Source organism: Butyrivibrio sp., from assembly GCF_017433805.1.
Classification (GTDB): domain Bacteria; phylum Bacillota; class Clostridia; order Lachnospirales; family Lachnospiraceae; genus Butyrivibrio.
Window position 1 is genome coordinate 1 of sequence record NZ_JAFRGN010000027.1, and the last position, 57,671, is coordinate 57,671.

Annotated in this window: 50 protein-coding genes (1 of these 50 running past the window's edge); 39 read left to right on the forward strand and 11 right to left on the reverse strand. The window is 41.4% G+C overall.

The features are described from left to right. The first annotated feature begins 457 nt into the window (after positions 1-457). The 3 genes from IJI01_RS06880 to IJI01_RS06890 are packed head-to-tail and all read left to right on the forward strand — an operon-like array spanning position 458 to position 7,696. On the forward strand, positions 458-2,776 hold the full coding sequence (locus IJI01_RS06880) for a hypothetical protein (protein ID WP_292187814.1): 2,319 nt from the start codon (positions 458-460) through the stop codon (positions 2,774-2,776). 32 nt (positions 2,777-2,808) lie between these two features. Next, positions 2,809-4,551, forward strand: a complete 1,743-nt coding sequence (locus IJI01_RS06885) for an Hsp70 family protein (RefSeq protein ID WP_292187817.1) — start codon at positions 2,809-2,811, stop codon at positions 4,549-4,551. A 10-nt stretch (positions 4,552-4,561) separates the two neighbouring features. After that, entirely contained in the window at positions 4,562-7,696 is a 3,135-nt protein-coding gene (locus IJI01_RS06890; protein WP_292187820.1) for a toll/interleukin-1 receptor domain-containing protein, read from the forward strand. Between the two features lie 22 nt (positions 7,697-7,718). Here the strand turns inward: IJI01_RS06890 and IJI01_RS06895 are convergent, their stop codons facing one another. Further along, positions 7,719-8,378 carry a hypothetical protein gene (locus IJI01_RS06895; protein WP_292187823.1) on the reverse strand — a complete coding sequence of 220 codons (660 nt, stop codon included), beginning with the start codon at positions 8,376-8,378 and terminating at the stop codon, positions 7,719-7,721. Between the two features lie 233 nt (positions 8,379-8,611). Between IJI01_RS06895 and IJI01_RS06900 the strand changes: the two genes are divergently transcribed. From IJI01_RS06900 to IJI01_RS06955, 12 genes are all read left to right on the forward strand, one after another. Next, positions 8,612-9,133 (forward strand): RNA polymerase sigma factor, encoded by a 522-nt coding sequence (locus tag IJI01_RS06900; protein WP_292187826.1) that lies wholly within the window; start codon positions 8,612-8,614, stop codon positions 9,131-9,133. Further along, positions 9,130-9,573 (forward strand): hypothetical protein, encoded by a 444-nt coding sequence (locus IJI01_RS06905; protein ID WP_292187829.1) that lies wholly within the window; start codon positions 9,130-9,132, stop codon positions 9,571-9,573. Before IJI01_RS06900 ends, IJI01_RS06905 begins: the two co-directional genes overlap by 4 nt. A gap of 15 nt (positions 9,574-9,588) precedes the next feature. Next, positions 9,589-10,170 (forward strand): hypothetical protein, encoded by a 582-nt coding sequence (locus IJI01_RS06910; protein ID WP_292187832.1) that lies wholly within the window; start codon positions 9,589-9,591, stop codon positions 10,168-10,170. A gap of 35 nt (positions 10,171-10,205) precedes the next feature. Then, complete coding sequence (locus tag IJI01_RS06915) at positions 10,206-10,511, forward strand: LiaF transmembrane domain-containing protein (protein WP_292187834.1); 306 nt, start codon at positions 10,206-10,208, stop codon at positions 10,509-10,511. 324 nt (positions 10,512-10,835) lie between these two features. Then, positions 10,836-11,489, forward strand: a complete 654-nt coding sequence (locus tag IJI01_RS06920) for an endonuclease III domain-containing protein (RefSeq protein ID WP_292187836.1) — start codon at positions 10,836-10,838, stop codon at positions 11,487-11,489. A 34-nt stretch (positions 11,490-11,523) separates the two neighbouring features. Then, the gene (locus tag IJI01_RS06925; RefSeq protein ID WP_292187838.1) at positions 11,524-13,479 is read left to right on the forward strand and encodes a fructose-1,6-bisphosphatase; all 1,956 of its coding nucleotides are present in this window, start codon (positions 11,524-11,526) and stop codon (positions 13,477-13,479) included. 269 nt (positions 13,480-13,748) lie between these two features. Next, positions 13,749-13,967, forward strand: a complete 219-nt coding sequence (locus IJI01_RS06930) for a hypothetical protein (RefSeq protein WP_292187840.1) — start codon at positions 13,749-13,751, stop codon at positions 13,965-13,967. Between the two features lie 121 nt (positions 13,968-14,088). Beyond that, on the forward strand, positions 14,089-21,927 hold the full coding sequence (locus IJI01_RS06935; protein WP_292187842.1) for an InlB B-repeat-containing protein: 7,839 nt from the start codon (positions 14,089-14,091) through the stop codon (positions 21,925-21,927). 100 nt (positions 21,928-22,027) lie between these two features. Further along, the gene (locus IJI01_RS06940; protein WP_292187844.1) at positions 22,028-22,327 is read left to right on the forward strand and encodes an ATP-dependent Clp protease adaptor ClpS; all 300 of its coding nucleotides are present in this window, start codon (positions 22,028-22,030) and stop codon (positions 22,325-22,327) included. Position 22,328: 1 nt separating this feature from the next. Beyond that, on the forward strand, positions 22,329-24,554 hold the full coding sequence (locus IJI01_RS06945; RefSeq protein ID WP_292187846.1) for an AAA family ATPase: 2,226 nt from the start codon (positions 22,329-22,331) through the stop codon (positions 24,552-24,554). 14 nt (positions 24,555-24,568) lie between these two features. Further along, a complete protein-coding gene (gene aat, locus IJI01_RS06950; RefSeq protein WP_292187849.1) occupies positions 24,569-25,216 on the forward strand; it encodes a leucyl/phenylalanyl-tRNA--protein transferase in 648 nt (215 codons plus the stop codon). Between the two features lie 120 nt (positions 25,217-25,336). Next, entirely contained in the window at positions 25,337-25,639 is a 303-nt protein-coding gene (locus IJI01_RS06955) for a hypothetical protein (protein ID WP_292187851.1), read from the forward strand. Between the two features lie 79 nt (positions 25,640-25,718). Here IJI01_RS06955 and IJI01_RS06960 read toward each other — a convergent pair whose 3' ends face one another. Next, complete coding sequence (locus IJI01_RS06960; RefSeq protein ID WP_292187854.1) at positions 25,719-26,156, reverse strand: PH domain-containing protein; 438 nt, start codon at positions 26,154-26,156, stop codon at positions 25,719-25,721. Between the two features lie 233 nt (positions 26,157-26,389). Between IJI01_RS06960 and IJI01_RS06965 the strand changes: the two genes are divergently transcribed. From IJI01_RS06965 to IJI01_RS07040, 16 genes are all read left to right on the forward strand, one after another. Continuing rightward, entirely contained in the window at positions 26,390-26,599 is a 210-nt protein-coding gene (locus IJI01_RS06965) for a hypothetical protein (protein ID WP_292187857.1), read from the forward strand. Positions 26,600-26,787: 188 nt separating this feature from the next. Further along, positions 26,788-27,276: a MarR family winged helix-turn-helix transcriptional regulator gene (locus tag IJI01_RS06970; protein ID WP_292187860.1), complete on the forward strand. Its 489-nt coding sequence runs from the start codon at positions 26,788-26,790 to the stop codon at positions 27,274-27,276. Positions 27,277-27,317: 41 nt separating this feature from the next. Continuing rightward, complete coding sequence (locus tag IJI01_RS06975) at positions 27,318-29,066, forward strand: ABC transporter ATP-binding protein (RefSeq protein WP_292187863.1); 1,749 nt, start codon at positions 27,318-27,320, stop codon at positions 29,064-29,066. Positions 29,067-29,079: 13 nt separating this feature from the next. Further along, a complete protein-coding gene (locus IJI01_RS06980; RefSeq protein ID WP_292187866.1) occupies positions 29,080-30,996 on the forward strand; it encodes an ABC transporter ATP-binding protein in 1,917 nt (638 codons plus the stop codon). A 155-nt stretch (positions 30,997-31,151) separates the two neighbouring features. Further along, positions 31,152-31,703 (forward strand): ECF-type riboflavin transporter substrate-binding protein, encoded by a 552-nt coding sequence (locus IJI01_RS06985; RefSeq protein ID WP_292187869.1) that lies wholly within the window; start codon positions 31,152-31,154, stop codon positions 31,701-31,703. Between the two features lie 11 nt (positions 31,704-31,714). Continuing rightward, positions 31,715-33,427, forward strand: a complete 1,713-nt coding sequence (locus IJI01_RS06990; RefSeq protein ID WP_292187872.1) for an ABC transporter ATP-binding protein — start codon at positions 31,715-31,717, stop codon at positions 33,425-33,427. Then, entirely contained in the window at positions 33,424-34,251 is an 828-nt protein-coding gene (locus IJI01_RS06995; RefSeq protein WP_292187875.1) for an energy-coupling factor transporter transmembrane component T family protein, read from the forward strand. The genes IJI01_RS06990 and IJI01_RS06995 overlap by 4 nt, the downstream gene beginning before the upstream one ends. A 397-nt stretch (positions 34,252-34,648) precedes the next feature. Then, the gene (gene fucO / locus IJI01_RS07000; protein WP_292187878.1) at positions 34,649-35,794 is read left to right on the forward strand and encodes a lactaldehyde reductase; all 1,146 of its coding nucleotides are present in this window, start codon (positions 34,649-34,651) and stop codon (positions 35,792-35,794) included. Positions 35,795-35,979: 185 nt separating this feature from the next. Then, positions 35,980-36,630 (forward strand): ECF transporter S component, encoded by a 651-nt coding sequence (locus tag IJI01_RS07005; RefSeq protein ID WP_292187881.1) that lies wholly within the window; start codon positions 35,980-35,982, stop codon positions 36,628-36,630. A 13-nt stretch (positions 36,631-36,643) separates the two neighbouring features. After that, positions 36,644-37,537, forward strand: a complete 894-nt coding sequence (locus IJI01_RS07010; protein WP_292187884.1) for a type III pantothenate kinase — start codon at positions 36,644-36,646, stop codon at positions 37,535-37,537. A gap of 403 nt (positions 37,538-37,940) precedes the next feature. Further along, positions 37,941-39,137 (forward strand): bifunctional phosphopantothenoylcysteine decarboxylase/phosphopantothenate--cysteine ligase CoaBC, encoded by a 1,197-nt coding sequence (gene coaBC / locus IJI01_RS07015; RefSeq protein WP_292187887.1) that lies wholly within the window; start codon positions 37,941-37,943, stop codon positions 39,135-39,137. Between the two features lie 46 nt (positions 39,138-39,183). After that, positions 39,184-40,197 (forward strand): NAD-dependent epimerase/dehydratase family protein, encoded by a 1,014-nt coding sequence (locus tag IJI01_RS07020; RefSeq protein ID WP_292187890.1) that lies wholly within the window; start codon positions 39,184-39,186, stop codon positions 40,195-40,197. Positions 40,198-40,205: 8 nt separating this feature from the next. Beyond that, positions 40,206-41,732, forward strand: coding sequence for an NAD-dependent epimerase/dehydratase family protein (locus tag IJI01_RS07025; protein WP_292187893.1), 1,527 nt, complete (start codon positions 40,206-40,208; stop codon positions 41,730-41,732). A gap of 24 nt (positions 41,733-41,756) precedes the next feature. Continuing rightward, positions 41,757-41,903: a hypothetical protein gene (locus IJI01_RS07030; protein ID WP_292187896.1), complete on the forward strand. Its 147-nt coding sequence runs from the start codon at positions 41,757-41,759 to the stop codon at positions 41,901-41,903. Between the two features lie 84 nt (positions 41,904-41,987). Next, entirely contained in the window at positions 41,988-42,347 is a 360-nt protein-coding gene (locus tag IJI01_RS07035) for a hypothetical protein (protein WP_292187899.1), read from the forward strand. Between the two features lie 225 nt (positions 42,348-42,572). Beyond that, positions 42,573-43,166, forward strand: coding sequence for an ECF transporter S component (locus tag IJI01_RS07040; RefSeq protein WP_292187902.1), 594 nt, complete (start codon positions 42,573-42,575; stop codon positions 43,164-43,166). A 90-nt stretch (positions 43,167-43,256) separates the two neighbouring features. On the opposite strand, the gene IJI01_RS07045 is transcribed toward IJI01_RS07040, so the two are convergent. From IJI01_RS07045 to IJI01_RS07085, 9 genes are all read right to left on the reverse strand, one after another. Continuing rightward, positions 43,257-43,619 carry a response regulator gene (locus IJI01_RS07045; protein ID WP_013281447.1) on the reverse strand — a complete coding sequence of 121 codons (363 nt, stop codon included), beginning with the start codon at positions 43,617-43,619 and terminating at the stop codon, positions 43,257-43,259. A gap of 189 nt (positions 43,620-43,808) precedes the next feature. After that, positions 43,809-44,213, reverse strand: coding sequence for a hypothetical protein (locus tag IJI01_RS07050; RefSeq protein WP_292187906.1), 405 nt, complete (start codon positions 44,211-44,213; stop codon positions 43,809-43,811). Positions 44,214-44,238: 25 nt separating this feature from the next. Next, on the reverse strand, positions 44,239-44,778 hold the full coding sequence (locus IJI01_RS07055; protein ID WP_292187909.1) for a hypothetical protein: 540 nt from the start codon (positions 44,776-44,778) through the stop codon (positions 44,239-44,241). Positions 44,779-44,792: 14 nt separating this feature from the next. Continuing rightward, the gene (locus IJI01_RS07060; RefSeq protein WP_292187912.1) at positions 44,793-45,278 is read right to left on the reverse strand and encodes a DUF4860 domain-containing protein; all 486 of its coding nucleotides are present in this window, start codon (positions 45,276-45,278) and stop codon (positions 44,793-44,795) included. A gap of 1 nt (position 45,279) precedes the next feature. Further along, positions 45,280-45,627, reverse strand: coding sequence for a hypothetical protein (locus IJI01_RS07065; RefSeq protein ID WP_292187915.1), 348 nt, complete (start codon positions 45,625-45,627; stop codon positions 45,280-45,282). Between the two features lie 26 nt (positions 45,628-45,653). Continuing rightward, positions 45,654-46,709 (reverse strand): type II secretion system F family protein, encoded by a 1,056-nt coding sequence (locus IJI01_RS07070; RefSeq protein ID WP_292187918.1) that lies wholly within the window; start codon positions 46,707-46,709, stop codon positions 45,654-45,656. 20 nt (positions 46,710-46,729) lie between these two features. Further along, positions 46,730-47,728 carry a transglutaminase-like domain-containing protein gene (locus tag IJI01_RS07075; RefSeq protein ID WP_292187921.1) on the reverse strand — a complete coding sequence of 333 codons (999 nt, stop codon included), beginning with the start codon at positions 47,726-47,728 and terminating at the stop codon, positions 46,730-46,732. Positions 47,729-47,769: 41 nt separating this feature from the next. Beyond that, positions 47,770-48,510: a GGDEF domain-containing protein gene (locus tag IJI01_RS07080; RefSeq protein WP_292187924.1), complete on the reverse strand. Its 741-nt coding sequence runs from the start codon at positions 48,508-48,510 to the stop codon at positions 47,770-47,772. Between the two features lie 86 nt (positions 48,511-48,596). Next, the gene (locus IJI01_RS07085; RefSeq protein WP_330623094.1) at positions 48,597-49,424 is read right to left on the reverse strand and encodes a histidinol-phosphatase HisJ family protein; all 828 of its coding nucleotides are present in this window, start codon (positions 49,422-49,424) and stop codon (positions 48,597-48,599) included. 161 nt (positions 49,425-49,585) lie between these two features. Here IJI01_RS07085 and gap point away from each other — a divergent pair, with 161 nt between their 5' ends. The 8 genes from gap to IJI01_RS07125 form a co-directional block, all read left to right on the forward strand. Further along, positions 49,586-50,617, forward strand: a complete 1,032-nt coding sequence (gap, locus tag IJI01_RS07090; protein ID WP_022777812.1) for a type I glyceraldehyde-3-phosphate dehydrogenase — start codon at positions 49,586-49,588, stop codon at positions 50,615-50,617. A 94-nt stretch (positions 50,618-50,711) separates the two neighbouring features. Next, on the forward strand, positions 50,712-51,950 hold the full coding sequence (locus IJI01_RS07095; protein ID WP_292187929.1) for a phosphoglycerate kinase: 1,239 nt from the start codon (positions 50,712-50,714) through the stop codon (positions 51,948-51,950). Positions 51,951-52,123: 173 nt separating this feature from the next. Next, entirely contained in the window at positions 52,124-52,870 is a 747-nt protein-coding gene (tpiA, locus tag IJI01_RS07100; protein WP_292187932.1) for a triose-phosphate isomerase, read from the forward strand. A 51-nt stretch (positions 52,871-52,921) separates the two neighbouring features. Next, entirely contained in the window at positions 52,922-53,422 is a 501-nt protein-coding gene (locus IJI01_RS07105) for a shikimate kinase (protein WP_292187935.1), read from the forward strand. Between the two features lie 52 nt (positions 53,423-53,474). Continuing rightward, positions 53,475-54,500 (forward strand): extracellular solute-binding protein, encoded by a 1,026-nt coding sequence (locus IJI01_RS07110; protein ID WP_292187938.1) that lies wholly within the window; start codon positions 53,475-53,477, stop codon positions 54,498-54,500. Further along, on the forward strand, positions 54,493-56,148 hold the full coding sequence (locus IJI01_RS07115; protein ID WP_292187941.1) for a sensor histidine kinase: 1,656 nt from the start codon (positions 54,493-54,495) through the stop codon (positions 56,146-56,148). Before IJI01_RS07110 ends, IJI01_RS07115 begins: the two co-directional genes overlap by 8 nt. A gap of 12 nt (positions 56,149-56,160) precedes the next feature. Then, positions 56,161-56,931: a response regulator transcription factor gene (locus IJI01_RS07120; RefSeq protein WP_292187944.1), complete on the forward strand. Its 771-nt coding sequence runs from the start codon at positions 56,161-56,163 to the stop codon at positions 56,929-56,931. Between the two features lie 107 nt (positions 56,932-57,038). Next, positions 57,039-57,671: the 5' portion of an ABC transporter substrate-binding protein gene (locus IJI01_RS07125; protein ID WP_292187947.1), read on the forward strand. 537 nt of this gene lie beyond the right edge of the window; the window shows 633 of its 1,170 coding nt (coding positions 1-633); its start codon is at positions 57,039-57,041; the stop codon falls past the right edge of the window.

Sequence of the window (57,671 nt, forward strand, 5' to 3'; positions counted from 1 at the left end):
GATTTTACACGTGCTCAGCAGGCGGATTTCCATCCGTCTATTTGTTGTGTAAATAACCATGGAAAAAGAGGATGCTGGAACAATTCCAACATCCTCTTTAAAACTTTTCCCTCATGTTACAATGCTAACTTAATGACATTGCTCGCTTATGAGCTATGGCTTTTTTAGTATATAGACACAGGAAAAGACTAAGTATATGAACTCTCATTTCATAAATTTTCAATTAGATGGCCATAAAATTGATGCAGATACAGGGAAAGAGATGATGAAATCTGAACAAAGACCAGCAATTCGCGCCAGTTGGGGACTTTTTGGGAGAGTATTCAGGAGGCAATCCGATGTGATATAATTAACGGGTTTGTAAATAAAATTGCAGCATCTTAATAGATGTTAATGTATATAATATGGTGTCGAAAGAATTATTATAAAGCCATATTGTGTTGGGGTGAGTATAGATATGAACAAAAGTATTTGGGAATGGCTCGGAATAGAGCCGACAGGCAATATAAGTGAAATTAAGAAGGCCTATTCAGAGGCTGCCAAGAAGTATCATCCGGCTGAGCATCCGGAGGAGTTCAGACTGCTTCGTGACAGCTATAAAAAGGCTATGGAATATGCAAAGGGCTGTAACGAGGGTACAGCCACAAGCCCATACATAGAAGAACATTTAGCAAGGCAGGCCAAGGAAGCATTTAAAGATAAAAAAGACAATCTGACATTCGACAATATATCAAATGTTGAAAATCCCCTTAAGAAGGCTGAAAAAGAAAGTCTGAGTTTTGATCAGATTTCAAATGCAACAAATCCTCTTAAAATGGATGAACAGAAAGAACAGGAGGAATTTGACTTTGAGCAGATAGGAAAAACTGTAGAGGAGCCGGAAAAGCCGGGACTTGATTTTAGCAAAATTGATGGCATAGACAGATTGTCAGCAAGACAAAGCAGAATGCTTTATTTTGCGGGAGAGATGCTCTTTGCGGCTTCGGCAAAACCTGAAAAATATGGTTGCAGGGAGATAGCAGAGGCTATTTTCTATAACTGGGATAAAGAGCCTTATGCAGGTGAAATAACGCCTTCCTTTATTGAACTGTTCATTGACATGCTGGGATCTGTAAGCGGATTTGACAAGCAGGCCATAGAGGTAATAGAGAATACATTATTTGGTAATAAAAGCGGAAGTGAATATGATGAGCTTCGTGCCAGATTCAAGGCTTCCCTGATAGAAAACCCTAATGTTAAGCGTTACAAAGACAAAGCGGAGCGGAATGATATAACAAACTTTTTGATAAAGTACACCGAAACTGCGACTCATTCGAGCAGCTTTCAATATGTTATTCCTGAAGGAAAGATCAAGCCCTTATTAAAGGGAACAGTATATCCTGTCAGAAACATTTTATTGTTTGTGGGAATGCGGCATGAGTATTATTTCATTGAAGATCTGACATTGAGGGTTAATGAAAAGACAGATGAGCTCACTATTACAGATGCAGTTAACAAGGTAATCCTTAAAGTGCCTGCTACACATAAAGATTATCAGTTCCTGTGCAGCCATCTTGTTGAATACGGATGCAAGGTTATTAGCGAAGAGAGTATAAACATAAAAACGTTTATCAGTCCATTAAACAGTGCAGGCAAGCTATTTGTATATTTTACGAGCAGGTTCAAGATGTTTGCCATATCCCTTGTTACTGCTTTTTTGATCTTGAGTATTTTCTCTATAACAATGAATGCCGATTTTGAAAACATAATACTTAATGCTATAAGGGTATTCGTGATATTCGTCTCCTTATTAACAGTTTGGATACCTGTTGCACTATGTGCGATTTCCGGACTATCCTCAGCAGTATATCTGATAAGCATGATCTTTTTTGTTCCTGTGATTGGAGAAATGCTGCGGGATATTAAAAATGGAGATGCCGTGTATGAACGAGGCGCCGGAGTGTTTATTTTTAAAAGATATATAGTATCTGTAGCCGGTTCTCACTATCAGGTACTTCCTATAGAAAAGATCATGTCTTTTAATCTGACCAAACCTGAAAGTCCGGATAGACAAGCTACTATTACCTGCAATACTACAATCGGGATCAGCAAGAGCTTTTTTGCTGGATTATATACACCTGCCATGGCTGTGTATATGCTATTGGAGGAAAGACTGCACGCTATAAAAGAGCAGCTTTTGTCTCCTTCACTTGAGAGAAAGTATGAACGTCTTAAAGCCCGTAAAATAAGACCATTTCTTAGTCCCTTCTTACTTGACAGAAACATGAGGGACACCTACCAGATGGCTGCTGCTGTTATTCCTATAGCTATAGCTGCTACAACTTTTGCTGTACTAGATTATGCTAATGCTGGGTCACGCAGCTATCAAGGAATGTTGTTTTATAGAGAGGCAGCAGCTGCCGTACTATTTTGCCTGGTAGGACTTATCAGCCTTATTCCGATTTGGAGTTTTAGAAGATATTCATCCGAGCTTCTTATAAACATCGGAATACAGTGCAAGCATATGCCATCTTATTACAACAAAGTGTACGGAATATATGTACTCAAAGACTATTTTGTATCAATAGATAAGTGGATGCTTACAATCATTCCATATAACGATATTGTAGCAATAGGCAAAGAAGTTATTGGCGGGAAATCCGTGATCAGAATACAGACAACAGATAAAAAAGGGTACGTCTGGGGAAATAACAAAAACGTACAAGCCAGGATCAATGCTCAAAACATCAATGAGATACTGGGGCATTACGTTGAGCTTACTAAGAAGACTGCATAATTAAATTTATAATGAGGGAAGTGTGAAAAAAGATGATAGTTGGAATAGATTTAGGTACTACAAATTCACTTGTAAGCGCCTGGACAGATGAAGGAATTACACTAATTCCTAATGAATTCGGAGAATATCTTACCCCTTCAGTTGTTTCTTTTGATGGAAAAGAGGCCATTGTGGGTAAGACAGCCAAGGAAAGGCTTGTTACTCATCCTGATAAGACAGCAAGTGAGTTCAAGAGACAGATGGGAAAAGATGTCAAATATAATCTTGGACTTGGACGCTCTTTTACCCCGGTTGAGTTGTCTGCGATAGTACTCAGAAAGCTTATCGCTGATGCAGAAAAGTATATTGGGGAAAAGGTGGATTCTGCCGTAATAAGTGTTCCGGCCTACTTTGATGATCATCAGAGAGAGGCTACAAGAATGGCAGGAATCAAGGCAGGAATTAAGGTTACACAGCTTGTTAATGAGCCTTCAGCAGCGGCTTTATCCTATCACTATGACAACATGGATCAGGATGATAAGTTTATAGTATTTGACTTTGGAGGCGGAACGCTGGATGTTACGCTGGTTGAGGCCTTTGATAATATGGTTGAGATCTGCAATATTTCTGGTGACAATGCACTCGGAGGCAAGGATTTTAACGAGATCATAGCTCTGGATATCTGCAAGAGCCATGGCATAAACTGGGATAAACTTGATAACAGGAATAAAGCTGTTCTGATAAATTGCGGAGAGAGTATCAAGATCAGGCTTTCAGACAGCGATACTACCAAAACAGTTGTAAATGCAGCAGGGGATGAATTTGAGTACGAACTTGACCAGCAAAGGTTTATCGATATTTCTGCTTCTGTATTCAGAAGGCTTACTATTGTTCTGAAAAGGCTCATGAATGATGCCAGTCTATCGACTGACGATATTGACGGAGTTATCATGGTTGGCGGATCTTCCAAGATGCCAAGTGTCAGAGCCTATATGGAATCTCTTTTCCCGGGCAAGATCATGGTTGATCCTCAGGGGGATGTGGCTATCTGCAGAGGCGCAGGAATTGTGACAGGTATCAATTTGAGAAAAGAGTCAGTAAAAGACATAGTCATGACAGATATTTGTCCATTTTCCCTTGGAGTAGAAGTAATAGGCGATAAAATGGCAGTCATTATCCCTAAGAACCAGATTCTTCCCTATAGTAAGCAGAACAAGTTTTATACTGTCAGCAATATGCAAAAGAAAATTGAATTTAATGTCTATCAGGGCGAGAAGCTCAAGGCTTCAAGTAACCTTAAGCTTGATACTATCGTGCTGGATGTCCCACCAAGGCCCAAGGGAGAAGTCTTTGCAAATGTCAGATTCTCTTATGATCTTAATGGTATTTTTGATATCGACATTTATTGCCCTGCAAATGGAGCTGAGATTCACAGAAGCCGCGGTGCTCAGGATGGAATTGATCAGGATGAGCTGATGAATATCAAGCTCAGGATGGATGAGCTTAAGCAGGATCCAAGAGAAATTCCGGAGATCAAGTATCTTCTTGAGAAGGCACAGAGACTGTACGAAGAGGGCAATCAGATACAGAGACAGTTCCTCGAAGAGGAGATATACAGCTTTAATGACCTTTTGGACAGAGCTTCGATAATTGACTGCAAGAAGGCGGCAGCAGTCTTCTCTATTAGACTTGACAGGCTGGAAAAGAGTATGTTCAGTTTTGACAATGAGGCTGAAGATCTCTGGGAACAGTATATTGAGGAAAACATGGAAAATAAAGATCCGGATAAGGTTTGAGGTTTTAGAAATGAGTTTACATTATAACGCGTTTATTTCCTATAAGCATGCTGAACTTGACAACAAGGTGGCGGCAGCTATTGAGTGGGATCTTGAGCACTACCACATTCCTAAAAAAATACAGAAAAAGACAGGCTACAAGAAGATAGAGAGGATATTCAGAGACAAGGATGAACTCCCTATTACAAGTGACCTTAGTAATACTATTGAGGAGGCACTTTTTAATTCGGATTTCCTTATTGTTTTGTGTTCTACAAACACACATTTATCCACCTGGGTTGAGAGAGAGATTAAGCTCTTTTTACAAAATCATCCTCAGGAAAATGTGCTTACTGTCTTAGTTGACGGTGAGCCACATGATGTAATTCCGCAGATTCTCCAGAACAGAGAGGTTGAGAAATATAATGAAAAGGGTGAACTGGTCAAAGAACTTGTGCCAGTTGAGCCACTTTCCTGTGACTATCGTCTTCCAAGAAGAGAAGCTAAGAGCGTAGAGCTTCCAAGACTTGCAGCAACTCTTATTGGCTGTTCTTATAATGAGCTTATGAATAGACAGCGTCAGTACAAGATGAAGAGACTTACAGCGATCTTCTCAGGTGCAATGGCACTTGCTGTTGGCTTTGGCGCATACATGCTCTATAGTAACGCAAGGATCAACGAGAACTACACCCAGTCACTGATCAGTCAGTCCAAATATCTTTCAAATGCTTCAGGTCAGCTTCTTAATGCGGACAAGAGAATAGATGCGCTTCACCTTGCACTGGCTGCACTTCCTAATGAAGAGAACCCGGACAGGCCGATTATCCCTGAGGCTGTGAGTGCTCTTACCAAGGCATCACTTGCTTATACAGCTACAAAAGGCTCCAGCATTTCTGCGACCTGGAACTACAATATGCAGGATCTGGTCAAGGACTACTATATTGATAGGTTTGGCTGCTCTTTTGCTGCCATGGATAAGTCAAATAATATCAGAGTCTGGAACAGGGATACACATGAGCTTTTATATGAATACACATCTCTTGATAAAGAAGCTCAGTCATATGCGTATATTGCAACAGACCTGCTTCTTATCTGCAGTTCCAAGTATATGCAGGCTGTGGATGTGACTACAGGTACAATTAAGTGGGAAAAAGAACAGCTTGGTGGGGATGACGTTATAGCAACGCTTATCACGGAATCTCCTGTTGTTATGGAGGATGGAAGTGTTCTTATAGGAACCTACGATGATGGACTGTTCAAGCTATCAGCAGAAACAGGTGAGATTCTGGAAAGATATATTATTGAGCCTGAAGATGCTGATAAATACACTGCTAGTGTAGAATTTGACGGTTTTAAGCTGTCTCCAGACCAGAAGAACATTATATTCAAGGGACAGGATGATCATTATTCTGATACAAAGATCATCTTCTACAATCTGGAAACAAAGGAGCTTCGCACGGTTGACCTTGTAGAAGCAGGTGTTCTGCAGTCTGGCTACTATCTTGATAGATATGATTATGTTGATAAAGACAATATCATGCTGGTTGTGGATACTACAGAAGGCTACGGCTCTTATGGCTTCCTTGATATGGATGTTCTGACTACGAACTATAGGACAATTTACTGCATTGATGCCAACAAGTTCGAGTTAAAATGGACAAATGTATTTAGCTATAATGCTATTCCATATGGCTCAAGATTCATAGATCTGTATAACTCTAATGAGATCTGCTATTGCTGCGGAAACATGATCAGTGTGTGGGATAAGGATACAGGAGAACTCCATGAAGAGTTCAATGTCAACGAGAGTATTGTTGGCGTAGCTGATTCACATGATGGCAATTATCCAAGTTTTATTACCAGAAGTGGTAAAATGGGCAATCCGATCACTGTTCAGGGCCTTACTAACATGGCTGTACAGGATACCTTTACAAGTGGAATTGAAATGATTGCTTTTGGAAAAGGAGCTTATGTAAATACCGACAATTCGAGCACTATTATCTTTTATGAGCAGGGCGTTCATGATAGTGAGTATAAAGACTTTGATAATACCCCAGAGTTTAAGAGCATTTTAGATAATGATTACCGTCTTGAGGGTGACGTGCTCGCAGTTCTGGCTGCTACAACTGATGGAAGCAAGACAATGATGGCATTCTTTAATGCTGCAACCAAAGAGTTCATGGGCCAGGTACAGATAGGCGGTGATGATACCTACAGTTTTCAACTGGTGGGCCTTAAGGATGATATAGCACGAGTTACCCATAAAGAAGATGATAGTCTGGTACTTCTTGAAATAGATGCTCATACTCTTGAGGTAAAAAAGACAACGATTGAAGAAGATTACTCTTTATCTTTTGTGGATCCGATCTATTCAAATGGGAAGCTTATCTTCTTCAGAAATCCAATTATAGAGGGAATGTCCATAGTTGTAAAAGATATGGAAACTGGAAAAGAGGATACCTTCGGAATTGAGAAAACTGTATACAGCTGGGGATATAACGAGGAGTTAAATCTTCTCTACGTTGCTACTAAAGCCTTTGATGCTGTGATCGACCTTGAGACACATGAAAACTACGAGGTCATTCATTCAGCGGACTGGGAACAAACTAAATGTATTACCATAGATTCACAGAATAAGAGAATTATGGTATCAGACAATCAGTACGTTCAGATGCTTGATCTTGAAGGCAATGAAATATTTAAAGTGCGTACTCCTAACGTAGAAGTATATGGTATGACCATATATACTCCTAAAAAGGAAGGCTCCAGAACAGAATTCCTTGCAGCATATGGAAATGGTGATATCTACAGATATGATGCAGAGACAGGTGAGTATCTCGGAAGGTCTGAACTTGCATATAATAAGGTTTATGATAATGCATCATTTACCTTCGACTATGAGCAGAATGTATTGTTCCTGAAGCTTGGTTCACTCCTTAGCCTTATTGATCTTGATAGCTGGAAATTGATCACATATATGAATTCAGAGCTTGCATATCACAAGCCTACTGATACATTTCTAGTTTATGCCTACGATACTATCAAGGAGTCAAGGGTAGGATATTTCAGGCATTATACTGTAGAAGAACTTATCCAGAAGGGTAATGACATGCTAAAGGGCCAGGAGATGAGTGAAACACTCAAGGATACCTACGGACTTAAATAATGATATTAAAAAAGACGCTTGTTTAAGCGTCTTTTTTTTCGTCCTTTATTATGTACAGAAGAGCGAAGGCTATCAGGAATAACTCTCCGAACATACTTATAAAAAAGATTATGTCTTTTCGTCCGATTGCAGGTCCGAGGCCGGCAAAGAAGAACATCAAAAATGCTGATAAAAACAGGAATGGATTCTTTTGCTTCTTCCAGGCTATGATTCCGCACACGATCATTGGAATAACTGTTCCAAAGGAAAGTAAGGCAGATACTATAATTGCCCAGGTTGGTGATGAATGGGACATTGAGTGTCTCATGACATCCTGATACTGCACTACTTCGAGTTTTAAGGCAAAAGCATGAGCAAGGCCAAGGGCGATGACAATTGCAGTGAAGGCCCAGATGATCTTCATGGTGCGAGGCTTAGCCTTTAGACCATAGCCACATATAGGTATGAGCAGCGGAATAAGTGTTCCGTGAGCTATGAAGCGAATTCTGCTGATGTTCTCTGGGAGACCACCATAAGGAGCACCGATCGCGATAAAGAAAGCATCAATAAAAAGTCCGATACAGATCAGTAACACACAAAGAGTCATAGGTCTTTTAGTGCGAAGGTATCTCTTAAGAAGTGTCGCAGCAAGAAGCAGCTCCAGCGTAGCAATGATACCGATTAATGTAGTTAAATGCAGCATGATATGTGTAAATACTCCTTTACATTGATATAATTATTATGAACATACCTAAAATAGGCAGTTTAGGTGTGTATACAATATTTTATCAAAAAATTTTGAAAATGTTGAAGACTTTTTTATTTCTATTTCGTTATATCTAATGAAGGGGCAAGAGTACAGACTTATTCCATATTGTTGATAAGTTTGTACCTGGGCAAAATTCGCTGGCGAATAATCTATGAAAGGAAGAAACAGTGGGGAATACAGATTCTAAAGAAAAGTTAATACAGCTGATGAACTCATATAAGAATCTTGTGTTCTCTGTATGCCTCAAGCTTACAGGTGATTATTTCGCAGCGGAAGATATAGCCCAGGAAACCTTCATTTCGGCATATGAACATCTTGATGAGTTTGATGGAACTTCGGAAAAAGCCTGGCTATGCAGAATTGCAAGTAATAAGTGTATCGACTATCTCAAGGCGGCAGAGCGGCGCGCAGTTCCGGCTTCCGATGAGGAAACACTTCTAATGGAGAGTACGAGGGACGGTCCACCGGAAGTCTTCGCTACCAGAGATGTACTACAGGAAGTAGAGGGCAAATGCAAGGACCTTCCTGAAGGCTACGCTGAGATAGCGAGAATGTACTTCATGGGAAGCATGTCGGCCCGGGAAATATCAGACAAGATGGGCATTCCTGTTAAAACAGTACAAACAAAGATATACAGAGCCCGGGAAATGCTAAAGAAAACTGTGAGAAAGGAGGATCTGCTGGCATGAGTAAGGATTATGAATATTTATCTGATCAGGAACTTAATAGTCTCATTGAGAGCGTAGAGGCGGAAGGTATTGTAAATGCTCCGGAAGATTTTATGACTGAAGTTCTGGACAACATTGTAGAAATAGACAAGTACAGAATTACAGCTGTACCTGGACCAAGTAATAGAAATATTCTTGATTATAGTATTTATTGCCTCAAGGTCTTTGGATCAATAGCCGCAGCAATCCTTATCATGGTGATGGTTCCATTTATCAGAGGAGCTGAGCGGGTTCCGGACAGAGCAGAGATTGTATCTCAGATTTCAGTTCCTTCCAAAGAGGATGTGGTTTCTCAAAAACCAGTGAAATCAAAAGAAGAAGTTTTGAATAAGCAAACGCAAGCCCCTGATTTTATTACAGATATTGAGACATGGTTTGACAGTTTACCTATTAGTAAATAAGCGGAGGATCATATTATGAAACCAACTAAGAAAAATAACTTTTTTACCTTTATATTCTCATTCCTTCCTGGAGCAGCTGAGATGTATATGGGCTTTATGAAGAATGGATTCAGCATACTTGCCATATTCATGGGAGCATGTGCACTGTGTGTGGCAGGAGCAGATTTCATGATGCCAATCGTATTTCTGATCTGGTGCTATGGCTTCTTCCATGCCAGAAATGTAGCCAAACTTGATGATGCAAGCTTTGCCGCATTTGACGATGCCTATGTATGGGAAGAATTTGACACAAAAAGAGCTATCAATGTTCCAGCAGATAAACTTAGAATTGGTGCAGCTATTGTACTTATCTTTGTTGGTCTTGGCATTATCTGGAACTATGTAAGTGAAATAATTATTATGCTTATTCCTAATGAATATTGGGATTATCTGTATCCTATTATTTACAATATTCCTAGCGTAGTGATCGCTATTGCTCTTATTGCATTTGGTGTTATGCTCATCTCCGGCAAGAAAAAAGAGCTCGCAATTCCTAAGAATGCAGCAGATGTTGTAGCTACAGAGGTCTTCGTAGCTAAGGATGTTAAGACTGATTAATTAGGTTAACAGATACTAAGGAAGGAATTATATCTATGGATAATACAATAAGAGTACATAGAGTAGGCTCTATCACCACAGGCCTGGGAATGATAGCTATTGGTGTAGCATTTCTTCTTCACCTGTTCCTTGGCATAGTCAGCTACGAGCTGATCTTCAGACTGTGGCCACTTATGATAATTGGTCTTGGAATCGAGCTTCTCATTTCAAACTTTATGACAGATAAGATTGTGTACGACAAGGCAGCAATCTTTCTGATGATAGTGATTGTGTTCTTCGCAATGGGAATGGCCGGAGCAGATATGTGCTTTGAACATATTGGTGATGCGATGATGTTCTGAGTTTCTCTGAATTTTCTGAGTTTTTCTTTTGGTATTGGAGTGTTACGATATTGCAGCTAAGAGTTATCTGTATTGCAAATGATTTTTACTGCTGATTTTAGAAAAAGACAAATCCAGCGGTAGCCTGAATTATTGGTTACTGCCAGATTTGTCTTTTTTGAGTTTTGATAGTAACAAACTCATTTATGCCCCAGAAAATATATTCATCCATTCCCAAAGAACAAGAAAATCAATAATTTATAGAGAAATAAGCGAATATTAAATCGGAATATGTATTAATATAATAGTAGAACCAATACAACTTCCACCCTCAAGGAGTATACCATGACCAAGAAAAAGCTTGCATTAGAAGTAATTGAGAGACTAAGAAAAGAATATCCTGATGCAGTCTGCACGCTGGCTTATGACAAGGCATGGCAGCTTCTGGTAAGCGTGCGTCTGGCTGCCCAGTGCACTGATAAAAGAGTAGACATGATAACTCCATTACTATATGAGAAGTATCCAACCCTGGAGGCTTTGGCAGATGCTCCTGTGGACAAGATCGAAGAGATAGTTCGCCCATGCGGTCTTGGTAATTCCAAAGCCAGAGATATTTCTGCATGCATGAAGATGCTAAGAGATGAGTACGGCGGAATAGTACCGGATACTATGGAGGAACTTCTTAAACTCCCTGGAGTTGGCAGGAAGAGCGCCAATCTTGTCCTTGGTGATGTTTATGGTAAGCCTGCAATAGTGACAGATACCCACTGTATCAGACTCTGTAATCTTATTGGCCTTGTTGATAACATCAAGGAACCAGGCAAGGTGGAAAAAGAGCTATGGAAGATCATCCCTCCAGAAGAAGGAAATGCACTTTGTCACCGTTTCGTAACACACGGAAGAGAAGTGTGTGTTGCACGAAGGCCAGACTGTGACAGATGCTGTCTCAAAGATATATGCAAAACGGGAAAAGCAACTATAAAGAAAACAACCAAGTAACCAGTGACCACAGTTTCATCTAGTTAGGGGAAAAATGAGAGATATCGAATATTTACGACTTCTTAGCAAAGAATTTCCAAATGCAAGAAAGGCAGGGGCAGAGATAATCAATCTGCGTGCTATTTGTGCCCTTCCCAAGGGAACAGAGTATTTCTTTTCAGATATTCATGGAGAGTATGACAGCTTCTCACATCTTCTTAGAAGCTCATCCGGTATCATAAGAGCCAAGATTGAAGAGACCTTCGGAAATATGATGTCAGAGGCAGAGCAGCTTGAGCTTGCCAATCTCATATACTATCCAAGAGAAGCAATCAGTAAATACAGGCACGACGAGAACACTGATGCCAAGGTTCTTCATGAGTACCAGAAGATAGCCATCAACAGACTCATTGCAATCTGCAGGGTTGTTAGCTCTAAGTACACCAGGTCCAAGGTCCGCAAGAAGATGCCTCAGGACTACGCCTATGCCATAGATGAGCTTTTGCATCTCGACATAAATGACGGCAACAAGAAGCTCTATTACAATGAGATCATTAGCGGAATCATAGAGATAGATTCTGGAGATGAATTCATTATCGCGCTTTGCGAGCTTATCCAGAACCTTACAATCGATTCTCTTCATATTATAGGTGATATTTTCGACAGAGGCCCAAGACCTGATCTTGTTATGGAAGAAATCATGAACTTCCATGATGTTGACATTCAGTGGGGCAATCATGATATAGACTGGATGGGAGCAGCCTGTGGTAATGAGGCTTGTATTGCCAATGTACTTAGAATAGGAACCAGCTATAACTGTTTTGATGCGCTGGAGGATGGTTACGGGATCAACCTTCGCCCTCTTTCCATGTTTGCTGCAGAGGTTTATGGGGGTGACCCTTGTACGTGCTTTAGACCACATCTTCTGGACGAGAACAAATATGATTCAGTTAACCCTGAGCTTGCAGCCAAAATGTGTAAGGCAATCACTATTATCCAGTTCAAATTAGAAGGACAGCTTATCAGGAAGCACCCTGAGTATAAGCTTGATAACAGACTCCTTCTTGATAAGGTGGATTACAAAAAGGGAACCATTACTATAGGTAAAAAGACCTATCAGCTCAAGGATACAAACTTCCCGACAATAGATCCTGCAAATCCATATGAACTGACAGATGAGGAAAAAGAGCTTATGCGAACACTTCGCTTTAGCTTTATTCATTCGCAGCTTCTTATTAAGCATGTTCAGTTTCTATATTCCCACGGCGCTATGTACCGGACTGTTAACAATAACCTTTTATATCATGGCTGTATTCCCATGGATGATAAGGGCGAGTTCATGTGCATGGAAACCAGAGATGGCAAATACGCAGGGAAAGAGCTTATGGATTACCTTAATGTTAAGATTCATGATGCCTTTTTCCTTGATCCAAGAGATGATGCAGACAAAAAACAGGATGCAGTTGATCTCATGTGGTATCTCTGGTGTGGCCCCAGGTCACCTCTTTTTGGAAAAGACAAAATGACAACCTTTGAGCATCTCTTTTTGAGTCAGGAAAAAGACCTTTGCGTTGAGAAGTTCAATCCATATTACAGTTTTTCTGCGAAAGAGGAGTGTGCAGACAAACTCATAAAAGAATTTGGACTTGATCCTGAATGGGCGCATATCATAAATGGCCATGTACCTGTTAAGACCAAAAAGGGAGAGAGTCCCGTTAAGGCTGGCGGTAAGCTCTATATCATAGATGGCGGAATATCCAAGGCATATCATGAGCAGACGGGTATTGCGGGATACACACTTATTTTTAATTCTCATCATCTTGCTCTTGCTGCCCACAAACCTTTTGTTAAGGGACAGGAGAACACGCCTGCGATTCAGATCACAGAGAAGACCAAAAAGAGGATTCTTGTGAAAGACACAGATATCGGAAAGGGCTTACAGAGACAGATTGAAGACCTCAAAGAATTATTATCGGCATATGAGAGTGGTTTGATTAGAGAGAGGTTCTAATTATAAAATTTATAAACGGTTGATGAAAAGACAGTATTTGTCTAGCATCAACCGTTATTTTTATGCCAACAACTATATCTTGTGGTTGGCAATTATAAAATATCTAAATTTTCTATGTATAATTTCAAACGTTTGCTTTATTTTGCATTCATTATGTTCATTTTCTTTTAAGCGGAATCCGCAATTTTAGGGGCTTTGTATGATGCACTTTATGATGAAGTCGCCTGTATCATGATTTTAAAAGAGGATACAAGAAAGGATACATTGCCATGAAGAGAAGAACATCTAAGACAAATTATCCAGATCCTGAAAGAAACAAAGGAACCTTCATCGTGAGGGTCGACTATTGTCAGAGAAATACCTGGCAAGGCCGAGTAATATGGGCCGAGGAAAATAAAATTCTAAGGTTCAGAAGTGCCCTTGAGCTGATCAGACTAATGGACGAGGCATTAGGCGAGGGCCAGGAAGTTCACATTCTTGCTGAATGATCGGCAATCTAAAAACTAGATGATCATCAAAAAATCCCAATCATTACAATCAGTCAGAAGTACCTACTAACCGGCACCTAAAACTCCAAACGAGTCAAATACTTATGAGGAGGAAGATGTTATGTTAAGAAAATGGAACCGTTTTTTAGCTTTTCTATTAGCAGTAGCTCTTATTGCAACCACTTTTCATAGTAATCTTGCAAGCATCAGAGTTTTTGCTGAAGGTGAAGATACTGTAGAAACTCCTGCAGATCCACCAGCTCAGACAGAAGAGCCTGCAGTAGAACCTGAATCTGATCCGAACCCGGAACCAGCGGGCGAACCGGCAGAACCAGAAACTACGTATGAAGAGCCTGCACCTGCAGATACTCCAGCTCCAGCCGATGATCCCAATCCTGGAAATGAAGATACTGCAAATGTAGAGCCAGAAACACCTCAGACACCACCAGCAGATACTGCTGTAGATGAAGCAACAGCTGGTATAACAGATCCAGCTGAGCTTCCAGAAGATGGTGATGGAACGGCAAAAGAAAACGAAGCTGAGGATGATGATGCAGCAACACTCGCTTCTTCTATTGAAGAAGAAATAGAGGATGATGCGGCAGCACTTGGATCATCTGAAGAGGAAGAAAAAGAAGAAGAGAAAGAGCTTGAAGAAAAACTTGTAACAGTTACTTATTCAGCTCAGCTCGGAGGACGTGTTTCAAAAGCTTCCGAGACAATCGACATTAATGATAAGAATGCCAAGTTTGAAGGTTCAACAGCATCAGCTGTAAATCAGTACTATCAGTTCATGGCATGGGTTGATAAGAATGGAAACACAGTTTCTACAGAAGCAACCTTTGTTCCAGCTGAAGTAGAAGAAGATACATCTTTTACAGCTACATTCGAGAAGCTTTCAAACATGCCGGCACAGGATTTCTCAGGAAGTGCAGGCGGAATGAACGTATCAGTATCAGCAGATGATGGCGTTTTCCCAGAGGGAACAACAATGACAGTTACTGCTATTGGCGACGATGAAGCTATGGCAGCAGCTACGGACGCCCTTGGAGATAATGTTAAATCTGCAAAGGGTGTAGATATTACATTTAGAAACGCAGAAGGCGAAGAGGTTGAGCCAGCTAATGCTAAATACGTTCACGTATCAATTAGCATTGCAGATAGTCTTGAAGGTGAATCCTTTAGCGTAGTACATAAAGATGACAACGATAATGTATCAGTTGTAGGTTCTGCAAGTGAAAGTGGAGCAGAATTTGATGCAAACTCCTTCTCTGTTTATATCGTAGCAGGTGAAGGTCAGGAAGATCCTGAAGCTGTTGCAACACGTACCTATAACTTCTATGCTTCAAAATCAGACTCAACACCTTTAAATACACAGACTGTAAAAGAAGGTGAAACAATTTATACACCTGGTATTCCAAGTCTTACACAGGATCAGGAATTCTTTGGATGGTACCGCGAAGTAGGTACTAACAAGATTGCCATTGATTTTTCTCAACCTGCTACAGATGTTCAGCCACAGGAAGTATTTAACTGTTATGCAGATATTGAGACTACATATTATGTAACAATGGTAGGACCTGACGAAGAAATCGTTCAGGTTAAGAAAAAGACAGTTAAAGATGGTGGCGATACTAATGTAACACTCACAGACGTTTATGTAACACCTGATAGTGCAGAAAAGGTATTTAAGGGCTGGACAACTGTTAAGAATAAGCCAACTCCTGATACCAGACCGATTGTTACTTATGTTGATGCAGCAGTTGATAAGACTGTCTATGCAGTAATAGTTAGTGGACATTGGATTCGCTTTGATGAAAATGATGGCGGCTCTGGCGGTGGTGCAAGCTATACCGGACCAGTAGCAGTTATGGAAGGTGAGTATCCAATTGATTCTAAGCCTGCAAATCCATCAAGACCAGGATATGAATTTGGTGGCTGGTACAAACAGGCCAATGGTCAGGATGGCGGAGTAGTTGAATCTTCAGTATTTAACTGGAATGAGTATCTTAATGCAGATGTTACTCTCTATGCTAAGTGGACAGCAGCAACTACTACCAATTACACAGTAGTTATCTGGCAGCAGCAGATAGAGAATGCTTCAGCGTATGATTACGTTGAAAGCCATACTGTAACAGGTACTACCAATGCGACAATTACTGACAACATGCTGAGAACTTATACCAATAATCCTGCAACAGGATTCCAGTATAACAGCGACAAGAAGAGAATAGTTTATGGCTCAGATGAAAAGACAACTACTGTAATCAGAGCAAAAGGTGATACAGTTGTTAATCTGTATTTTGACAGAAAGACTTTTACACTGACCTTTAAGAATGGTAATTCAACAGTAAAGACAATAACAGCCAGATATGGTGAGAATATTGAAAGTAATTTCCCAATTAAGGTAGGAAATACCACCTATGATAATTCATGGGAGGTTACTAGCAATTCTCAGACCTATGAAAAAGGTCTTTTGATAGTTGTTATTGATAAGATGCCTGCAGAAAACATTACATTTAAAAAGCACAGTAATAGCAACTATACACAGATAATGAATTATTATCTGGAGGCTGTTGAGGGTGAAAGCTATACTCACTCTTATGGAGGACTTCATTTTAACCTTTATAAGACAGCAACAGCTCATTATGGCGCTGTAACTTATGATGAAGACTTCATATTATTTGAAGGCTTTGATAGATTTGGATCAAATCCTTCGTTTAATTCATCTGGAAGGGCTCTTGTTAATCAGAGTGGAACCATAAACTTCTATTACAAGAGAGTAACGAAACGAATTGACTTTAAAGATAACTACAATGGAATCACATCTGATGTACCAGGTGTAGATAGTAGTTTCTCATCGATTCAGTATGGTAAGAACTTATCATCATACAAGAGTCTGGCACCAACACTTCCTGATAGGGAAGGCTGCGAATTTAAAGGCTGGTACGAAGACCTGAATGGTAATGCACCATTTAACTGGAACAGCACAATGCCTAATGCCAATAAGGTATTGTATGCACATTATGAGAAGGTTCAGTACCACGTACACCTTAATCCAAACGGTGGTACTCTTACCGATGGTCAGGAAGAAGATTTTGATCTGGATTATGGCGAGATTATCAGCAAATCATCACTTGATAAGACCACAAAGACAGGCTATGAGCTAGTTGGATGGTTTGATGATTCAACAGGATTTGCATATGGCTACGGCGCTGTAACCAGCAATGTAAATCTTACAGCTAAGTGGAGAAGCCCTGGTACAGTAAATGTTAAGTACTATGCTGGCGACTTTGGATCAAATCCTCCAGTAGATAATTATGACTACTACAAGAATTCTACAGTAATAGTTAAAGGAGCGCCTGCAAGTATTGCGGAAGGATATACATTCATTTGCTGGAAGGTAAATGGAGTAGGAGATCCTCTTTATCCAAATAACAGCTTTGATATTGACACTACAATTATATCCGGCAATGAAGTTAAGCTGATTGCTATATATGAGAAGAAAGGCGCAGGTGGAACATCAACTGAGAACACCACTGTTACATATGTTCCAAATGGTGGAACAGGAGAAGCTAAGACTTTCACATATAGAAAGAACGAAGCCTTTAACGCACTTACACTTGCTGACTCAGGATTCTCACGCTCAGGATATACATTCCTTGGATGGGCAAAGAGTGCAGATGCAACTACTGCTTGGGTAACAGAAGGAACACTTATAGCAGCAGATAATCTTCCAGATCCTGATCACAATATCCTTTACGCAGTATGGAAACAGGATATTAAGGTTACAGTAACTATTACAGGAAATACAGATACAGTAAACTATAACGGATCTGAGCAGAGTGTTACTGGATACTCAGTTGCAATCGCATACTCAGCAAATGGTAGCCCAATTGAAGGTGGCGGATACAGCGAATCAGATTTCACATTCTCAGGCGAAGCGGTTGCAAAGGGCACAAATAAGGGTACATACCAGATGGGCCTTGCACCTTCACAGTTTACAAACAATAATACAAACTTCGCAGAAGTAGTATTTGTAGTAAATGATGGATGGCTGAAGATCAATGCCAAGACAGCAGCTGTTACCATTACAGGTATTAAAAAGAGTGCAGATTACGATGGTACAGAGCATACAGCATCCGGATATACAGTATCAGGTGACAGCATAGACGAGTCCAAGATCGTATATGACGGAGAGGCCATTGCTAAGCAGACAAATGTTGGAACAAAAGTTATGGGACTTTCTGCAGAGAAGTTCTCCTACAGCGATCCTAACATTACAGTAACCTTTACAGTAGCATCTGATGGTTCCATGACAATTAAGCCTATAAATGTAACAGTTAACATTGTAGGTCATCATAATTCAACTGCTTATGATGGGCAGATGCATAGCGTATCAGGTTACGAAGTAGAAATACAGAATAGTCTCTACAAAGAAGCAGACTTTGAATTCTCAGGAACTGCATATGCGGAGAGAAAACTCCAGGGTACCACTAATATGGGCCTTGCAGCTTCTCAGTTTACTAATAAGAATAGCAACTTTGGAATAGTAACCTTTAATGTAACTGATGGTTATCAGGAGATCACTCGTAAGGGATCAGTAGTAGTTACCATTACTGGTCATCACGATACAAAGGTTTATGACGGACAATCCCACAGCGTATCAGGATATGATGTGGAAATCAGTAGTGACCTTTATAAAGAAACTGACTTTTCATTCTCAGGAGGTAAGGTTGCGGAAAGAACTGATGCTGGTAAAACAGTCATGGGACTTAAGCCAGAACAGTTCACAAATACTAATGATAACTTTACAGATGTAACCTTTAACGTAGTAACTGATGGTTACATGGAAATTACACCAATTAACGTAACAGTAAATATCATAGGTAATAAGGGAGAGAAGCCATATAACGGATCAGAGCAGAGCGTTACAGGATATACAGTTGGCGAAATCAGTAGTTCTCTTTACAAGAAAACAGACTTTACATTTAGCGGAGATGCTACTGCAAAGGGAACCAACAAAGGAACATATCCTATGGGACTTTCTGCAACACAGTTTACTAATACCAATCCTAACTTTGGTACAGTTACATTCGCTATAGATGACGGTTCACTGGTAATCACAGCAGTTACAGCAACAGCCAAGATTATTGGCCACAATAATACTACTGACTATGATGGACAGCTGCATACAGTAACTGGTTATGATGTTGAACTTCCAGCAGGATCTCTTTTGACAACGGCTGATATCAAGATTAACGGAAGTGCTTCAGCATCCAGAACAGATGCAGGTACAACTAACATGGGACTTACACCTGAGATGTTCAGCGTAGAAAACGCAAACTTCTCCAGCGTAACCTTCACAGTAGAAGATGGATATCAGACAGTTAATCCTATCGATGTAACAGTAACAATTGAAGGCCATAAGGACAGTGTAACCTACGACGGAAATCCTCATATGGTATCTGGATATGATGTTAAGTCCATAAGCAGTAGTCTCTATACAACAGCTGACTTCACATTTAATGGACCTGACAGCATAACACAGACTAATGCTGGAACATATCCAATGGGCCTTGCAGCATCTCAGTTTACTAATACTAATAGCAACTTTAAAACAGTAACCTTTAGTGTAACTGATGGCGAACTTAAGATCAGTCCTATCGACGGCGTAACAGTTACTATTAAAGGTAATACAGCTAAGGTTGACTACAAGGGAACTGAGCAGTATGTAACAGGATACAGCGTAGCATTTAGTAACAGTAAGTATACTGAGGCAGATTTCACTGTTGCAGTAACTGCAAAGGCATCCGGAACTGATGCAGGCACATATGCAATGGGGCTTGCAGCGGATAAGTTTACTAACACTAATAGCAACTTTACAAACGTTACCTTCGACGTAACAGACGGCTCACTGGTAATTGAACCTATATCAGTAACAGTAACTGTTGTCGGACGAAATGACACTAAGACCTATGATGGTAATAGCCATACAGTTTCTGGAATTGACTACGAATACAGTAACACCCTTTATAAGAGAAATGACTTCAACTACTCAGGTAATCAGCAAGCAACCAGAACAGATGAAGGCACAACTTATATGGGAATTGATGAGACAAAGTTCACAAACGTTAATAATAACTTTAAGAATGTAAAATTTAACGTAACTGATGGCTTCATAAAGATCGTTCCTAAGGGTAAGGTAGTAGTAACCATTACAGGTAAAAAAGCTACAGTAGATTACAATGGAACAGAGCAGAAGGTAGAAGGCTACACAGTAGCAATAAGCGATCCTCTTTACAAAGAGGCAGACTTTAGCTACACCGGAGAAGCTGTTGCTAAGGGAACAGATGCAGGCACATACGACACTGCTATCGACAAGACTAAGTTCACTAACAACAACAGTAACTTTAAGGACGTAACCTTCGAGGTAGTGCAGGGTGCTCTGACAATCAATCCTATAGCAATGAAGATTACCGTAACTGGTAATAATGACACACTTAAGTACACTGGAGCAGAGCAGAAGGCACAAGGCTTTGTAGCAACATCAGACAGCACCTTCTTTGACCAGACTAAGGTTAAATACAGTGGAACTGCAGAAGCTAAGGGTACAGATGTTGGAACATATAATATGGAACTGGATGTAACCAAGTTCTCATATAATGATCCTAACTTTACAGGTGTAACCTTCGCAATCGACGCCGATGGATTCCTTATCATCGATCCAGCTGATGTTACAGTAACTATTACTGGTAAAGAAGATACTCTTGAATACAACGGTAAAGAACAGGAGATCACAGGCTATACACCTTCAACAACAAGTGACATTTACGACCTTAGTAACGTAACAATGACAGGCGAAGCAAAGGCAAAAGGTAAGCGCGTAGGCGATTACAACATGAACCTTACAGCGGAGCAGTTCACAAACAATGATGATAACTTCAATGTAACCTTTGTTATAGAAGATGGTATTCTTCACATCATAGACAGAGCAGAGAAGTATATTATCACAGCAACAACAAACGACGTAGAAAGAGAGTATAGCGGCGAGGTTTACTCAGGCTTTGGATTTAGCGTAACGGGCGGCAAGAAGGTTAATCAGGAAGGCAATGCTATAGCTAACATAGTAAACTTCATTAGCGGAATTCTCAGACCTATCAAGGCATCAGCAGACGATGGAACTACTACAGATCCTACAGTTATCGTCGATGGAGTTAAGTACACAGTAACTGGACTCTATGTTGATGCATCAGGAAGAGACGTTGGAACATATCCTCTTACAATCAAAGGATCAATGGTTGTCCTTGATGAAGACGGACAGGATGTGACAGGTCAGTTTACACTCGAAGTAAATGAAGGAAATCTTGAGATTACTAAGAGACACATCACAGTAACATCAGGAAGCGCTACAAAACCTTATGATGGAAATCCTCTTACAAGCAGTGTAATTACAACTGATAAGTCATGGGGAACAGGAGATGCAGTTGGATTTAACATCACAGGTTCTCAGACTGAACAGGGTACAAGCAAGAACACATTTACATTAGTTCCTGCAGCTGGTACAGATCTTGAAAAGAACTACATAGTAGATACAGTATTTGGAGACCTTACAGTAACTGCAGCAGTTACACCTCCAGGAACAGATCCAACACCAGGTGACGACCCAACACCTCCTACACCACCAACACCACCTACTCCTGCAACACCTACTACTCCTACAACAACTATTGTTGATGCAGCAACACCGCTGGCACCAACAGCACCTGTAGCACCAGTTCTTGATGCGGCGGTTCTTGGAGCAACAAGACAGCAGTCAGGCGCAGCAGTTCTCGGAGCAAGACGAGCAAAGACAGAGGATGCAACAAATACAATTCCTAGAGTATTTGCAATCATCGCAGCAGCTGCAATATTGGCAGCACTTCTCGCAAGCTTCAGAAGAAAGGAAGAGGAGCAGTAAAGATTTATATAAATAAAACTGAATAATTTCCACACGGGGCAGGCCACATGGCCTGCCCCATTTTCTGCTATAATTATATCTGTGGAATGGAGGATACATTATGGCAACAGGAAGTCAGACCAAAGAAAAAACGGGCAGCAGGATCAAAGAGCCCAGACAATACAACGTGATAATGCTAAATGACGATTTCACTACAATGGACTTTGTAGTTAGCGTTCTTGTGGATATTTTTCATAAGGATCCCGTAAGCGCCGAGGCAATAATGCTGGGAGTTCATAAGAGCGGCCAGGCGGTTGTGGGTAAGTACCCTTATGACATTGCAGTTACAAGGGTCAATAATGCTCTTGCAAGGGCCAAAAAAGAGGGATTTCCCTTCAGGATGACAGTAGAGGAGGCTTAATATGGATCTTTCAAAAGAGGCATCTTTAGTATTTCAGAATGCCATAGCTTATGCCAATAAATACAAATATGAGTATGTGACTCCTGAGATGATCCTTCTCATGATCCTGGATGATGACGTGTTCGCTGAGGCTTTTGAGGAGTGTGGAGGAGATCTTACTATTTTGAGCAGTAACCTTCAGAAATATGTTTCTGAGTACGTGGATAAGATAGATAATAAGGAGATTTTATTGTCTACAGGTACTAATTTTGTCCTGAATTTCGCGGGCCAGAGTGCATATAGCAGTGGAAGTGACATGATTCATGTCCGCCACCTTGTTCACGCCATCTGGAATCTCGAGAACAGCTATGCTGTTTACTACATGGAACAGCAGGATATCACAGAGGCGGATGTACTCCAGCAGATGGCCATAATCGAGGATGAAAATGCGGCAGAAGCTATTTCTGAGGACATAGATGGCAGTATTAAGACCAAAGAGGATAAAGCTGGCCTTAGCCTTTATGCTCCGTGCCTTAACGATGTATTAACAGATGTTAATCCCCTTATTGGCAGGGAAAAAGAGCTGGAGAGAACTATTCAGATACTCTGTAGAAAAGATAAGAATAATCCGCTTCATATCGGCGAAACAGGCGTTGGTAAGACGGCTATAACCTACGGCCTTGTACAGCGCCTTAAAAGCGGCGATGTACCTGATGCTATAAAGGGCGCCAAGGTCTTTTCACTTGATCTTGGTGGAATGCTTGCTGGAACTCAGTACCGTGGCGATTTTGAAAAGAGATTTAAAAAGGTCTTAACAGAGATTGGCAAAGAGGAAAAGCCAATAATATACATAGATGAGATTCATAATCTGGCTGGCGCCGGGGCAGTAGGAGAAGGCTCTTTTGACGCTTCAAACATGCTTAAACCTTACCTTACAGACGGTCATATCAGATTTATTGGTGCTACAACCTTTGAAGAGTACAAGAAGTATTTTGAGAAGAATAAAGGCCTTGTAAGGCGTTTTCAGAACGTAGAGATAAAAGAACCTACCGAGGAAGAAACAGTCGAGATTTTAAACGGTTTAAAGGCCAAATACGAGAAGTATCACGGGGTTAAATATGCCAAGGGACTGATGGAATATGCAGCCCATATGAGCGCCAAATTTATTAACGAAAGATACCTTCCTGACAAAGCAATTGACCTTATCGATGAAGCTGGCTCCTATAGGAAACTCCATCCCCTTTCTCAAAAGACTCAGACAGTAGATAAATCAGTTATAAATGAGATTCTTACAGGCGTTTGCAGAGTTCCGATAGAGACAGTTGATACTGACGATGCAGCTGGACTGGAAACACTTGAAGAGCGCATTAAGACCAGAATATTTGGTCAGGACGAGGCTGTATCGCAGGTTGTAAATGCAGTTAAATTCTCTAAAGCGGGACTTATCGAGGATGGTAAGCCTCTTGCAAGCTTATTGTTTGTAGGCCCTACTGGTGTCGGCAAGACAGAGATAGCAAGGACTTTGGCAGATGAGCTTGGAGTTAAACTCATTAGATTTGACATGAGTGAGTATGGTGAAAAGCATGCTGTTGCCAAGCTGATCGGATCTCCAGCTGGATACGTCGGCTACGAAGAAGGGGGGATCCTCACAGAAGCCATCAGGAAGAACCCTTCATGTGTACTTCTTTTGGATGAGATAGAAAAAGCTCACGCTGACATTTATAACGTACTCCTTCAGGTAATGGATTATGCAACTCTTACTGATAATCAGGGCAGAAAAGCAGATTTCAGAAACGTAGTAGTTATCATGACTTCTAACGCCGGCGCTAACAGACTTGGAAAGAGCGGAATAGGCTTTATCAGCGAGAGCATGGATGAGAGCGTACTTACAGAAGCTGTCAAGAACACTTTCCAGCCTGAATTCAGGAACAGACTTAACAAGATTGTTGTATTTAACAGCATGGACGATGACATGGCCTCTATGGTTGTTGATAAGAAGCTAAAAGAGCTTTCTGAACAGCTACAGGCCAAGAAGATCACACTTTCAGCTGATAAAAAGGCCAAAACTCTTCTTAAGACCAAAGGTGTCAGCCAGGAGTTTGGGGCAAGAGAAATCGATCGTGTCATTAGAAATGATGTTAAGCCATTATTTGTTGATGAGATTTTATTTGGCAAGCTTAAAAATGGTGGAAAGATCAAGCTTACGACCAGAAATAAGGACTTTGTCATAGAAACCAGTAAGAAATAATACGAGATAAAAATATGCCTGTATTTGCCCTTAATGAAAACGAAATATCTTTTCCACTTCCGCAGCTTGCTGAGGATGACGGACTTCTGGCTGTAGGAGGAGATTTATCCAGAGAAAGGCTTGTTCTGGCTTACTCCAACGGTATATTTCCCTGGTATAACGAAGGCCAGCCAATAATGTGGTGGTGCCCCAAGGAGCGCTATATCATACGACCAGGCAATGTTCATATATCACATTCCATGAAAAAATTCATGAGAAAGCATGATATTCGGGTTGAGGTTAACAGGGATTTTTCTGATACCATGCACAGATGCAGGATAAAGCGTGAGTTTGCGGAAGGCACCTGGATCACAACAGATATGGAGAAGGCCTACGCTGATCTTGCAGCTAAAAATCTGGCTCTAAGCGTTGATGCTTTTATCGATGGGGAGCTTGCAGGCGGTTTATATGGCGTGAGCCTTGGAAGATGTTTTTTTGGTGAGAGCATGTTTTCAGATATGGAAAATGGCTCCAAGCTGGCGCTCATAGGACTTTCGCAGATACTTGCTGAAAATGGCTATGTCTTTATAGACTGCCAGTTTCATACAGATCATCTGGAAAGTATGGGCGGAGAGCGGATAACTTATCAGGAATATAAGGAATTACTGGATAAGGGATTATGAATTAATTCAAAAACGCTTGGTTGCTAATATTTGCGATATGAGTTATCATAATATTGAGAAAATATAGCCGATATATAAATATATACATGACTATGATAAAGAGAAAGCGAGGTATTCTCTATGTATATAGCAATGCAGACAGCTGATAGTAACGGAACACTCAATACTGAGATCAGTACATTTTATGGTATCAGGTATGATACAAGATATCGAGCAGCTATTCTTTCCACAGAGCATCTCAACCATGACTACGTAATTCCAATGGATCCTAATGACTATGAGGCAGCTGTCAAACAGATACTTGCTGCAATGGCTGCTAATGCCCAGATGATCAATCTTGGTGATAGCATAGTAAGCCGTGGCAGAAAGGGTGAAGCAAGACAGGTTAAACCTCAGAAACTGACTATCAAGACTACAATATAATATAAGATAAGGCAAAAAGAAATCCGCTACATTTTGTTTGTAGCGGATTTTTTATGATCATGTAATTTGAACCTTAGTTTCAGGTCATATCATCAATATCTGTGTTATCGTCAGCATCAAAGCCGATATTCTGCATATTAACGGTTCTGCGGCGGATTCGGGCAGCTTCTGATGCCTGGAAGAGGAAATCCTTGATCTCTCTGCCGTGTTTGATGTTCTTGAGGACAATTGTCTTGTCAGTTACATCTGATGTGAAAAGAGTGATGGTGCTAAGACCAGCCATTCTCTGCCAGAGAGTACTTGTAATCTCAACGTCAGTGATCTTGTACATGTAGCAGTCATCCTCTGTCACTGTGAAAAAGCCTTTGATGATAGTCAGAATGTTCTCCCTGATCTCATATTTGGTAAAAGTCCAAGGAAGACCAAGGAAAAGAAGTCTTTTTCTCTCGTTATAGCAAAGCTGTCCTTTTGCTTCTGTTGAATGAGCATACTGCTCAGGATTAACTATTTTTGTCATTTCCCCTCCTGAAATAATGTATTAAGTTTATGAAATTTGAATAAACATGAATAACTGTTGTTACCCTTATATAATAGCATATACCTGTGTTTGGGGAAATATTAAGCAAAAAAAGAACATTGTTTACGATTTGACGTGTAGCAAATACCTAGATAAAATAAGACAAAGACATTGATAATACTTAAGTTTTGACCTATTTTCTTCGATATATTTTGTAGAGGAAGGTATAAAGTATGGATGCTAATGGACTTAATGCTGAGCAGCAGGCATTACTTGCCAGCATAATGGGTAAATCTTCACAGGCAGGCGGAGGCGGTGGATTTTCTCCATCACAGGTTCAGCCTGCAGCTACAGGCGCGCCAGCGGCAGCAGCTCCGGCAGATTCCGGTAAGATGCTCTCACAGGCTGAGATTGACGCGCTCATTGCTTCTATGGGCAACTAAATGGACCATGGGGACGGGGTTCCTGGTCCATTTTTTTATTTTGTGAAATATTTATGACGTTATTGACAATATGTAGTTAGCTACGTATCATAGGATATGTAATTAGCTACATATTGTTTTTTTATGTGATTTGTTTGTATATGCCACGTGGGCAGGCGTAAATGCTCACAGAATACGAGAGGTAGAGAATGACTTGTATTAGCAAAAAGGTGGAGTTCCAAAGGGACAAGGAACACGAATCAACTAGTTTTAAATTCAAGCTCATTCATGAGGCCTTTGCTAACATGTTCAACAGGCAGTTAAGGGAAGATGATATGACTTTTTCACAGCTTATGGTCATATCAATTTTGTGGGAGAGACGTGATCAGAAGGTGACACAGAAGGATATTTCCGAGGCACTTCACATCAAGCATCCTACGACAATAGGTCTTTTGAAGAGGCTTGAGGAAAAAGAAATGGTCAAGATTGTGGTGGATCCTGAGAACAGGAAATATCGCAATATTGCCATTACTGAAAAGGGGGAAAAGTTTATTGAAATGAACAAAGAGCGCAGAAATAAGATGAATGCCATTTTAGTAGATGGAATGAATGAGCAGGAAGTCGAAATGCTGCGCAGTCTTTTGGACCGTGTTATAGATAACATGGCCAGCATGAATTCAGGCGATGAGATTGCCTGAAGAGAAGGAACGCAATTTATAAAATCTAGGAGAGAGGATATATGGTTAAGACATTATTAAAAGAACTTAAAGAGTACACATTGCCATCTATTTTGACTCCACTGTGTATGATTGGTGAAGTTTTATGTGAGATGGTAATTCCCATTTTAATGGCCAGAATCGTCGATTATGGTATTTATGGACAGGATATGGGAGTTATATTCAGAACAGGCGGAATGATGGTCGTAATCGCCATATTTGGCCTTCTGGCAGGTATTGGAGGTGCATACTACGGGGCAAATGCATCAGCCGGCTTTGCCAAGAATCTGAGAAAGAAAATGTTTGATAATATTCAGACCTTTTCTTTTTCTAACATTGATAAATTCTCGACTTCAGGTCTTGTAACACGACTTACAACAGACGTTTCTAACCTACAGAATGCCTACATGATGACACTTCGAATGGCTATGAGAGCGCCTGCATCACTTATAATTGCCATGGTTGCAGCATTTACCATCAGCGCCAAGATCGCAAGTATCTACCTTGTTGCGGTTATTTTCCTTGTGATCGTTATGCTGTTCGTTATGACAAGAGCAACCAGATATTTCAAGCAGGTATTCCAGAAATACGATCAGCTCAATGAGAGCGTTCAGGAAAACGTATCAGCTATCAGAGTAGTTAAGGCTTATGTTCGTGAGGACTTCGAGAACAAGAAGTTCAAAAAAGCTGCCGAGAATATCTACAACATGTTTGTTAAGGCCGAGATGAACGTAGTATTCATGAGCCCATTTATGACAGCTACAGTTTATACCTGTATTCTTCTGGTGAGCTGGGTTGGTGCGCACATGATCGTTGGCGGAGAACTCACAACTGGTCAGCTCATGAGTCTTTTGACCTACTGCATGACAATCCTCATGAACCTGATGATGCTTGCTATGATCTTCGTAATGCTCACAATGGCGTCAGCTAGTGGCAAGCGTATCGCAGAAGTTATTGAGGAAAAGAGCTCCATCACTAACGGAAGCAATCCTGTCATGGAAGTTAAGGACGGAAGCATTTCTTTTGACCATGTTGAGTTCGCATATAACGAGGATTCAGAGGAACCTGTATTAAAAGACATAAATCTTGAGATTAAGTCAGGTGAGACCATTGGTATCATCGGAGGAACAGGTTCTGCCAAGTCTTCACTGGTTAACCTTATCAGCAGACTTTACGACGTATCAAACGGCTCTGTAAAGGTTGGCGGAGTTGATGTCAGAGAATATGATCTTGAAACTCTTAGAGATCAGGTATCAGTAGTTCTTCAGAAGAACGTTCTTTTCTCAGGGACAGTTCTTGATAATCTTCGCTGGGGTGACAAGAATGCCACAGAGGAAGAGTGCAAACGTGCATGCCAGATGGCCTGCGCCGATGAATTTATAGATAAGATGCCAGACGGCTACAACACTGTGATCGAGCAGGGCGGAGCCAACGTATCTGGCGGACAGAGACAGAGACTTTGTATTGCCAGAGCGCTTCTTAAAAAGCCTAAGATCCTCATTCTGGATGATTCAACAAGTGCTGTTGATACTAGTACAGATGCCAAGATCAGAAAGGCATTTGCAGAGGAAATACCTGGAACAACCAAGCTTATCATTGCTCAGAGAATCGGATCTGTTCAGGGATGTGATCGCATAATTGTCATGGATGATGGTAAGATTAACGGATTTGGAACTCATGAAGAGCTTCTTGCAAGTAACGACATTTACCGCGAGGTATACGAGTCACAGACTGGTGCAAGTGGCGATGCTGATTTTGATCAGGCGGGCTGAGAGGTGATAGATTATGGCAGAAAAGTTTAATAGACGTGGAAAACCAATGCCCAAGGTAGAGAATCCTGGGAAATTGTTTAAAAGAATAATGAGCTATGTGTTTAAGTTTTATCCAGTGCACATGGTAACAATCGTAATATGTATTTTTATAACTGTATTTTCAAGTGTTCAGGGAACTCTTTTTACCAAGACACTTATTGATGATTATATCCAACCAATGCTTGATAGTCACAGCACGGATTATGGCCCGCTTCTTGGAGCGATGGCAAGGGTTGCGGTGTTCTATGCTATTGGTATCATCGCTGCATTTACACAGCAGAGAGTTATGGTATTTATCAATCAGGGAACACTGAAAAGACTTCGTGAAGAGCTCTTTGAGCACATGGAGAGCCTTCCTATCAAGTACTTTGACACTCACGCCCATGGCGATATCATGTCAATATACACTAACGATATCGATACCCTGAGACAGATGATCAGCCAGAGTATTCCTCAGCTTCTTAACTCTGCGATCACTATCGTGAGCGTATTTGCATCAATGCTGGTTCTGAGTGTTCCGCTTACAATCGTTACAATCGCAATGGTTGGAGTTATGCTGTTCTGCTCAGCCAAGGCTACAGCTTCTTCTGGTAAGAACTTCGTAGCACAGCAGAAGAATATCGGAGCTCTTAACGGATTCATCGAAGAGATGATGACAGGCCAGAAGGTTGTCAAAGTCTTTAACCACGAGCAGGAGAGCATCAAGAGATTTGATGAACTCAATGAAGAGCTGTTCCAGAGCGCATTTAAGGCTAATGCATATTCAGGAGCACTTGGACCTATCAATGCTCAGCTTGGTAACACAAGCTACGTACTCTGCGCTATGATCGGTGGAGCCATTGCTCTTTCTGACAGCGTTGCGGTTGGCTTTACAGTAGGTGCGCTTGCCAGCTTCCTGACCTTTAACAGGAGCTTCTCAATGCCTATCAACCAGGTGAGTATGCAGTTTAACTCAATCATCATGGCTCTTGCAGGTGCTGAGCGTATCTTTAAGCTCATCGACGAGGAGCCTGAGACTGATGAAGGCTATGTAATGCTGGTTGACGCACAGGAGAAGGACGGACAGGTAGTAGAAGCTGACCACCACACAGGAAAGTGGGCATGGAAGCATTATCACAAGGCTGATAACACAACAACCTACCAGCCTATGGAGGGTGATGTTACCTTCAATGGCGTAGACTTCGGATATACAGATGAGAAGATGGTTCTGCATGATATCGTTCTTCATGCTCATCCAGGTCAGAAGATTGCCTTTGTCGGCTCAACTGGTGCAGGTAAGACAACTATTACCAACCTGATCAACAGATTCTATGATATTCAGGATGGTAAGATCAGATACGACAATATCAATATCAACAAGATCAAGAAGGCAGACCTTCGTCGTTCTCTTGGTATCGTTCTGCAGGATACACATCTTTTCACAGGAACGGTTATGGAGAATATCAGATATGGTAAGCTCGATGCCACAGATGATGAGGTAATTGCAGCAGCCAAGCTTGCTAATGCGCACAGCTTCATTAAGAGGCTACCTGAAGGATATGACACAATGCTCACAGGTGATGGAGCTAATCTTTCACAGGGACAGCGCCAGCTTCTTGCAATTGCTCGTGCAGCCATCGCAGATCCTCCAGTTCTGATCCTTGATGAGGCTACATCTTCAATCGATACCAGAACTGAGAAGATTGTTCAGGATGGTATGGACAAGCTCATGAAGGGCAGAACAACCTTCGTTATTGCCCACAGACTTTCAACAGTCCGCAACAGTGACTGCATCATCGTTCTTGAGCAGGGACGCATTGTGGAGCAGGGAACTCACGACGAACTCATCGCCAAGAAGCAGAGATACTACCATCTCTATACCGGCATGAAGGAAGAGGGAGTTACAGCATAAAAGAATCAGGAATCTCACAGATAATTTTTATCTGTGAGGTTCTTTTTTGTTGTACAACTGCCTCTTAATGGCTGTATAATGGTTGTGTATTGTGTAGGTAACACATGCGAAGATAAACATATTCACAACGTAGGGGACAATAGGAGGAATTTTGTATGAAAAAACTTTCAGTAAAAACAATTGTTGCAATTGGTATCGGTGCAGCTCTTTTCTTTGTACTTGGCAGATTTGTAGCTATTCCAAGTCCTGTACCTAATACTAATATTTCAATCCAGTATGGTCTTCTTGCATTTATCGCAGCTGTATTCGGACCTGTTGCTGGTGCACTTGCAGGACTTATCGGTCACTTCTTCATCGACTTCAGCTATGGTTGGGGAGTATGGTGGAGCTGGGTTATCGCTTCTGCTGTATTTGGATGCCTTATGGGCGTTGCTACAATGCGCCTTAAGATTGACGAGGGCGAGTTCGGCACTAAGGGAATCATTACTTTTAACGTAGGCCAGGCTATTGCACACCTGATCTCATGGGTTGTTGTTGCACCTGTTCTTGATATTCTTATGTTCCAGGAGCCAGCTAACAAGGTATTCCTTCAGGGCGTTACAGGAGCTATCATCAACATCATCACAACAGCAATCGTTGGAACACTTGTATGCCTTGCATACTCCAAGGCTATTCCTAAGAAGGGCAGTCTTAAAGAGGAAAATTAAGCGATTTATTTATGAACGATGTAATTATTGAATTTAATGATCTTGGATTTCAGTATAGAGCGCAGGCAAAACCTACGCTCTATAATATTAATCTGAAAGTTAGAAAAGGCGAGAAGATTCTCATTGCAGGCCCATCAGGCTGCGGCAAATCTACCATGGCAAGTCTTATTAACGGACTTATTCCAATTTCCTACAAGGGAGAGATTACAGGCTCTCTTTTGATAAAAGGAAAAGAATCTCGGGAAATGTCCATGTTTGATATCTCACATATCGTGGGAACAGTGCTCCAGGATAGTGATGCCCAGTTTGTTGGTATGACCGTGGCTGAGGATCTTGCTTTTGCGCTTGAAAACGACTGTATTCCTCAGGACAATATGAAGAACAGGGTAAAAGAGGTTGCGGAGATTCTGAATCTTGGCAGCGTGCTTCGCCATGCTCCATCAGAGCTGTCCGGTGGACAGAAACAGCGCGTATCAGTTGGTGGAGTTATGGCCAGTGATGTGGAGCTGTTCCTGTTTGACGAGCCTCTGGCTAATCTTGATCCCAAGACTGGCAAGCAGGCAATAGAGCTTATCGATGAACTTCAGAAGAGGACTGGCGCTGCGGTTATCATAATCGAGCATCGCCTGGAGGATGTGCTCCACAGGCCTGTTGACAGGATAGTTCTCATGAATGAGGGACGAATTGTCTCTGATACTACTCCTGATGAGCTGCTTGCTTCAGAGAATCTTGCAAACTGTGGTGTTAGAGAGCCTCTGTATCTAACTGCGCTTAAATATGCCGGCGTAGATATAAAGGCTGAAATGCACCCGGCATCTCTGGATGAGCTTACTTTATCTGAAGCTGATAAGAGCAAGATCAGGGCATTTTTTGAGCAGAATAATAAGGTAAAAGAAAAGGCGGATAGCGAAGAGCTTCTGACTGTCAGAGACCTTTCTTTTACCTATGAAAAGACAAATAAAAAGACTCTTGAGGATATAGCAGCATCCATCCAAAAGGGTGAGATGGTGGCTGTTGTCGGCACTAACGGCGCCGGTAAATCCACATTTTCCAAGGTTGTCTGCGGAATGGAAAAAGAGGACAGCGGAGAAATTCTCTTTAATGGTGAGGATTTCAGGAATCTTTCCATCAAGGAGCGAGCCGAGCATGTGGGCTATGTCATGCAGAACCCCAATCAGATGATCTCCAAGGTTATGATATTTGATGAAGTTGCCATGGGCCTTAGACTTCGCGGAGTTCCTGAGGATGAGGTTAAGACCAGAGTTGAGAAGGCACTTGAGATCTGTGGCCTTTACAAGATGCGCAACTGGCCGATTTCAGCTCTTAGTTATGGCCAGAAAAAGAGAGTAACAATCTGCTCTATTCTGGTGCTGGAGCCGGAGCTTATGATCCTGGATGAGCCTACAGCAGGTCAGGACTATAGGAACTATACACGAATCATGGAATTCCTAAAGAGCCTCAATGACAGGGGAATTACCATTGTTATGATCACCCATGACATGCACCTTATGCTGGAGTATGCGGACAGGAGCATTGTCTTTAACGGGGGAAGGATAATAGCAGATAAGAGCTGTGCTAAGGTTCTGACAGATACAGATATTGTCGACAAGGCGAGCCTTAAGGAAACCAGCCTTTATCACCTTGCAGGGCTCTGCGGAATATCCGATGGAACAGCCTTTGTTCAGGGCTTTATTGATTACGAGAGGGAAAACGTCAGGAAATGAATAATCTCTTTAACTATATAGAAAAAGAATCACCTATACATGGACTTACAGGGGCTACCAAGCTTGTATGCCTGCTTCTATGGAGTCTTGCAGCTATGACAACCTATGACACCAGACTGCTTCTTGTTCTGGCTGTTCTTGGCATAGCTCTTTTCCCTATAGGCAGAATCGGAGTTAAGGATGTGTCATTTATGCTGTGGTTTACTCTGGTATTCCTGGTGCTGAACACAGTGCTGGTGTATCTTTTCTCGCCTCAGCATGGAACGGAGGTTTATGGGACCTGTACCTATCTGTTCGGACTTTCAGGACACTTTGCGCCGACGGCTGAGCAGCTCTTTTTCCAGCTCAACTATATTCTCAAGTACTTCGCGACTATTCCATTTGTGCTACTGTTTGTTTGCACCACCAATCCAAGCGAATTTGCAGCATCTCTTAATAAGATTGGAGTGAGCTATTCTGTTTCTTATTCCGTTGCTCTGGCCCTTCGTTATATTCCTGATATTCAGAAGCAGTATCACGAGATCAGCCAGGCATCCCAGGCAAGGGGCGTTGAGCTTAGTAAAAAAGCTTCTCTTGTAAGCAGACTTAAGTCGGCTTCTGCGATTTTGGTTCCACTTATCCTCAGCAGTATGGACAGAATCGAGATAATATCCAATGCTATGGAGCTTAGATGCTTTGGTAAGAATAAAAAGAGAACCTGGTACATGGCCCAGAAATTCAAAGCGCTGGACTATGTGAGTATGATTGTGTGTGCACTTCTACTAGTGGCATCAATTACGCTTACACATATAAACGGCAGCAGGTTCTATAATCCGTTTAAATAGAAAATGTAACATGTTATTAAAAATCCGCAGTTGATGCGGATTTTTTTATTTTATCAATGTATTTTCCCAGATTTGCATCGAATTTTCTGTTTTGTCCATAATAGATGCTAGTTTAGATGTTTTTTTCATGCCTTAGGCATCAAAAAAATGGATTATAGTATTATTGATGAGAATTCTTTTCTAATATGCATTTTTAGTGCATCAATAATCAACAATTCCCGCATTATTGATGCAGCAATGTGAGAAATTAGTTTAAATGATCGAAATGGCTATGAAATACTTTCTGATAAACGAGAAATACGTTTGATAGTGATGTACAATAATAGAACTGACATGAAATTGTCAGACAACTATTATTGCAGGGGTATGCAAAAAGTTTAAAGGAGGGTAATTCAAAATGGCAGATCGTATCGTATTAAACACCGTGTCATACCACGGCTCAGGGGCAATTAAGGAGATTGTTGGTATTGCACAGAGCAAGGGATTTAAGCATGTGTTTGTTGCTTCAGATCCAGACCTTATCAAGTTTGGGGTAACTGCTAAGGTCACAGATCTTTTGGACGAGGCTAAGATTCCTTATACCGTATATTCCAACATTAAGCCTAATCCAACTATTGAGAACGTTCAGAGTGGTGTTAAGGCATTCAGGGAGTGCGGAGCAGATTCTATCATCACAATCGGTGGTGGTTCTTCTATGGATACAGCCAAGGCTATTGGCGTAATCATCACAAACCCTGAGTTTGAGGATGTAAGATCTCTTGAGGGCGTTGCTCCTACCAAGAATCATGCAGTTCCTACAATCGCAGTTCCTACAACAGCCGGAACAGCTGCTGAGGTTACTATCAACTACGTTATCACAGATGTGGAGAAAAAGCGTAAATTCGTTTGCGTAGACACCAACGATATTCCAGAAGTTGCTATCGTTGATCCAGATATGATGAGCTCAATGCCTAAGGGACTTACTGCTTCTACAGGTATGGACGCTCTTACACATGCTATCGAGGGCTATACAACAAGAGGCGCATGGGAACTTACAGATATGTTCCATCTTGAAGCTATTAAGCTTATTGGCGCTAACCTTCGTGATGCTGTTGAGAACAAGCCAGAGGGAAGAAAAGGAATGGCTATGGCTCAGTACATCGCAGGAATGGGCTTCTCAAATGTAGGTCTTGGAATTGACCACGCTATGGCTCATACTCTTTCAGCATATTACGATACACCACATGGTGTTGCATGTGCTATGTTCCTTCCAATCTCCATGGAATTCAACCGTGACTTCACAGGCGAGAAGTACAGAGAGATTGCAAGAGTTCTCGGAGTTAAGGGCGTTGATGAGATGTCTCAGGAAGAGTATCGAGACGCAGCAATAGGCGCTGTTAAGCAGCTCTCCAAGGATGTTGGAATCCCAGAAAAGAACGAGAAGATTCGCGAAGAGGATCTTGATCAGCTTGCAACAGACGCTCTTGCAGATGCTTGCTATCCTGGAAACCCAAGAGAAGCAACCAAAGAGCAGGTTATCGAGATGTTCAGAATGTTGATGTAATTAGTAGCATAACGTCTTGGTGAGTTACAAGTAAAACTGAATTAAATGTAAATTGTCCGCGCTGCATATGATATGTGGCGCGGATTTTTTTGTTGCAATATCGAAGGGTAATTGATATATTATTGATGCACTGTATTCGAAATAGTTCGAAACGGTAGCTTTTTTATTCAAAAGGAGAATTGAATATGGATAACATGACAATGCTTGGCCGCAAGACTGAAGAGAAGTCAGCCGGACTTAGCAGCAAAACTCGTTACATGGTGGAGACTGCCCTCATGATCGCAATCGTACTGATTATGGGCAATACAGTACTTGGTACTATTCCTACACCATTTCTTAAGGTTTCTATCGTAACCGTTCCAGTTGCTCTCGCAGCAATGCTTATTGGACCAACTGCAGGAATCATCTGCGGTATCGTATTTGGTTTCAACAGCTTTGCAGGCGCTCTTACAGGAGCAAGCGGAATGCTTTCAACACTTTTTACAATCAGCCCAGCAGGCGTATTTTTCACAGCAGTAGTAGCAAGATTTCTTGACGCTACAGTAGTAAGCTTTGTTTTCCAGGCTCTCAAGAAGGCTGGACTTAAGCAGGCTTCTTATTATATCACTGGCGCTCTTATGCCACTTTTCAACACAGTATTTTTCATGGGCTCACTTTGCCTGTTCTTCTATAACACAGACTATGTACAGGGACTTGTTGCCAAGTACAACGCAACTAACCCATTTGCATTCGTAATCGCTATGGTTGGCGTTCAGGCTACTGTAGAGGCTGTTATCGGATGCCTCCTTGCTGGAACACTTGGTGTTGTTCTTTCTAAGGTACTTAAGAGAGCATAATAGGATTTATAAAATGGTATTAACCGTAGATATTGGAAATTCGAATATCGTAATTGGGGCTTGGGATAACGATGCCCTACAGTTTACAGGCAGGATACAGACCAGAAGAGACTATACTGAGGATGAACTTATGACTTCTTTTGAGGAGTTACTCGGTGACATCCAATCGAATATGACTTCAGATACCGATGAGAAATCTGATGATCATAAGTTTGCCTGCGCCTTTGAGGGGGCTATTCTGTCTTCTGTTGTGCCTGAAATAACTGACGTAACACTTAATACACTAGAAAAAATTACAGGGAAGAGGCCTCTATTAATGGGGCCTTTTCTTCATACAGGGGTGGATATTTCTGATTATGCCCCTGGAGCTATAGGAACAGACAGGATAGTAGATCTGTCTGCAGCCCTTGCAATGTACGGCGCACCAGTCATGGTGTGCGACCTTGGAACCTGCACCACCATCACTGTGGCAGGGGGCTTAGATTCTGAAGATATGAATTCAGATGATGGATATGATAAATCAGGCAAGAGATATATGGGCAAGCTTATAGGCGGAATGATCTGCCCTGGAGTGCAGCTGTCTCTTGATGCTGAGGCACAGCGTGCTTCACAGCTTCCGCAGCTAACTGCCGGCAAGGTGGATTCTCTTTTGGGAAAAGATACAGCGTCGAATATGATGTCTGGAGCAGTCGCTGCCACAGGACTAATGCTGTCTGAGCTGGCTGACAGGCTTAAGGATGGAACTTACACAGGCATGGAGATTAGAACATTGCCTGATCTTAAAGTGGTCATTACAGGAGGTCTTGCCCAATATGTAATACCATGGATCAAGTGCAGCGCAGAAGTCCATTACGAGCAGGATCTGCTCCTGCGAGGACTCTACGAGATTTATCGCTGCAATAGCTGAAAATGATAATTGGAAAGAGAATATTATTGTACTTTCTTGAATTATTTACTTATGAAATGCGTGACGAATGCGTGACATCTTATTTGCATCGAATTTTAAAGAAATAGCAATTATAGATGCATATATATAGACGATACTGGCAGTGAGTGCATCGATAATGTGATAGTTGCTGATTATTGATGCAGCATAGCCGCGTTTTGGAAGAGAAATTGCATCGATAAGATCAAAAGTTGGTTATTCGATGCATGTGATAAAAATGAAGCTGTGAAATGAGCATCGATTATGAGCAAAATGGGAAAATTGATGCAGAACCAGAACAAATACAGCTGAAGGAATATCCCAATACATAGAAATGCACAGAAACATAGATTTATACTAATATATAGATTAAAGAGGTAATACAATGCTGAAAGGAAAAAATATATTACTGGGAGTCACAGGTGGAATAGCTGCCTACAAGTCAGCTGATCTTGCGTCCAAACTGATCAAGCAGCATGCAAATGTAGATGTGATCATGACTGAGAATGCAACACAGTTCATTACGCCACTTACATTTGAGGCTCTTACTCATAACAGATGTGTCACAGATACCTTCGACAGAAATCACCCATGGGAAGTCGAGCACATTGCCCTTGCTGATAAAGCGGATGCACTGGTAATAGCTCCAGCTACAGCTAATTGTATTGCCAAGCTTGCCTGTGGAATTGCAGACGACATGCTGACAACAACAGCGCTTGCCTGCGATTGCACTAAGATAATAGCACCAGCCATGAATACCAAGATGTATGAAAATCCTGTAACACAGAGAAATCTCAATACACTTAAGGAACTTGGTTATATTATAGTAACTCCAGGAGATGGCTATCTTGCTTGCGGAACAGTTGGTAAGGGCAGAATGGAAGAGCCGGTTAACATTGTTGATGCCATAATTCATGAGATCGCATGCCCCAAGGATATGACAGGACTTAATGTTCTCGTGACAGCTGGCCCAACGAGAGAAGCGATTGATCCTGTCAGATATATCACCAATCATTCAACCGGAAAAATGGGTGTGGCACTTGCCAAGGCTGCAGCCTGTAGAGGTGCTAATGTAACTTTGGTAGCAGGACCTATTGATATAGATATCCCATCATATGTGAGTGTTGTGCGAGTATCATCAGCTCAAGAGATGTTTGATGCTGTCACAACAAGGTCTGATGAGCAGGATATCATCATCAAAGCCGCTGCAGTAGCTGATTACACTCCTGAGACAGTAGCGGATGATAAGATCAAGAAATCTGATAATGACAGTGATCTTTCTATTAAGCTTGCAAGAACTCAGGATATCCTCGCATGGCTCGGTGAGCACAAGAAGAAGGATCAGCTTCTTTGTGGCTTCTCCATGGAAACAAGAGATATGCTGGAGAATTCCAGAAAGAAATTAGCCAAGAAAAACCTCGATATGATCTGTGCAAATAACGTTAAGGTTGAAGGCGCAGGTTTTGGTGTGGACACTAACGTAATTACTATCATCACCAAAGAAAAAGAAACTGAGCTGGAACTGATGAGTAAGAATGATGCAGCTCACTGTATCCTGACACAGTTACTGGAACTGAAATAATCTATAACTTGTAACGGCAACATGACTTGAGACAGGGGGAGTAAAAGTGAAAGTATTTATGATAGGGGGTACAGGTCTCCTTGGAAGCGAGGCAGCAAGGGTGCTTATTGAAAGAGGCCACGAAGTAGTGAGCGTGGCTCTTCCTCCATTGCCAACGGGAGCAGTCCTTCCGCCAGAAATGAAAATAGAGTATGGCAACTACCTTGAGATGAGCGACGATGATATCAGAGGATATATGCAGGGCTGCGATGGATTTGTATTTGCAGCAGGAGTAGATGAGCGAGTAGAAGGACCGGCGCCTATCTATGATCTGTTCAAAAAATATAATATCGATCCGCTTAACAGGCTTCTTACAATAGCAAAAGAGTGTGGTGTCAAACATGTTGCTATATGTGGCTCATACTTTGCTTACTTTGCCAAAGCCAGAAAAGAATTGGAACTGACTAAGTGGCATCCATATATTAGAAGCCGTATAGATCAAGAGAATGCAGCACTTTCTTTTGCTGATGATAATTTTGATGTGGCTGTTTTGGAGCTTCCTTACATATTTGGAACACAGCCTGGAAGAAAGCCGGTATGGGTATTCCTGGTCGAGCAGCTTCGTGCAATGAAAGGAGCTACTTTCTATCCAAAGGGCGGTACGACAATGGTAACTGTTCACCAGGTTGGCGAAGCTCTTGCTGGGGCTATCGAGTACAACAAGGGTGGTAACGCTTATCCTATAGGCTATTACAACATGACCTGGAAAGAGATGCTTGGAATCGTGCATAAGTACATGGGATGTCCAGATAAAAAGATTATTACTATTCCCACATGGATGTACGCTATAGGCATTAGAAATATTCTTAAGGAGCAAAAGAAAAAAGGGATTGAAGGTGGTCTTAACCTGAGTAAATTTACGGACCTTCAATGTGCAAAGCTTTTTATAGATAAGGAACTTGGATGTGACAAACTGAAAGTTACACCAGATGATATAGATGCGGCTATTGGTGATTCAATAAAGCTTTGCATTGATGTAATTGATGGCAAGGCGGAGGTTATCGGAATGAGAGGAGAATGACAATGTCTATGAAAAGAAAAGTCGTTTTCATGACAGGTGCTGGTGGCGGAATGGGTTCTGAGAGCTTTAGGCAGATGCTTCCAGATCTGGGAAACCTTTATGACCTTGTTATTCTTGTAAGAGATAGTCAAAAGAATCATGATCTTTTTGATAGATATGAGAAGACTCAGGGACTGAAGATAGTTTATGGAGACCTTCTAAATCAGGAAGATGTGGAGAAGTGCGTGTCCATGTCCGATATGGTTCTGCACATAGCTGCTTTTGTTTCGCCTGCGGCAGATTATTACCCAAAGAAAGCTATGGAGAATAATTATGGCTCAGTAGTAAACATAATAAATGCCATAAAAAAGTTTGGTAAGCAGGATAACTATAAATTTGTATACATAGGAACGGTTGCAGAGACTGGAGACAGAATGCCGCCTATTCATTGGGGAAGAGTAGGTGATCCAATAAAGCCCAGCATGTTTGACTACTATGCAGTTTCCAAGGTTGCAGCAGAGCGCTATGTGATAGAGAGCGGATTATCCTACTGGGTATCACTCAGGCAGACTGGGATCATAGGCCCGGCAATGGCCAAGATTCGCAATGCGATACAATTTCATAACTGCCTGTTTAATGTGCTTGAGTATGCTTCCGACAGAGACAGTGGAAGAGCTATGAGAAATCTGGCCGCGTTTGATGCGGATAGAAGTCTCCCGGAAGATTTTTGGTGTCATATCTATAACGTTGGAGGCGGAAAGAGCTGCAGAGTCAGCACCTTCCAGATGTATCAGGAATTGTACGGAATTCTGGGCTTTAAGAGTCGTGACACAGTTGTGGATCCTAAAGTTTATGCTACCAGGAACTTCCATGGTCATTTTTATCTTGATTCTGACAAGCTTGAAAAGTATCTTCACTTTAGAAGCGATTCCATGCAGTATTTGTATGATGCTTACCTTAAGGAACTTGGAGGGGCTGTTACGGCGGCTAAGCTGATCACCAAGTTGCCTGGCGGGCAAAAGCTTATGGGAAATATTATTAAGTCGTCTTCCAAGAAGGACCTTGTTTCTGAACATGGTACTAAGCGCTGGATAGATGAGAATATAGAAGACCACATAGAAGCATATTGGGGAAGCAAAAAAGCATATGACATGATTCCAGACAAACTCAGTCAGATGGAGGCATTTACGGATTGGGATAAGGTAGTGCACATAGATCATGGATATGATGAGAGTAAACCTGAGTCAGAGCTTACATTGGAAGATATGAAGGGAGCTGCCGAGTTTAGAGGTGGTTTCTGTGATTCAAAAGAGATGACGAAGGGCGACTGGAAGACACTGCTTGAGTTTACCTGTCAGTTTGGTCATCACTTTAAGGGAAGCCCCAGGCTTATTTTGGAGGGCGGACACTGGTGCGATGAATGTGAGAGAAAGTCATGGAACTATGGTATAAGAGCCAAAAAAGACAAGTTTTTTGCGCAGGTATGGAATCCGCTTCATGATGACAGTGAGATTAGGGAGTATCCCAAAATAGTAAACGAGTTTACGGGGAAGTGAAAACATATTTTGAGGGGAGGAATTATGCAGCAATACGAAAAAGAGCATCGCGCACTTGTACTGGATAATGCAGCTGAATGCACAGTTCTTTTGAAGACAGATGGTAAATTTCCACTAGGTAAGCCTGGCAAGCTTGCTGCCTACGGCGCAGGAGTAATAAGCAAATTTTAGAATTAGGATATAATTATTTCAATCTGACCCTCCGATATAGAAAATGGTTAAAGGGAAAACTATTTTTTGTCGGAGGGTCTGTAAATGGATTTTGGATTCCTTGCATCAGCAAATAGCATTACAAGCAAATATTTGAATCAGATGTCAGCTGAGAAGGCTCTTTCTCAGGTGCAGTCTATAGATGATGAGACCAGGAAAAAGTTTGGAAAAGAGTTTGAGGAAGCCTACGATTCAATGATGGCTACAAGAGCTCTGAACGAGAACATGCGTAGCAGCTATGAGTTTAATCATCAGGATACGCTCAAGGATCATGCTACAAGACTTGGCTATTCAATAGATAATCGTGTTATAGATATGCTCCATATTCAGTTGTCTGATGACATGAATGAGAAGGTGAGCTCAGCAATGAACAATGCCATAAAAGAGCTTGGAGAATTGATCTGATATAAGGAATAATGAGATATTTCTAAGGTTTATGATCATACAGGTCATAAACCTTTTTCTATGTAAGCCTGATAGACAATAGAAAATTTCATATCCAAAAGAATCTGGTCATATAAAAGAACACTGTTTTGGTATTTTTTATATTATCAGATTGGTGCTATATTGTGTAAAGTTTAAAAAATCAAAAAGAACGAAAACACTACGCGAGACTCAAAGGAGGAGACTATGAAAAACGACAACGTAAGAAAACTCACTTATGCAGGACTTATGGCAGCTCTTTGCTATGTTGGATATGCAGTATTTCCTGCAATCAATGCATCTGGCACTAAGGTACACCTCGGAAATGCTTTTGTAGTACTAGGAGCACTGCTTCTTGGCGGATTATACGGCGGACTTGCCGGTGCAATAGGTCTTTCAATTGCTGATATTACACTTGGTTATACAGCATCGGCTCCCAGAACATTTATCTGCAAGCTTGTAATTGGCCTCATTGTTGGTCTTGTTGCTCACAAGATTGCCAAGATTTCAGAAGATCACAAAAAGGGATATATTCTTCAGTGGTCTGCAATAGCTGCTGTAGCAGGACTTGCTTTTAACTGCGTATTCGAACCAGCACTTAAGTATGTGTGGTTCACAATTCTTACTCCAAATGCAGAAAAAGCTGCGTCAGCCATCAGTGCACTGCTTGCTGTAACAACTTATGCAACTATCATCAATGCGGTTATCAATTCAATTCTCGCAGTAGTTATCTATAACGCACTTCGTCCAGCACTTAATAAGGCGAATCTTTTTCCCACACTTGCCAAAAAGAGCGCCTAAGAAGTAATGTAATATAGTAACAATATGAGAACACAAAAAATGCGCAGCCTCAAACGAGAGCTGCGCATTATTTTTTCGCATCAGTAATAATTATCCAATGGCTTTCTTAACCGCTTCAAGAACACGATCTGCCTGGAATGGCTTAACGATGAAGTCTTTAGCTCCGGCCTGGATAGATTCAATTACCATTGCCTGCTGACCCATAGCAGAGCACATAATGCAAACTGCATTAGGATCTGCAGCCTTGATTCCCTTCAAGGCTCCGATACCATCAAGTTCGGGCATTGTGATATCAAGAGTAACAAGGTCGGGCTTCAACTCATTATACTTTTCGATTGCGACTTTACCGTTCTCCGCTTCGCCAGCAATCTCGTATCCATTCTTGGAGAGGATATCCTTAAGCATCATGCGCATGAAAGCGGCGTCATCAGTAATGAGTACTCTTTTTCCCATATTGAACCTCCAATAAGTAGTTTTAGTTGCTAAGAAAATAAATGCAATTTTCTTTTCTTTTCTTAAATAATTGTTGTTCAGTACATAATCTATTGTAACACGGATTTCCAAATATGAGCGTTAAATCGTTATGCAAAAAATTAAAATTTGATAAAGTCTTAGGGAAATTGTTTTAAAATTTTCTACCTCTTATTTGTATACCGGAAGCGTGTAATCATAGTCATTATCGGCATAATTGACGATTTGCCACTGTGATATTGTGTATTTATTTGATGAATTGACGGAGTTGTTCCCAATATTTGACATTAACGCAATATCGAGCGATTGATTATCAGTTATAGGTATACTTTTCTTTATGACACCATTTTCTTCAGATGCCTCATAACCAGAATTAACGGCTGCTATAAAGGCATATCCCTTGTGGCAGGCACTGTAGTAAGCACTTTGTCTTTCTGCCAGATTCTGGCTCAAATTATAATCTGCTTTGGAATTGACAAGTGTCAAGGTGGCAAAAGAAACAAGGCTTAACACTGTGAATATAAGGAGAATAGAGGCGCTGCCTACATTTATTCCCTTTTGCTTTTGTGTTTCCATATCGTGGCCCTTCTCATTAAATCATTTATTTACCAATATAAACATCTATTTTATTGCTAAAGATCACATCTTCAGAATCCTCCGGGATTGTAAGATATTCCTCGCTTCGGTTCTTTATATCAATAATTGCGATATTACCTGCGATTGCATCTCCGTCCAAAAGAACTCCATAATCATTAACATCTGAATATACGCTGGAAGCAAAATCTTTTTTGACATCAAGAATTGCTTCGTAGGCTGCATCACCCAGGGAATTATCAATTACTTCCCATTTTTCATTAAAGAAGATTGTGATGGTGCCATCGCTTTCTTTTTCTCCGGCTGCAAGAAATGCGTCTGGATAAAGATTTTTGATCAGCACAATATTGCCATCACAGCCATAAAAGCTCTCTGACAGGTTCTGAGACCAAAGCAGTGCATTGTTCAGATTTTTGTCGTGGTCTGACAGACTGTGAGCTGATGCAAAGAGTCTCAGACAGATAGCACTTGCCAGGGAAAAGAAAAATATGGCTATTATGATTTCCATTAGAAATAAGCTGGATTTGGAGTGGGTAGTGGTGCTCATGTCATCCTTCTTCCTTATTTACTGTGAATGGAGATAAAAACGGTTTCTTCGGAACCATCGTCTTCGGTTACTTTTGCCCTCAGGAGATTATCGTTTGTTTTTTCTACATCGAATGAGTGGAGCTTTAATATCTTTTGACCAGTCTGAGGATAGAAATTATTAAGATCGGCTCTGGCAAACAGCTCCATCAGATATCCATCATAGCTGTAAATATAAGTGTTATATAGATCGCCGTTTACTGTTTCCTGGAAAACAAGTACGTTTGAGCCAAAGAGCTCCTGTACGAAGACATTACCTTCCAGATCAGACTGGCGGACTTTTTCAGTTATATAGGCAATCGATACTCTTTGGGCATAGTTTTCACTGGTCTGCTCCACGTTCTTTTTGTAGATACTTGCACCGATGGAAATGACAGTCAGTGCAGATATCAAAAATAGCAGCAGCAGACATATTACGAAAACAGTATCGATTACATGACGCTTGTCAGAACCAGGATTCATACTAGTTGTTCCTTATCTTGATAACAGTTACATCCGGGTAAAGATTGGATGCTATAGGCATATATTCAACGAAAAAAGTAGTTTTATCGTAGGTCAGGCCGTAGTGATGCTCTAAGTAATCAATGTTTGGAGGGTATCTGCCCTCAATGGCGTAGCACTGAACGATGTCTCGTGCAAGAGCGCTTTCCAGAGATTCCTGCTGTTTGCTGATGGAGCTCTTACCTGTTGCATCTACAGCAAAGAAAAACAGCACAGCAATAGTGACGAAGATAGCAATGGAAATAAATCTGTATGCTCCGTCAGATAATCTGAATATTTGATTGCCCTTTTGCTCGAATCTGTTGCTCATACGCTATACCTGCTAAAACAAAGGTTTTATCCGATAGTTGTCATGATACCCATAAGAGGCAGGATTACGGATAAAAGAATCATTCCTACGATGATGGACAAAACAATTACAAGTGTTGGCTCTAAAATGGCGATGAGAGAGTAGATCTTTCTCTCTGTTTCTTTTTCAAAACGGTCAGCTATCTGCTGCATTGCACTATCCATGGAACCGGATTTAAATCCAACTGAAACCATCTGTGAATAGAAGGATGAAAAGATATTTGACTTTGCCAGAGCTTCTGGGAAGCTGTCGCCCTCAATCAGAAGATTTCTGCAGTTCTCAATTTTTTCCTTCATTTCATTAGTTTCAACGAGCTTATTAACAAGAGAAAGGCCTTCATAGGTGTCCATTCCACTTGATAGAGTCAGAACCATACCACTTGCAAAGCGGGCACTTTCAAGATCCTGCATGAGCTTTTTGGTGATATGGAGCTTACCAAGGAAGGACTTAAACAGGTCTTTTCCCTTTGTTGTACTTGTGAAAAAGATAAACAGAAGGGCGATGACTGCAAGAAGGATCACCATGATGATTGAATATCTGTTGAGCAGATTTCCGAAGTCAAGAAGCGACTGTGAAAAACCACTCATGTTAGTTCCAAGCTGCGCAAATACCTGCTCAAAAATAGGAAGAACCTTGGTGATGAGAACTACAACAACCACAAGCATCATAAATACCATGATAAGTGGGTAGCTGACAGCACTTTTTATGCTGGAGCTGATATTTTCCTCTCGCTCATAGTATTCTGCAAGTGAGTTCATAACTGTATCAAGGCTTCCCGATTCTTCACCGATTGTCACCATGTGGATCAGATATTCAGGGAAAGCACCGCTCATCTCAAGAGCTATATGGAATTTTTCACCGCTCATCAGGACCTGGCTGATTGAGTCAAGGAGTTTCTGAGCAGATGAATCATGCGTATCCTGCTTTAGAATCTCAATTCCTTCTGCAGGGGAAATGCCGGCTTTTATCAAGAGCGACATCTGTCTGCAAAAACTTGAGATTTCATAATTTGATAAGTGAACAACTGAGCTTTTCTTGATCATATGACACCTTTCTCAAATGATTAGTAGATATACTTAACAGAATAATTCTCACCGTCTCCAATAAATTCCTGAAGAGACTTTTCTTCAGTGTTGGAGGCAAAAGTGGGATCCATCAGCGACCATTCTTTTCCATCAAACTGGATCATTCCATTAACCCAGCCAATATCAGTTATGTATGTGCTGATCCATGCGTGGTAAGCAGTTCCTGCGTAGCCGATTTCCATTCGGGTAGGTATTCGCTGGCTTCGTAGCATGCTGCACATTAGAGCGGAGTAGTCGAGGCAGATACCTGTTTTGGTAGAAAGAACTTCATCCACATCAGGAAGATAGCCACTTTGAACAGTTTCAGCCTCTTCGTAGTCATATTTGATGTTGTCGATCATGAAGTTGTAGACTTCGGAGACAACGTCCAGATCATTGTTGCAAGGATAGGCCAGATCGGCAGCTTTTTTTACCGCATTGCTCTCCGCTGAGAAGGTGCAGTACTGATTAGGATAAAGAAATGGACCAAACTCATTGGCTATCTGAACATCCAGTAGTTGGGAGAAAACAGTTGTGTACTGGGTTCCTTCAAGCTGCTCAAATACATTGACCATATATTCACCGTTGCCAAACTGCAAAGGGAAAACTTCGTTAGTGGGATTACCGACTGTCAGGTTGTAGGTATAGGTGATACTGTTAGGGCCTGTGATCTGAAGCTTAACCTTGCCAGAGGAGCCGGTATACTTGATGACAAGATAGCCTTCCGAAATATTGGAAGCATCAAGGCTGGCATATTCGTTTTCATAGACTGTAACACCCGAAGCTTCCGGGACAAGACAAACAGAGGTGTTGTCGCGACTTCCTTTTTCACGTGGAGCGGCAGGAGCTTCTTCCTTGGCTGGCTCTTCTGCGGCGGAAGGCTTAGTCTTAGTGGAAACAGAGTCTTTTTCACCCGCAGAACCGCATGAACAAAGAGAAAACGCGGTAATACCTACTATTAACAAAAGAGATAGTTTTTTTCTTAAGATTTTTTGCATACGCACTTTTTTCCGAAGGTGCAGGTCAAACCTGCTACTTATCATGACAAAATCTGTGGAACCGCTCTTAGTCTTTTATATCCAAGAGAAATGAGTTCGGATATCTTTTCCTTGTGCTCATCATGATTGAGAGCTTTGGAATAGGCTATTTCCAGAGGGTCACCCACATTCATTTCGTTGTAGCCGTGAATTCTTTTGGTGAGATCCATCAGGAACATCTCGAGCTTGGTGCTGTCACAGTTCTCCATCATTACTACGAACTCGTTTCCACCGTTTCTTCCAACGTAGCCATATTCCTGACTGACATCCTCGAGTATCGAACTAAACTCAGCAATGAGGAAATTTCCGTTGTTGTGGCTCTTATCCTTATTTATAGCCACGAGGTTATTGATCTTTAGTAAAAGAAATCCAGCGCCAGGTAGTAGTTCGGGACTATTGAAGTTATCGAAGAGAAGATCGCAGCTATATCTGTTAGGAATACCCGTCAGCTTATCAATGTAAGCAAGACGATTTAATTTTTTTCCTATAGATATAGTTCTGTGAAGAATATAGAAGTCAATTATTATTGAGATGAGAAAAAACAAAATGCAGAAGCCCATGATTATGAATATGGTTGGGGCAGGAGCACCCTCCAGATTCTCAAACTGGGATCTTTCTACAAAGAAGGTAAAGGTCATCACGACAGTAAGCATGATGACTATCACCATAGATACTATTTTATAGATAATAATAGAGCCATATATTCTGGATCTTTTGCTCTTATCAGGATAATCGGATTTCATCAGTTGACCTCCGGACTAATTGGCTTATATGAATATATACGAAATTATTATACTATATTTAGTTAATTTTGGCTAAAGGCCATTTTTTAAAGTGGATTGGCTAAAGGCTCTCTTTTATCAAAAGTGTAGTAGGAATCAAAGCCGCAGTTAAGAGCAATTTCGCGGGCTTTATCAAAGCAGCCTGCAACTTCCTCAGGATTATGGGCATCTGAGCCAAAGGTTATGATCCTTCCACCCAATTCATTAAATCTTTTTAAAATTTCTGAGTTAGGATTTGGCTGACTACCTCCCCTTGTAAGAGACTTGGTGTTGAGGTCAAGGCCCTTACCATTTTCTGCAAGACAGGTGAGTATGGCGTCAATCTCATCCTTATATTTGTTATAGGAATATCCAGCACCTTTTGTTGGAGTGTAGCGGACAATATAGTCAAGGTGTCCCAGAACATCAAAGTCAGTAAATGCTTTGATATTCTCAAGGGTAGCAACAAAATAGCGGCGAATGATATCCTCCTCATCGCGTCCTTCCCACATGTCAGGGTAAAAAGGGTCTGCGTGGTCGAGAAGGTGGATTGAGCCAATGACAAAATCAAAATTATTATCCGCAAGGATCTGAGTATTTTCTTTTACTATCTGAGTCTGAAGGCCAAGCTCTATTCCATATTTGATAGAAATCTTTTCTTTATATTCTTCTTTATAGGAAAAAAGTTCTCTTGTATAAGATGGAATATCTAATGTAAAAGTTCCCTCGGGAACACTTTCAGTTATTGGAAAATCCAAATCCATATGTTCGGTAAAACATATTTCTGAAAGGCTGCATGAAATGGCGCTTTCAATCATGTCTTTCATGGGGGCTGTAGAATCTCCCGAATTATGAGTATGCATATGGTAATCAGATGGTAGTAATTTCCTAGTCATAAACTTCACCTCGCAAAATTAATAATATCATGTTTTTTATATATTCTTACTTGATTTATAGCAGAAAGTCTATTAGAATTAGAGTTGCTGATAAAAAATTATCAATTCAAATGATATAGTAACAGCAATCAATATAAAATTCATTTTAGGAGGAACTTAAAATGGCAGTAAAAGTTGCAATTAATGGTTTTGGCCGTATTGGTCGTCTTGCATTCAGACAGATGTTCGGTGCAGAAGGCTACGAAGTAGTAGCTATCAATGATTTGACAAGCCCTAAGATGCTTGCTCATCTTCTTAAGTACGATTCATCACAGGGACGTTACGTAGAAGTAGGTCACGAGGATGACGTTACAGCTGATGACGAGGCTGGCACAATCACAGTAAAGGGTAAGACAATCAAGATCTACAAAGAGCCTGATGCTAATAACTGCCCATGGGGAGAGCTTGGCGTAGACGTAGTTCTCGAGTGCTCAGGATTCTACACATCAAAGGAGAAGGCACAGGCACACATCAACGCTGGTGCTAAGAAGGTTGTTATTTCAGCTCCTGCTGGAAACGATCTTCCTACAATCGTTTACAACGTAAACCACAAGACACTTACAAAGGACGACAAGATCATTTCTGCTGCTTCTTGCACAACAAACTGCCTTGCACCTATGGCTAAGGCTCTTAATGATTACGCTCCAATCCAGTCAGGTATCATGTGCACAATCCACGCTTACACAGGTGACCAGATGATCCTTGATGGACCACAGAGAAAGGGCGATCTTAGAAGATCACGTGCTGGTGCTGTAAACATCGTTCCTAACTCAACAGGTGCTGCAAAGGCTATCGGCCTTGTTATCCCTGAGCTTAACGGAAAGCTTATCGGCGCTGCTCAGCGTGTTCCTACACCTACAGGATCAACAACACTTCTTTTCGCTGTAGTTAAGAAGGCTGACGTTACTAAGGAAGCTGTTAACGCAGCTATGAAGGCAGCAGCTACAGAGTCATTCGGATACAACACAGACGAGATCGTTTCATCTGATATCGTTGGTATGAGATTCGGTTCACTCTTCGATGCTACTCAGACTCTTGTAAACAAGGTTGATGACGATACATACGAAGTACAGGTTGTTTCATGGTATGACAACGAGAACTCATACACATCACAGATGGTTAGAACAATTAAGTACTTTGCAGAGCTTGGTTGATTAACCTCTAATATCAAATAGACTTTTGATGAGGTCCGGTCCATATGGACCGGACCTTATTTCTTTCAAACAAAAATCCCAGGAGGAAAAAAATATGGCACTTAATAAGAAGTCCGTAGATGACATCAATGTAAAAGGCAGACGCGTACTTGTTCGTTGCGATTTCAACGTACCTCTTAAGAACGGCGAGATCACAGACGAGACAAGAATTGTAGCTGCTCTTCCTACAATCAAGAAGCTCGTTAAGGATGGTGGTAAGGTTATCCTTTGCTCACACCTTGGAAAGGTTAAGAATGGCCCTAACGAGGGAGAATCTCTTGGACCAGTTGCTAAGAGACTTTCAGAGAAGCTTGGCAAGGACGTTAAGTTCATCGACGATTACAGCGTAACAGGCGCTGCTGCTACAGGTGCAGTAGAGGCTATGAAGGAAGGAGACGTTATCCTTCTTCAGAATACTCGTTTCAGAGGCAAAGAGGAGACTAAGCCTGAAGAGGCTGGTGAGGCTTTTGCAAAAGAGCTTGCTGATCTTGCTGATGACTATGTATGCGACGCTTTCGGTTCAGCTCACAGAGCACACGCTTCTGTTGCAGTTGTAACTAAGTATATCAAGGAAAAAGGCGGCAACAATGCAGTTGGTTACCTTATGCAGAAGGAAATCGACTTCCTTGGAAACGCAGTTGAGAATCCAGTTAGACCTTTCGTAGCTATTCTTGGTGGCGCTAAGGTTGCTGATAAGCTCAACGTTATCAACACACTTCTTGACAAGTGCGACACTCTTATCATCGGTGGTGGTATGGCTTACACATTCCTTAAGGCTAAGGGATATGAAGTTGGTAAGTCACTCCTTGATGAGACTAAGGTTGATTACTGTAAGGAAATGATGGAAAAGGCTGAGAAGGCTGGCAAGCAGCTCCTTCTTCCTGTTGATACAGTATGTATCGATTCTTTCCCAGATCCTATCGACAACCCTAACATCACAACAACAATCGTTGATGCTGATAAGATCCCTGCTGACAAAGAGGGTGCTGATATCGGACCTAAGACAATCGAGCTTTACTCTGAGGCAGTTAAGTCTGCTAAGACAGTAGTTTGGAACGGACCTATGGGCGTATTCGAGAACCCAGTTCTTGCAAACGGTACAAAGGAAGTTGCTAAGGCTCTTTCAGTTACAGCAGCAACAACAATCATCGGTGGTGGTGATAGTGCAGCAGCTGTTAACCAGCTCGGCTATGCTGATAAGATGAGCCACATCTCAACAGGTGGTGGTGCTTCTCTTGAGTTCCTTGAGGGCAGGAAGCTTCCTGGTGTTTACGCAGCTGATGACAGAGCGTAATATGTGAGTCAAAGTGGCGACATTTCTGCTTGCAGAGAATGGCGCAACCTTGACGAATAAACCGGTTGAGCAATATCCCGTGCAATGCACGGAATAGATATTGCGAAAGCGGTAGGATTTCGAGAGCGAAGCGAAGAAATCCGTATTCGCTCAATGACGAGAGGAGATTAGTAATGGCAAGAAGACGTATTATCGCCGGTAACTGGAAGATGAACAAGACTCCCAGCGAGGCAGTAGCTCTTTGCGCAGAGCTTAAAGACTTAGTTAAGAACGATGCTGTAGACGTAGTATACTGCGTACCAGCTATCGATATTGTTCCTGTAGTAGAGGCTGTTAAGGGCACAAACGTACACGTTGGTGCTGAGAACTTCTACATCGAGGACAAGGGAGCTTTCACAGGCGAGATTTCAGCTCCTATGCTCAAGGATGCTGGTGTTGAGTATATCATCATCGGACATTCAGAGAGAAGAGATATCTTCGGTGAGAACGATATCCTTATCAATCAGAAGGTTAAGAAGGCATTTGCTTCTGGCCTTAAGCCAATCCTTTGCTGTGGCGAGTCACCTACACTTCGTAAGGCTGGCACATACAAGGAGTGGATCGAGAGACAGATTACATGGGATCTTGATGGCGTAACAGCTGATCAGGTTAAAGAACTTGTAATCGCATATGAGCCAATCTGGGCTATCGGAACAGGTGAGACAGCTACAGCTGATCAGGCTGAAGAAGTTTGTGCACTTATCCGTGAGCTTATTGCTAAGCTTTATGATCAGGCTACAGCTGATGCAGTTCGCATCCAGTACGGCGGATCAATGAACGCTGGTAACGCAGCAGAGCTTCTTTCAAAGGCTAACATCGACGGTGGACTTATCGGCGGCGCTAGCTTGAAGCCAGACTTCGGCCAGATCGTTAATGCTTAATTAAATGTGTGGGCCCTCTGCCTAGGCAGGGGGCCTTTTTTAGGAGTTATTATGAAAAAAAATAATATCATTTTGATTGGAATGCCTGCATCAGGAAAGAGTACCGTTGGCGTAATACTTGCTAAGATTCTTGGCTACAATTTTATAGATGCAGATATAGTGATTCAGGAAAAAGAAGGTCGTAAGCTTGCTGAGATTATAGAAACAGAGGGTATTGACGGCTTTATCAATATAGAGAATAAGATCAATTCAGAAATAGAAGTGGAGAAATCTGTAATATCAACTGGCGGAAGTGCTGTATATGGCAAAGAAGCCATGGATCATTACAAGAACATTGGAAGAGTTGTTTACCTTAAGGTCAGCATGGATGTTCTCACTAAGCGTCTTAGTGATGTTAAGCAGCGCGGAGTAGTTATGAGAGAGGGACAGTCACTGGTATCTCTCTACAACGAGAGAACTCCTCTTCACGAGAAGTATGCTGACATCGTAATTGACGAAGGCAGCAAGACAATGGAAGAGGTTGTGGCAGATCTTTTGGCAGCACTTGCCTAATTTTAATATGACTTTTGCGTAACATTCTTATGAAGGGGCTATCTGGAAAAGTATGAAGAAAAAAGTGGGGGCGATTCTGGTAATAGCGGCATTGCTGTTATCGGGTATATGCTTTTTTGTGATATCCAAATCTAATAAAGATATAGAGACCTCACAGACCCTGGTGGTAGTGTCTCCTCATCCCAAGGAATTCATGATTCCGCTTATTCAGGAGTTTGAGAGTGAAACTGGCATCAGGACTACTATCATTAGTAGCGGTACATCAAATGCCATTGAGAGCATAGAAAATGGCGAAGATGTGGATGCTCTGTGGGGCGGATCTATATTGTCTGTTGGTCCCTACAAGGACTATTTTTACCCATATGTGAGCCTTAACAGGGCAATTTATAAAGAGAAATATAAAAAGGTAGACGATGAGTTTACTTGTTTTTCTGATGTTCCAAGTATCCTGATCGTCAATGAAGACATTATAGGTGACACTATCATTGAAGGCTACGAAGATCTGTTAAAACCTGAGCTTAAGGGTGAGATTGCCTTTGCTGATCCTGCTAAATCATCATCTTCCTTTGAGCATTTAGTTAACATGCTATATGCCATGGGGGATGGTAATGCTGATGATGGCTGGGAGTATGTTGGTAAACTCATTGATCAGCTTGATGGTAAGCTTCTTACAAGCTCATCTGAGGTGTATACGGGAGTAGCTAATGGCAAGTACAAGGTTGGCCTTACCTTTGAAGAAGCTGCTGTAACCATGCTTAAAAATGATAAACATATCAGGATCGTGTACATGGAAGAAGGCGTAGTAACAACTCCTGATGGCATTTATATCAACAAGAATACGGATAAACTCACAGAGGCAGAGAGGTTTGTGGATTTCATGACTTCCAAGAATACTCAGGTGTATATGGCCAGCGAGCTTGGAAGACGCTCTGTCCGCAAGGATGTGGAGCCATCAAGCCTTGTTATAGCTGATGATGAGATACACACCATAAGTGTTAAAAAAGACAGAGTAGTAAACAGCAAGTCACTGTGGACTGACAGATTTTCTGCTATGTATGGGGAGAAGAATCATGAGTAAAAAAACTGGTTCTTTTCAGGAAAACATAAGAGGAACATTCATAAAGTATTCGCTTGTACCCGTTGCGGTTATTGTAACTGTAGCGTTATTTCTGTTTGTCTTTTCATGGATAGTGTTCATGGCACATTTCAATGAGCAGGAAAATCAGTCAATTGTATCTGAGATTACAAGGACCATGAACATCTGTAATGAGATGATGTCAGATGTGGCAGATTCTCTTGTGGATAATGATTTTGAGGTCAAGGACAGCGAGATATTTGCTGTTTTATATAAGCGTACTGCTGATTTTGGAGAGATGGGAAATCTCATCATCCTGTCATCGGATCACAAGACGCTTTTTTCCAGTAAGAATTCTGTACCGAGATTTCTCACGGGCAGGGAGAGCTATGACTGGGGAATCTGGCATCAGATCTACAAGAATAAAAACAGCGTCAATACCATTCTCTACAACAAGAATCTGTATGTGACCTACGGTTTATATGAAGGAAGCAATCTGAAAGTAGCTGTTGTCTATGCTATTCCGGGCGAAGCTATCACTTCAAACATAAGTGCTCAGGCCAGGTACGTGATAATTACAGATGAAAATGGATGGGTATATGCAAGCAACACCAAAAAGCTTCAGAATGAATATGGCAAGGTGGAGCAGATCTTTACTGAGAGATCAGGCTATATCAGATATGATGGCAACATTTATTATGCTAACAGGAACAATACAGATAAGGGCCTTGTGGTTTACACAATAAATGACATCAGCAGAAGCGTTCATCTGATCTATGTCCTGATAGCTATCATTGTGGTTATTTTTGGAGCGATTGCTCTGGTTACCATCAGGAGCACCAAGGTGAGCTCTGAGAAATATACCAAGGATATCAGGAGAATCGAGGATGCTTTTGAAGAGGTACAGAATGGTAACCTTGATGCCAAGCTGGATATTAACAGCAGTACTGAGTTTACGATAATTGCCGACGATTTCAATGACATGTTACAGGGCCTTAAGGACCAGATTCAGCAGAATAAAGAGCTGGCTGAACATGCGGCTTTTTCTCAGGTTAAGCAGCTGGAGAGCCAGTTTAATCCGCATTTTCTTTTTAATACCCTTGATAACATAAGGTTTATGGCCAAGATAGATGCGGCGGCAGCAGATAAGATGATTGTCTCTTTGTCAGGACTGTTGCGCTACAGTATCAGGGAGATGCGTGAAGAGGTTACGGTAAAAGAGGACCTTGAAAACCTCCAGTATTACCTCAATATCCTGCAGATAAGATTCAACAAGCGCTTTGCTTATTCAATCGATGTGACCGAGGATATTATGGAGTACCTTATCCCCAAGCTCCTTATACAGCCACTTTTGGAGAATGCTGTCAAATATGGCTTTAACGGTCAGGAGAAATTATCAGTAAATGTTCGCGGCTATCAGATGAAGGAGAATCTTATCTTTGTCTGCGAGGACGACGGCGCTGGCATAGAAGAGGATATGCTGCGTGAGATACAGGAAAATCTCAAGAAAGAAGACAATGCCACTGCCCACTATGGCCTTTACAACATTCATCGCAGAATAAGGCTGATGTACAAGGGTGATTACGGCCTTGATATCAGCAGTAAAAAGAATGAGGGCACTGTGGTCAGACTTACTATTCCCAAGCACTAGGAGTTAACTTATATGTATAGAGTTTTAATTGTTGAGGATGAAGATATTATCAGAAAAGGCATAGCCTACACCATGGACTGGATGGGCATGGGCTGTACTATAGTTGGAGAGGCAGCAAGCGGAAGTGAAGGTCTTGATAAGATAAAAGAGCTGTCTCCTGACATTGTGCTTGCTGATATTATGATGCCTGTAATGGATGGGATTGAGATGATAAGGACAGCCAAGGCTGATGAGAGCATGCCTTTGTTTAAATCAATAATCCTCACCAGCTACGCTGATTTTGACTACGCCAAAAAGGCTATCGACCTTGATGTATCAGCCTATCTTATGAAGCCAGTAGATGAGCAGGAACTGGCTGGCGCTATCAGTAAGATTATTACAGAGCTGGAAAAAGAAAAACAGTTTGACGAGCTTCTTGAGAAAAAGGTTTTGGCAGAAGAGACAGAAGCCTTGTTCATAAAATCGGATAAAGAAAATGATTATGTCCAGCAGATACTGGATTTTACCAAGGAACACTATTCAGAGAAGATCAGCATAGAAGCCTTTTCAGACAAAATGGGTGTTTCTGCCAGCTATTTATCAAGGAAATTCAAGGAGGCCACCGGCACAAGCTATCTGGATTTTCTTAATAAGTATAGAGTACAGCAGGCGGTTAAACTCCTGGAAACAGGCAAATATAAAGTCTATGAAGTGTCGGATATGACGGGCTTTACTGATTACAAGCACTTTAATACTGTCTTTAAGCGCTATACAAATGTGGCGCCCTCTGAATTTATGAACTAGTTCAGAAAATCGGATAATAAAACAGAAAAATAGGTATAGAAGAGTTGCTATTTCTTTTATCATTTTTTTATCAAATGTTTATTATACATTTTGAAAGGAGAAGGGAAATGAAAAAGAAATTAGCATTGGTATTGGCAGGTCTTTTGACACTTGGCGCAATTGGATGCGGAAATACAGCAGCGCCTGCTCCAGAGACTACAACAACAGAAGCACAGACAGAAACAAAAACAGAAGAAGCTAAAACAGAAGAGCCACAGGCTCAGGAAACAGATGCTCTTGCAGAGCTCGTTGAAGCTGCTAAGGCAGAGGGTGAACTTATTGTCTACGGTTCTTGTGAGGAGGAATATTTAGCAGCGGCATGTGAGAACTTTGAGAGCATGTATGGTATCAAGGTTCAGTATCAGAGACTTTCAACTGGTGAAGTTCAGAGTAAGATCGAAGAAGAGAACGGAAATCCTTCTGGTGACGTTTGGTTCGGTGGCACAACTGATCCTTACAATGTAGCAGCAGGTGAGGGACTTCTTGAGGCTTACGAGGCTCAGAATGCAAGCCATCTTCTCAGCGATATGTATCGTGATGCTGACGGATACTGGTATGGTATCTATAAGGGAATCCTTGGATTCATGGTTAACAAGGATGAGCTTTCCCGTATGGGTATCGATGAGCCAGCTGACTGGCAGGATCTTCTCGATGAGAAGTACAAAGGTCTTGTATGGCTTTCAAACTACAACACAGCTGGT

Bases quoted from the DNA above. Each gene is read 5' to 3' on its own strand.
- IJI01_RS06880 (WP_292187814.1), top strand. From the start codon at position 458: ATGAACAAAAGTATTTGGGAATGGCTCGGAATAGAGCCGACAGGCAAT.
- IJI01_RS06885 (WP_292187817.1), top strand. From the start codon at position 2,809: ATGATAGTTGGAATAGATTTAGGTACTACAAATTCACTTGTAAGCGCC.
- IJI01_RS06890 (WP_292187820.1), top strand. From the start codon at position 4,562: ATGAGTTTACATTATAACGCGTTTATTTCCTATAAGCATGCTGAACTT.
- IJI01_RS06895 (WP_292187823.1), bottom strand. From the start codon at position 8,378: ATGCTGCATTTAACTACATTAATCGGTATCATTGCTACGCTGGAGCTG.
- IJI01_RS06905 (WP_292187829.1), top strand. From the start codon at position 9,130: ATGAGTAAGGATTATGAATATTTATCTGATCAGGAACTTAATAGTCTC.
- IJI01_RS06910 (WP_292187832.1), top strand. From the start codon at position 9,589: ATGAAACCAACTAAGAAAAATAACTTTTTTACCTTTATATTCTCATTC.
- IJI01_RS06915 (WP_292187834.1), top strand. From the start codon at position 10,206: ATGGATAATACAATAAGAGTACATAGAGTAGGCTCTATCACCACAGGC.
- IJI01_RS06920 (WP_292187836.1), top strand. From the start codon at position 10,836: ATGACCAAGAAAAAGCTTGCATTAGAAGTAATTGAGAGACTAAGAAAA.
- IJI01_RS06925 (WP_292187838.1), top strand. From the start codon at position 11,524: ATGAGAGATATCGAATATTTACGACTTCTTAGCAAAGAATTTCCAAAT.
- IJI01_RS06930 (WP_292187840.1), top strand. From the start codon at position 13,749: ATGAAGAGAAGAACATCTAAGACAAATTATCCAGATCCTGAAAGAAAC.
- IJI01_RS06935 (WP_292187842.1), top strand. From the start codon at position 14,089: ATGTTAAGAAAATGGAACCGTTTTTTAGCTTTTCTATTAGCAGTAGCT.
- IJI01_RS06940 (WP_292187844.1), top strand. From the start codon at position 22,028: ATGGCAACAGGAAGTCAGACCAAAGAAAAAACGGGCAGCAGGATCAAA.
- IJI01_RS06945 (WP_292187846.1), top strand. From the start codon at position 22,329: ATGGATCTTTCAAAAGAGGCATCTTTAGTATTTCAGAATGCCATAGCT.
- aat (WP_292187849.1), top strand. From the start codon at position 24,569: ATGCCTGTATTTGCCCTTAATGAAAACGAAATATCTTTTCCACTTCCG.
- IJI01_RS06955 (WP_292187851.1), top strand. From the start codon at position 25,337: ATGTATATAGCAATGCAGACAGCTGATAGTAACGGAACACTCAATACT.
- IJI01_RS06960 (WP_292187854.1), bottom strand. From the start codon at position 26,156: ATGACAAAAATAGTTAATCCTGAGCAGTATGCTCATTCAACAGAAGCA.
- IJI01_RS06965 (WP_292187857.1), top strand. From the start codon at position 26,390: ATGGATGCTAATGGACTTAATGCTGAGCAGCAGGCATTACTTGCCAGC.
- IJI01_RS06970 (WP_292187860.1), top strand. From the start codon at position 26,788: ATGACTTGTATTAGCAAAAAGGTGGAGTTCCAAAGGGACAAGGAACAC.
- IJI01_RS06975 (WP_292187863.1), top strand. From the start codon at position 27,318: ATGGTTAAGACATTATTAAAAGAACTTAAAGAGTACACATTGCCATCT.
- IJI01_RS06980 (WP_292187866.1), top strand. From the start codon at position 29,080: ATGGCAGAAAAGTTTAATAGACGTGGAAAACCAATGCCCAAGGTAGAG.
- IJI01_RS06985 (WP_292187869.1), top strand. From the start codon at position 31,152: ATGAAAAAACTTTCAGTAAAAACAATTGTTGCAATTGGTATCGGTGCA.
- IJI01_RS06990 (WP_292187872.1), top strand. From the start codon at position 31,715: ATGAACGATGTAATTATTGAATTTAATGATCTTGGATTTCAGTATAGA.
- IJI01_RS06995 (WP_292187875.1), top strand. From the start codon at position 33,424: ATGAATAATCTCTTTAACTATATAGAAAAAGAATCACCTATACATGGA.
- fucO (WP_292187878.1), top strand. From the start codon at position 34,649: ATGGCAGATCGTATCGTATTAAACACCGTGTCATACCACGGCTCAGGG.
- IJI01_RS07005 (WP_292187881.1), top strand. From the start codon at position 35,980: ATGGATAACATGACAATGCTTGGCCGCAAGACTGAAGAGAAGTCAGCC.
- IJI01_RS07010 (WP_292187884.1), top strand. From the start codon at position 36,644: ATGGTATTAACCGTAGATATTGGAAATTCGAATATCGTAATTGGGGCT.
- coaBC (WP_292187887.1), top strand. From the start codon at position 37,941: ATGCTGAAAGGAAAAAATATATTACTGGGAGTCACAGGTGGAATAGCT.
- IJI01_RS07025 (WP_292187893.1), top strand. From the start codon at position 40,206: ATGAAAAGAAAAGTCGTTTTCATGACAGGTGCTGGTGGCGGAATGGGT.
- IJI01_RS07030 (WP_292187896.1), top strand. From the start codon at position 41,757: ATGCAGCAATACGAAAAAGAGCATCGCGCACTTGTACTGGATAATGCA.
- IJI01_RS07035 (WP_292187899.1), top strand. From the start codon at position 41,988: ATGGATTTTGGATTCCTTGCATCAGCAAATAGCATTACAAGCAAATAT.
- IJI01_RS07040 (WP_292187902.1), top strand. From the start codon at position 42,573: ATGAAAAACGACAACGTAAGAAAACTCACTTATGCAGGACTTATGGCA.
- IJI01_RS07045 (WP_013281447.1), bottom strand. From the start codon at position 43,619: ATGGGAAAAAGAGTACTCATTACTGATGACGCCGCTTTCATGCGCATG.
- IJI01_RS07050 (WP_292187906.1), bottom strand. From the start codon at position 44,213: ATGGAAACACAAAAGCAAAAGGGAATAAATGTAGGCAGCGCCTCTATT.
- IJI01_RS07055 (WP_292187909.1), bottom strand. From the start codon at position 44,778: ATGAGCACCACTACCCACTCCAAATCCAGCTTATTTCTAATGGAAATC.
- IJI01_RS07060 (WP_292187912.1), bottom strand. From the start codon at position 45,278: ATGAATCCTGGTTCTGACAAGCGTCATGTAATCGATACTGTTTTCGTA.
- IJI01_RS07065 (WP_292187915.1), bottom strand. From the start codon at position 45,627: ATGAGCAACAGATTCGAGCAAAAGGGCAATCAAATATTCAGATTATCT.
- IJI01_RS07070 (WP_292187918.1), bottom strand. From the start codon at position 46,709: ATGATCAAGAAAAGCTCAGTTGTTCACTTATCAAATTATGAAATCTCA.
- IJI01_RS07075 (WP_292187921.1), bottom strand. From the start codon at position 47,728: ATGCAAAAAATCTTAAGAAAAAAACTATCTCTTTTGTTAATAGTAGGT.
- IJI01_RS07080 (WP_292187924.1), bottom strand. From the start codon at position 48,510: ATGAAATCCGATTATCCTGATAAGAGCAAAAGATCCAGAATATATGGC.
- IJI01_RS07085 (WP_330623094.1), bottom strand. From the start codon at position 49,424: ATGACTAGGAAATTACTACCATCTGATTACCATATGCATACTCATAAT.
- gap (WP_022777812.1), top strand. From the start codon at position 49,586: ATGGCAGTAAAAGTTGCAATTAATGGTTTTGGCCGTATTGGTCGTCTT.
- IJI01_RS07095 (WP_292187929.1), top strand. From the start codon at position 50,712: ATGGCACTTAATAAGAAGTCCGTAGATGACATCAATGTAAAAGGCAGA.
- tpiA (WP_292187932.1), top strand. From the start codon at position 52,124: ATGGCAAGAAGACGTATTATCGCCGGTAACTGGAAGATGAACAAGACT.
- IJI01_RS07105 (WP_292187935.1), top strand. From the start codon at position 52,922: ATGAAAAAAAATAATATCATTTTGATTGGAATGCCTGCATCAGGAAAG.
- IJI01_RS07110 (WP_292187938.1), top strand. From the start codon at position 53,475: ATGAAGAAAAAAGTGGGGGCGATTCTGGTAATAGCGGCATTGCTGTTA.
- IJI01_RS07115 (WP_292187941.1), top strand. From the start codon at position 54,493: ATGAGTAAAAAAACTGGTTCTTTTCAGGAAAACATAAGAGGAACATTC.
- IJI01_RS07120 (WP_292187944.1), top strand. From the start codon at position 56,161: ATGTATAGAGTTTTAATTGTTGAGGATGAAGATATTATCAGAAAAGGC.